The following is a 57,671-nucleotide window of genomic DNA, read 5'->3' as shown; positions in this document are numbered from 1 at the left end:
TGCGGTGACGCCGGTGTGGTCGAGGTGCAGGCCGATCAGGGCGAGTGCGGTGCGGCGGTCGCCGTAGTAGGGATCCCAGGAGAGGTCGGCGGCGATCTGGCGCTCGTCGCTGGTCTCGGTCCAGCGTTCGGCCGGGAGGGCGGCCAGCCAGTACCCGAGGGTGCCGAGGGTGACGCCGCCTCCGGCGAACTCGAAGGCGAGCACGGTGTCCGGCTGGCTGGCGATCCAGAGCTGTCCTCGCCCGCGCAGTGCGTGTTCGGTGATCTCTTCCAGGGCGTCGTGCAGCCGTTGCGGATGGAACGGGCGCCGGGTCTCGAACAGCATCGAGGTGACGTCGGAGGAGTCGGTGTCGGCTACCGCGATGGGCCGGCCTTCCAGTGCGAGGCCGAGCATGCCGGGCCGGCGCGGGTCGTGGCGGCCGGTACGGCGGACGAGGGTGCTGAGCCCGGTGCAGTCGAGTCGGCCTGTCGTGGCGACGCTCACCTGGATGGACCAGGGCGCGAGCCGGTGGATCAGAGTGCCGACCCGGCTGAGGTCCAGCGCGTCGGTGTCGGGGCGGCTCCACAGCACGACGGTGTCGCTGAATTCGACCTGGTGCACCACGACTTCGGCGACGGCGCGATGGTCGTCGCCGGCGGCGTGCAGATCGCGGTCGCTCAGGTCGTCGGTGGCGATCAGGTCGTCGAGGAAGCGATCGGCGTCGACGACGGTGACGTACGAGTCGAAGCGGACCACTTCGGTGACCGGTGTGCCGTCCACCGTGCAGTGTTCGGAGGCGGATGCGACCGCCTCGGGTTCCACCGCGGGCGGCAGGACCAGCAGCAGGTCACTGCCGGGGTGGGTGCGGGCGAGGCGGACCAGGGTGGGCAGCACGTCCTCGCGCAGGGTGCAGGAGACGCAGCCGTGCACCAACTCGGTGGTGACGTCCTCGATCGGCCCGGTGGCCGAGCGCACCGTACGCCGAAGGATGCCGTCGCGGATGCCGGTGAGGTCGTGCTGGATCGCCAGCAGCCGGTCCTCGGCGATCAGCAGCGCCTGGGCGGTCGCATGGACCGCGCCGGGGGAGAAGCCGGACAGCACGGTGACGGCGGGCCGGTGGTCCAACGAGGAGGGCAGGGTGTCGGTGATCGGGTTCGCGCTCACCCCCACATCTTGTTGGAAACGATTTTCATTGTAAAGTCGGCACCATGTCCAACGTCTGTGACGTGACCGGCGCCAAGCCCAGCTTCGGCAACGCCGTGTCGCACTCCCATCGCCGCACCCGCCGCCGCTGGAACCCCAATGTCCAGCGCCGCCGCTACCGCCTCGCCGACGGCACGTCGATCCGGCTCAACGTCAGCACCACCGGGATCAAGATCATCGACCGGGACGGCATCGACTCCGTGGTCGCCCGGCTGCGTGCCAAGGGAGTGAAGATCTGATGGCCAAGAGCACCGATGTCCGGCCCGTCATCAAGCTGCGCAGCACCGGCGGTACCGGGTACACGTACGTCACCCGCAAGAACCGCCGCAACGACCCCGACCGCCTGGTCCTGCGCAAGTTCGATCCGGTCGCCCGTCGTCACGTCGACTTCCGCGAGGACCGCTGATGGCGCGCCGCAGCCTCACCGAGCGGGAGAAGCGCCGCACCGACCTGTCCACCCGGCACTTCGACCGCCGCGCCGAACTCAAGAGGCAGGTACTCGATCCGGAGACGCGGGCCGGCGCGATGCGCGCCCTGGCCGGGCTGCCCCGCGACTCCAGCCCGTCGCGCCGCCGCAACCGGGACATGATCGACGGACGACCGCGCGGTGTGTTCAGCCGCTTCGGCCTGTCCCGGGTGCGATTCCGGGAGATGGCGCTACGCGGCGAACTGCCCGGGATCCGCAAGGCCTCCTGGTAGTCCGGCGGCCGTCGCCTGAGATCGGCCGGGTGCGGGCTCGTTGCCGCGAGCCGGTACCCGGCCGAGCCGGTTCGCGGTAGGAATCGATCACTCGATGGCGTGAAGAACGAATGCCGGTCACACCCCGGCCGCCGGCTGAGGCGTTGGCCGGTCATGGTCGATCCCGGCGACGTGATCCTCGGGCCGCGGTGTGGGCGGGGCCTCCGGCGACCTGATCTGCCGGGGGTGCCGAGCCGTGCCGGTGTATGAGCCCTGGCGGCAGGAACGCCAGGCGATGGGCATGTTCTGGATCTGTGTGCTGAGCGTCCCGATCATGCTGATCAGCTGTCTGGTCTTCCTCTGGGAGCGAGTCGGCGACGCCGTCAACAACAGCCGGTTGCCCGATCTGCACAACGGCTTCTACGCGCTGCCGGACTACCCGCCCGATCCGTACATCCGGGCTGACGGCATGGCCGTCGACCTGTTCATGATCACGTTCACCGACGTCGTGGTGACGGACAGCGCGGTGCAGGTCAAAGCAGTCGCCACGAACATCACCACGAAGAAGCAGACACTGGATTGCCGTACGGACGGCAACAACGCCGTCAACCAGTGGAGTCTGCCGACAGTGGTGTTCTCCAGTGGCAACGACCGGGTCGTCGGCGGGTCCGCGTGGTGCGAGGACTCCGAAGGCGGCATCACGGTCAAGCGCCACGGTAGGGCCGGGGTCGTCGCCGCATTCGATCGCGACAAACGCTTCACCGAGGAGTTCGTCCTGCGCTGGGGAGAATGCCTGGGCACGGACCGTGAATACGCGTGTAACCGGTACACGACCGAGCACACGATCGACCTCGCATCGGCGCAGAGGTCCTGACGGCGGCGAGAAGAGCCGCGGCGACCGGTCACTCCGCGGCGGTCAGATACTCCAGCACGAGGTCACCGATCATGGTCCGGTAGTGCTCGCGGAGGCCGGGGTCGAGCATGTCGCGCTTGAAGATCGCCTTGAAGGTGTACCGGTTGGCGGTCCGGAAGACGCAGAACGCGCTGATCATCATGTGTACGTCGATCGGGTCGACGTCGTCGCGGAACCGGCCGGCCGCGCGGCCGCGCTCGAGGATCCGGGTCAGCGCGTCCAGTGCCGGGTTGGCCAGGCCCGCCAGGATCTCGGAGCGGGCGATGTGCCGGGCGTAGTGAATGTTCTCGATGCTGACCAGCCGGATGAAGTCCGGATGCGACTCGTGGTGGTCGAACGTGAGGGCGGTGAGCTGCCGGATCGCCTCGGTGGGGTCGAGGTGCTCCACGTCGACCTGCTGTTCGAGGGCGCGGATCCCGGTGTAGGCCTGCTCGAGTGCTGAGATGTACAGGCCTTCCTTGCCGCCGAAGTAGTAGTAGATCATCCGCTTGGTGGTGCGGGTCTTCGCGGCGATCTCGTCGACCCGGGCGCCGGCGAAGCCCTTGTCGGCGAACTCGCGGGTCGCGACGGCGAGGATCTCGGACCGGGTTCGTTCGGCGTCTCTGGTGACGGGGGCCGTTGCTGGCGAGTCCGGCGTCTGCGTGGCCACACGGCCCTCCTTCGATCGAGGATTCACCTTAGTCTCGATGGTCGCGGCTCTTCCTCCTCCGCCACTCGGCGCGTATAACTAACTAACTAGTACATACATTGTGGTCGACGGCACCGCCCGCACGCGGAACCCTCGGCAGCGATACACCTTCCGTCGTCCCCCGGCGCCTCGCCGAGCCCGTCTCGAAGCCGGGCGAAGCCATCGAGGAAGGCAGTGCACCATGCTCATCGCCGATCATGATGCTGCTCGAACCGCGACCGCCGGCCCGTCCACCGGCCCGCACCTGACGATCGCCACCGCCTGCCTGTCCGGGACCCTGGAGGACAAACTCGCCGCCGCGGCGGCAGCCGGCTTCCACGGGATCGAGATCTTCGAGAGTGACCTCATCGCGTCGGCGTGGTCACCGGCGAGGATCCGGCAGGAATGCGCGCGCCGCGGCCTGACCATCGACCTCTACCAGCCGTTCCGCGACTTCGAGGCCGTCGCCCCCGACACCTTCCGGGCCAACCTGCGCCGCGCGGAACACAAGTTCGGCGTCCTGGAACAACTCGGCGCCGCCACGATGCTGGTCGCGTCGTCGGAGTCGCCCGACGCCGTCGACGACGACGACCTGGCCGCCGACCAGCTACGGGAGCTGGCCGAGCGGGCCGCCGCCCGCGGGCTGCGCATCGCCTACGAGCCACTGGCCTGGGGCCGCTTCGTGAACACGTACGCCCACGCGTGGCGGATCGTGCGCCGTGCCGACCACCCGGCCCTCGGCCTGTGCCTGGACAGCTTCCACGTCCTGTCCCGGGGCGACGACCCGGCCGGGATCCGGGTGGTGCCCGGCGCGAAGGTTTTCCACCTGCAACTGGCCGACGCGCCGCGGCTGAAGATGGACGTCGTGGAGTGGAGCCGCCACCACCGGCTCTTTCCCGGGCTGGGCTCGTTCGACCTGACCGGCTTCGTGAGCCAGGTCCTGGCCACCGGATTCGACGGCCCCCTGTCACTGGAGGTGTTCAACGACGTCTACCGCCAGGCCGACCCCCGGCACGCCGCCATCGACGGGATGCGCTCGCTGCTCGCCCTCCAGGAGTCGGTCAGCGTCGGCGGACCACCGGTGGCGCGTCGGCGACTGCGCGGGCCCGGCCTGCCGCCGGCGCCACGTCTCGGCGGTCACATGTTCACCGAACTGGCGGTCGACGACGTCTCCGGCCCGGTCGTCGCCCGGACCCTGACCGCGCTCGGGTTCGCCCGGACCGGGCAGCACCGCTCCAAGCCGGTGCAGTTGTGGCAGCAGGGTGATGCCCGCATCCTGCTCAACTTCGCGTCGCAGCGGACGGTCGCGCCCGGCACCGCGGCGATCTGTGCTCTCGGCCTGGAGAGCAGCGATCCCGCCAGTTCGGCCGAGCGTGCCGCCCGGCTGCTCGCTCCGGTGCTGCCCCGGGTGCGTCAACCGGAGGAGGCCGACCTCAGTTCGGTGGCGGCCCCCGACGGGACGGCGGTCTTCTTCTGCCGGGCGGGCGCGGACGGCAACGGTTGGCTCGCCGACTTCGGGCCCACCGACGGCGAGGCCCGCACGGACGGCCTGGTGACCGGGACCGACCACATCGCTCTCACCGAGCCGATAGACGACTTCGACCAGGTCGCTCTCTTCTACCGTACGGTTCTGGGCCTTCAGGCGGGCCAGACCACGGAACTCGCCGCCCCCTTCGGGTTGCTGCGCAGCCGGTCGGCCACCGATGCCGGGCGCACCGTCCGGATCACGCTGAACACGGCGCCGCTGCGCCGCGGCTCCTGGGCGCCGGCCGTGCCGAGCCCGCAGCACATCGCCTTCGCCAGCGACGACGTGATCGCCGCGGCCAAGGCCATGCGCGAGCTCGGCGCACCGGTGCTGCGGATCCCGCGGAACTACTACGACGACCTCGATGCCCGGCTCGCCCCGGAGCCGGAACTGCTCGCCACGCTGCGTGAGCACTCGATCCTCTACGACCGCGACGAGGGCGGGGAGTACCTGCACTTCTACACCGAGATGCTGGGCTCGCGGCTGTTCTTCGAGGTGGTGCAGCGTATCGGCGACTACGCCGGCTACGGCGCCGCGAGCAGCGCACCGGTGCGGATGGCCGCGCACCGCCAACGTCGCCTGCGGCGACTCAGGGACACCCCCCAGCCGGCGTACGGTCGGGAGCACGACTACTCGTTGGCCCACCTGACGGCGTTGAGCCTGTCCCCACCGGAGCTGGTCGAGGCCGCCGCCGACGCCGGATACCGGTATGTCGGTCTGCGCCTGACCCGGGTGACGCCGGTCGAGCCGCACTATCCGCTGGCCACCGACCCCGCCCTGATGCGCACGACGAAGGTGCGCCTGGCGGCCACCGGCGTCGAGGTGCTCGACATCGAACTGGCCCGGATCGGGCCCGACGAGGATCCGGGTGACTTCCAGCGTTTCCTGGAGGCCGGTGCGGAACTCGGTGCGCGCCACGTCATCGTCCAGCTGCCCGATCCGGACCGCAACCGCAAGATCGACCGGTACGCGCGGTTGTGCCAGATGGCCCGCCCGCTCGGGCTCACGATGGATCTGGAGTTCCCCTCGTGGACCGAGACACCGGATCTCACCGAGGCGACCCGGGTGCTGCGGGCGGCCGATCAGCCGAACGCGGGCATCCTGATCGACCTGCTGCACTTCGCCCGCTCCGGCTCCAGCGTGGCCGACCTGCGGGAGCTGCCGGCCGAGTGGTTCCACTTCGCCCACGTCTGTGACGCGCCGCCGGGAGTGCCGCCCACCAGGGAGGAGCTCATCCACACCGCACGGTTCGAACGCCTCTACCCCGGGGACGGCGGTATCGACGTCGACGCGATCCTGGCGGCACTGCCGTCCGGTATCCCGTACGCCCTGGAGATTCCCCGCGCGCAACTGGTGGCGCAGATCGGGGCGAAGGAGCATGCCCGCCTGGCGGTCGCCGCGGCACGTCGTCGCCTTGACGGCGTGCCGGCTAACCGGAGACCGGCCGACGCGGCATAGCCGCACCGGCCGGTGCCGGCGGCAGAGGGGGGAGGGGCCTGTGGCCGAGGTGATGCCGCCGGGGATTCCGCCGCGGTCAGGGGCCGTCGGTGAAGGTGGGCAGGATGGACGGCGGCATCGGGCCCTTGTTGCGGCGGCCCTGGCCGGTCTCCTCCCAGGCGTGGGCGAGGATGCCGACACTGCGGCTCAGGACGAACAGGCCCCGGGCCAGCGGTGGTGGGAAGCCCAGTTCGGCGTAGACGACGGCGGTACAGCCGTCGATGTTGATCGGCACGGGCCGGGTGCGGCCCTCGGCGAGGACCCGTTCGACGGCGTGGGCGGCGCGCAGGTGGGAGCCGTCGACGACGCGGTCGGCGACGGCCTGCCGCACCTGAGCGAGCAGCGGGTCGCGGCGGGGGTCCACGGAGTGGAACCGGTGCCCGAAGCCGGGCAGGTATTTCGAGCGGGCCCGCCAGGAGGCCACGGTCGTCTCGGCGGCGTCGGTGAGGCCGGCGCCGTCGCGGTGCAGGCGCCGTACGTCGTCCAGCAGGGTCATGCATTGTTCGCCCGCGCCGCCGTGTACGTCACCCAGCAGGTTGACGCCGGTGGCGACGGCGTTGTTGAGGCCGATGCCGCAGGTCGCCGCCATCCGGGCGACCGCGATGGACGGCGCGTGCGGCCCGTGGTCCACCGAGGAGACCAGGGCTGCCTCGAGCAGCCGCTCCTGGCCCGGGGTGGCCCTCTCGCCGCGCAGCATCAGCCAGATGATCCCGGCGAAGCTGATCGAGCCGATCAGGTCCTGGACCGGGTGCCCGCGCAGTTCGATGCGGTTGGGTTCGACGCGCGAGACGCTCGTCGCCCACCAGTCGGACACGTCCCGGACGGTGGGTTCGGGCCGGTCCTGGCTCATGGTGCCGTCACCTCGTCCGCGGTGGTCTTGAATTCGTGGTTGTGCTCGCCGAGTAGTGGCGGCGGTGTGCGGGGTCGCAGGGCTTCGCCGTTGACGAGCACCCCGTTGCCGGTGACCCGCAACGTCCGGTCCGGGTCGCCCGGGAACTCCAGGTCGGTGAGGAAGCCGCGGGTTTTCAGCTGGTCGAGTTCCATCGCCTGCGGGACGGTGAGGATGCGGGCCGCGGGCACGCCGGCCGCCGACAGGGTGTGTTCCCACTCGACGGCGGGCCGGCTGCGCAGGGCTTTGTTGATCTCGTCGTTGAGCGCCGCGCGGTGTTGTTTGCGCGCCTCGCGGTCGGCGAAGCGCCTGTCGGTGAGCAGGTCGGGGCGCTCGATGAGCCGGCAGAGGGTGGCGAACTGCTCCTGCCGGTTGGCGGCGATGTTGAGGGGCCCGTCCGCGGCGTGGAAGGTGCCCGAGGGTGCGGCGGTGGCGTTCTGGTCGCCCATCGGCTCCGGGGGGACGCCGCTGACCAGGAAGTTCGAGGCGGCCCATCCCATCGCCGACAGCGAGGTCTCCAGCATGGAGACGTCCAGGCACACGCCTTTGCCGGTTCTCGAGCGCCCGGCCAGCGCGGCGGCGATCGTCATGGCGGCGACCAGGCCACCGATGGTGTCGGAGACCGGGAACCCGACCCGCAGGGGGGCGGTCTCCGGTGTGCCGGTGACGCTCATCATCCCGGACAGGCCCTGGATGATCTGGTCGTACGCGGGCGCCTGGCGCATCGGCCCGGTCTGGCCGAAACCGGAGATGGCGCAGTACACCAGGCGCGGGTTGATCCGGTGCAGGGTCTCCCAGCCGTATCCGATCCGGCTCAGGACACCGGCGCGGAAGTTCTCCAGCAGAACGTCGGCGCCGGTGAGCAGGGCTTCGAAGGTCGCGCGGTCGGTGGCGTCCTTGAGGTCGAGTTCGACGGACTTCTTCCCCGCGTTCTGGGCGAGGAAGGAGGCTCCGATCGCGGCCCGGTTCAACCCCGGCTCCGGGCCCAGCCTGCGGGCCAGATCGCCGTCGCCGGGCCTCTCGATCTTGACGACCTCCGCGCCGAGAAGCATCAGGTGATAGCTGCAGTACGGGCCGGCCAGGACGTTGGTCAGGTCCAGAATCCGGACGCCGTGCAACGGTCGGTCGTCATCCATGAGACGTGCCCCTCGGTCGTCATCGGGCGTGCGGCCCGGCATGGCGGTCAGGCGGCGGAGCAGTGCGGCTTTCACTTCCCCGAAACAACCGCGGAGTCGGCCATTGCCAGGGGGTCTCCGCGGCCCGTACGTTACACCTAGTCCACAGAGTGGTCCACATGGACTACCAAGCGGTTCGCTCGAAGGGGTGCCGATGATTGACAGTCCTGGCCATGCCGTCCCGGACGACGCACCGGCCACGGTCGGATGCCTGATCGCCGGCGAGTGGGTGAGCGACGGACCGCGGGCCGACCGGGTCGGTCCCTGGACCCGGGCCGTCGTCAGCACCGCCCGGCAGGCCGGCGATCACGACGTCGAGACGGCCCTGGGGTATGCGCGCCGCGGTGCCAGGGCGGTCGCCCGGATGTCGCCCGCGGCACGCGCCGGCGTGCTGGAACGCGCCGCCGGCGAGGCACTGGCACGGCGGGACGAGCTGGCCCGGCTGCTCGCGCTGGAACTCGGCAAGCCGGTCAAGGACGGGCGCGGGGAGATCGACCGGGTGGCCGACACCTTCGCGGTCTCCGCCGCCGAGGCCCGCCGCATCGGCGGGGAGGTCCTCCCGGTGGCGGGCTGGGCCCGCGGCGTGGGCAACACCGCGCTGACCCACCGCGCCCCGGTCGGTGTCGCTCTCGCGATCACCCCGTTCAACGCACCGGCCAACCTGCTCGCCCACAAGCTCGCCGCGTCGTTCGCGGCCGGCAACACGACGATCGTGAAACCGCCACCCCAGGCTCCGGCGTCGTCCGCGGCGGTGGTGCGGCTGTTGCTCGACGCCGGGATGCCGCCGGAGGCGGTCCAGGTGCTGCACGGCGGTGGCGCGGTCGGCGCGGCCCTGAGCGCCGCGCCCGAGGTCGGCGTCATCAGCTTCACCGGCAGTCCCGGGACGGGTGCCGCGGTGGCCCGCTCGGCCGGCGCCAAACGCCTGGTCATGGAGCTCGGCGGCAACGCCGCCACGATCGTCTGCGAGGACGCCGACATCGCCGCCGCCGCCCGGATCTGCGCGGCCACCGGCTACAGCAACTCCGGACAGAGCTGCATCTCCGTGCAGCGCGTCTACGTGCACCGCAGCCGGTACGAGGAGTTCCTCGACGCGTTCACCCTGGCGGTCGAGAAGCTGACCGTCGGCGACCCTCTCGACACGGCCACCGACGTCGGCTCGATGGTCGACGACGACGCGGCCGAACGGGTCGTCTCGTGGACGCGGGAGGCGGCGGACGCCGGCGCGACCATCACCACCGGCGGCCGCCGTGACGGAGCGACGGTGATCCCGACCGTCGTCGCCTCACCGCCGCCGGATGCCCGCATCGTCCGCGACGAGGTGTTCGGCGCCGCCGTCGCGGTCCGGCCGTTCGACGACTTCGACGACGTGCTGACCACCTGCAACGACAGCCGCTACGGCCTACAGGCCGGGCTGTTCACCCACGACGTACGCCGCATCCTCACCGCGTGGCGTGAACTCGAGGTGGGCGGACTCATCGTGAACGGCTCCTCGAACTACCGGCTCGACCACATCCCCTTCGGCGGGGTCAAGGACTCCGGGTTCGGCCGGGAGGCCCCGCGCTGGATGATCGACGATTACACCGTCGTCAAGACCCTGATGCTGCGCGGCATCTCCCTCTTCGGCGACCAGGAGGACGCCCGATGACCCTCGGATCGGACGAGAAGACCGTGACCGCCGCCGAGGCGATGGTCGCCCAGCTCGAGTCGTACGGTGTCGAGTACGTCTTCGGCACCTGCGGGCACACCAACATCGCGCTGCTCGACGCGATCGGGCGCAGCAGCATCCGGTTCGTCATCGCCCGCCACGAGCAGGCCGCCGCGCACGCCGCCGACGGCTACGCCCGGGCCAGCGGCCGTACCGGCGTGGTGCTGATGCATGTCGGACCCGGTCTGACCAACGGGGTCACCGGCGTACTCACCGCGGCGCTCGACTCGGTGCCGCTGGTGGCGATCGCCGGCGACATCCCGTCCTACTACCACGGCCGGCACCCGCACCAGGAGATGAACCTGCACGCCGACGCCGACCAGACGGCCGTCTACCGGCCCTTCGTCAAACGGGCCTGGCAGGTGCACCGGGCCGCCGACCTGGCCCGGTTCACCGAACGGGCCTTCTGGACCGCGGCGTCCGGCCGTCCGGGGGCGGTACTGCTCAGCGTGCCGATGGACCACTTCTCCCGCCCGGTACCGGCCGAGACCGGCAGCAGCCGCCCGCTCGCCGTACCGCAACGCCCGGGCCTGCCCGCCGACGTCGCGGACCGCATCGCCGACATGCTGCTCACCGCCGGACAACCGCTGGTCTACCTCGGCGGCGGACTGCGCCGCGGGCCCGGCCTGACCGCGTTGCGCTCGTTGATCGAGCATCTCGACATCCCGGTGGTGCACTCCCTGATGGCCAAGGGCACCCTGCCGGACAGCCACCCGTTGCTGCTCGGCATGCCGGGTTTCTGGGGCCTGGAGATGACCAACGAGTACACCCGCGAGGCCGACGTGGTCCTCGCCCTGGCCACCCGCTTCGCCGAGACGGACGCCAGCAGCTGGGACTCCCGCTACACCTGGCGGTTCCCGCCCGGCAGGCTGATCCAGATCGACATCGACCCCGCCGAGATCGGCCGTAACTACCCGGTCGAGGTCGGTGCGGTCGCCGACGTCACCCACGCCGTCCAGGCGATCGACGCCGCCGTGCACGCCCGTCACCCGCAACCCCGGCACCGGGAAAAGCTGCGGGAGACCATCACCGCGACCCGGCGGACCCTGTTCACCGACAGCCGCGAGCGGGGTACGAGCGACGCCTTCCCGCTGCGCCCGGAACGCATCCTCACCGACCTGCGCTCGATCCTGCCCGCCGACGCGGTCCTGGTCACCGACGTGGGCTGGAACAAGAACGGGGTCGCGCAGTGCTACGAACTGCCGGACGAGGGGCGGTTCATCACACCGGGCGGTGCCTCGACGATGGGCTTCGGCCCCGCGGCGGCGGTCGGTGTCCAGATCGCGCAGCCCGACCGTACCGTGGTCGCCCTGATCGGTGACGGCGGCATGAGTGCCCAGCTGCCGGCACTGCCGATGGCCGTCGAACAGGGTGCGCCGGTCATCTTCGTGGTCATGAACAACGGGTCGCACGGCACCATCAGCGACCTCCAGGCCGCCAACTTCGGACAGAGTTACGGCTGCGACTTCACCGGGCCGGACGGCACACCGTACAGCCCGGACTTCGCCGCGCTCGGCCGCGCCTGCGGGGCCGACGGCTACGCCCTGGCCAGCGCGGGCGACTTCGGCGACGCACTGCGGGCAGCCCTCGCCGCGCGCCGGCCGGCGGTCATCGACGTGCCGATGGTCAACGAGCCGGTGCCGACCCCGGGGCACTGGAACATCAAGGACATCTACCAGGGCATCTTCGAGTGACCCCCGAGGTGCCGGCTCCAGCGGCCGGCACCGGAAGGCGAGGCCGTCCGTGGCGGAGCGGTTGTTCATCCTCAACGGTCCCAATCTCAACATGCTCGGCCGGCGCGAACCGCACCTGTACGGCCGGGTGACGCTGCCCGCCATCGAGCAGAAGTGCCGGGCGGTCGCCGAGGAACTCGACTTCGACCTGTTCTTCGGCCAGTCCAACGCGGAAGGACAGCTCATCGAATGGGTTCACCAGGCGTACGACCAGGCGGCACCGGTCATCATCAACCCGGCCGGCCTGTCCACGCGTTCCGTCGCCCTCTATGACGCGCTGCGGATGCACGATCGTCCGATCGTCGAGGTGCATCTGACCAATGTGTTCGGCCGGGAGCCGCTCTACCGGGACCTGCTCACCGCCGCCGCGGCGTGGGGTTTCCTGGCGGGGTTCGGCGCCGACGTCTACGAGATGGCCATGCGCGGCCTGGGCGCCCACCTGTCCGGAGGCGGCCGGCCGTGCGCATAGGAATCGTCGGCTGCGGCCGGATCGCCCATAGCCACGTGCGCGCCCTGCGCGGTGTCGAGGGCGTCCACGTGGCCGCGGTGGCCGACGTCGACGCGGGGCGGGCCCGGGCTTTCGCCGCACAACACGGCGTCGACCGGTCGTTCGGCGACCTGGATCGGATGCTCGACATCGGCCTCGACGCGGTCACCATCTGCACCCCGCACGCGGAACACGAGTCCGGGGTGCTCGCGGCCGCCCGCCACGGCACCCACGTGCTCTGCGAGAAGCCCATCGCCCTGCGGGTCGAGCAGGGCGAACGGATGATCGCCACCACCACCGCCGCCGGGGTGCGGTTCGGAGTCCTCTTCCAGCGCCGGTTCTGGCCGGCGGCGGCGGACATCCGTGCGGCGATCGACGACGGGCGGATGGGCCCGCCGATCTGCGGTGGCGTCGTGGCCCGCCTCAACCGGGGGGCGGACTACTACCGGGCCGAACCGTGGCGTGGCCGCCGGGCGACGGAGGGCGGGGGAGTCCTGATGACCCAGGTGATCCACCACATCGACCTGCTCCAGTGGTTCATGGGACCCGCGCGACGGGTGACCGGCCGGTGCGCCAACCTCGCCCACCAGGACGTCATCGAGGTCGAGGACACCGCCGCCGCGCTCATCGAGTTCAGCTCCGGCGCCGTCGCCACGGTGCAGGCGGGCACCACCTTCCAGCCCGGGCTGGGCGTGCAGGTGTGGGTCGGCGACGCGCGGGGCCGTACGGCGAGCGTGATGGAGTTCCCCGAGGGCGTGGGCTTCACCGACGTGCGGACCCTGCCCGGTGAGGAGACGTTCGCCGGTGGGTACGTCGCCGGCCGGCCCTTCGACCTCGCTCTGTCCGAGATCCACGAGCACCTCGCGCCGTACCACGCCCGGCAGATCGCCGACTTCGTCGCGGCGCTGCGTGCGGACCGGGAGCCGGCCGTGACCGGTCGCGACGCGCTGCGGTCGCTGGCGATCGTCGAGGCGGTCTACGAGTCGTCGCGTACCGGCTCGGCCGTGGAGTTGCCGTCGTGACAGGAGGGCAGGGGTCAGCCTCCGCTGCCGAAAGGGCGATCGAAACCGCGGTCGGCCATCTGCGACGCGACCTGCCGCAGGTCGGTGGCGAACGCGGTGACCTGGTCGGGGGTGAAGCGTACGGTGGGCCCGCTCAGTGCCAGCGCGGCGACGACACTGCCGGACTGCCCGAGAATCGGAACGGCCACGGCGGACAGGCCCGCCTCGCGTTCGCCGTGGCTCTCCCCGTACCCCTTGGCGGTCGTCTCGTCGATCCATTCGCGCATCGTCGCGGCATGCCGCGGGCCGTGCGGAGACTTCCTGGCGATCCGTTCCAGGAGCACGTCGGGGGCGTCGCGCAGCAGGACCTTCGAGGAGGCGCCGGCCCACATCGGCAGCTCGTCGCCGACCTGGACGACGTGCCGCAGCGGCTGGGGACTCTCCTGCTGGGCGACGCACACGCGGTAGATGTCGCGAACCACATACACGTTCACGGTCTCGCGGCGGCGTGCGGCCAGCTCCCGCATCTCGCGCTGCGTCTCGGGCGGCAGCTCCCAGCTGCGCCGGGCCAGATGTGCCCACCGCCAGAGTCCCGGCCCCGCCATGTATCCGCTGCCGGTGGCCCAGAGCAGGCCACTCTGCTCCAGAGTCGACACCAGCCGCAGCACGGTGGTCTTGGCCAGGCCGGTCTCCTCCACGATGTTGCGGACCGAGACGGTGGGCCGGTCATCGGTCAGCAGGCCGAGAATGCCCAGCGCGCGCTGCACGCTTCGCACGCCCTGCTGGTCGGCGGACTCCGCCGCGGACGGCTTGGCCGCGGAATTGCGGGTGGGGGGCGCGTCCACGGTTCTGCACTCTCCTTGTGTCGCCGGAATGGTCCGCTGACCATCCTTCCTGCCTCGCTGCCATTCTCGCTTCCGGGGTTCACCTTTCACCTGTCCGTAACGGTCCGGACTCAAGCACTTGCCAGGAACGGGGGCCGCCCGTACTTTACACCTAGTCCACACAGCGGTCCATTAGGTCCGAGTGGTGGTTCTTCCAGTGAGGCGTCCTGAGGACGCCGTCGCGGCCCCGCACCTCCCCATGCCGGTTCGCGCGGAGCACGAAGTTCGACATACATCTGAGAGCGAGGGCGCATTGTTGACCACCCCGTCCCGCATCGCCGGCCCGCCCGGCCCGGCGGCCGGAACATGTGCCGGGAGCGATGGCCGATGACCGCTGACCCCGTCGCCACCCCCGGCGGCCCGCCGTCTCCCGCCGAGCCGGGACGGCAGTGGCGTGAGCCGCGGGTCCTGCGCACCTGGGCGGCGATCGAACTGTGGGTCGCCTGCCTGGCGCTGATCACGATCTTCCTGAGCGTCCTCTGGCAGGTGATCAGCCGCTACGTGCCCGCGCTCAACTGGCCGGGCGTCAGCGAGCTCGCGAACTACTCGCTGATCGTGCTGACCTTCGTCATGGTCGGCTACCTGATCGGCAACAACGGCCACATCACCATCCAGATCATCGACTACCTGGTCAAAGGCCGGGCCTTCACCGTGGTCAAAGCCGTGTCCGCCGCCGTGACCGCCCTGATCTGCGCGGTGCTCGTGTGGGAGGCCTGGGCACTGATCCAGGCCTACCCGACCCGGACCACCGCCGCACTGGGCATCCCGATCTGGACGCTCTACGCCATCCCGATGCTCGGCTTCGCCTCCGGCACCGTGCGCGCCGTCATCAGGGTGTTCACCGCCGGCCGCGAGGACGTCGCCTTCGACGCGGCGGAGGCGAGATGATCCTCGAACTGTGGATGGTCGGCGTCGTCATCGCCGTCCTGCTGTTCATCCGGGTACCGGTCGGCCTCGCCTTCATCGGCCCCAGCCTTTGGTACGCACTCGCCGACGGCCGTTCCGAGGGGTTCGCCCTCAAGACCACCTTCGACGGCCTCAACAGTTTCCCGCTGCTCGCCGTCCCGCTGTTCATCCTCGTCGGGGTGCTGGCCAACCGGCTCGGCATCGCCGACCGGCTCTACGAGTTCTGCCTGGCCGCACTCGGCCGGCTGCGAGGCAACCTCGCCTACGTCAACGTCGGCTCCGCGGTCGGCTTCTCCTGGATGAGCGGATCCGCACTGGCCGACGTGGCCGGACTGGGCAAGATGCAGATCCCGGCGATGATCAAGGCCGGCTATCCCGCCGGATTCGCCGCCGGGCTCACCGCCTCGTCGTCGCTGATCAGCCCGGTGATGCCGCCCAGCATCCCCGCCGTCATCTACGCCGCGACGGCGACCGTCTCCACCGGCGCCCTGTTCGCCGCATCCGTCCTGCCCGCGTTCGCCATGGCCGCCGGGCTGTGCCTCTACATCCTGATCTGGACCATGCGCCGGCCGCAGTTCGGCTCGGTGCCCTTCGACCGCAGCCGGTTCACCCGGGCCTCGGTGAACGCCGTCGGTCCACTGCTGACTCCGGTGATCCTGCTCGGCGGCATCCTGTCGGGCACCTTCACCCCCACCGAGGCGGCCGCCGTCGCCGTGCTGTACATGCTGATCCTCGGCGTGATCTACCGGTCCGCGACGCTGCGGGTGCTGCTCCAGGCGCTGCGCGAGACCGCGGTCATCACCGCCGGTATCACCCTGATCCTCGGCGCCGCCGCGTTGCTCGGGCTGATCCTCACCCGGGCACACGTGTCCCGCGATGTCGCCGAGTTCCTGACCTCGGTCTCCGACAACCCCTGGGTCTTCATGATCCTGGTCAACGTCATCCTGCTGATCCTCGGCTGCCTGATCGACGCCACGGCGGTCATCCTCGTCACGGTGCCGGTACTGCTGCCGATCGCGATGGATCTCGGCATCGACCCGATCTACTTCGGCGTCGTCATGATCATCAACTTGATGATCGGTCTGCTGACCCCACCGGTGGGCAGCGTCCTCTACATCACCAGCTCGGTCACCGGCAAACCGGTCGACGTCATCTTCCGCGGTGTCGCGCCGTTCCTCATTCCCCTGATCGCCGTGCTGATCCTGGTCACCGCGCTGCCCGGCCTCGTGCTCTGGCTACCCGGCCTCCTCGGATTCTGACCCACCGCCCGTCATCCCACACCGGGAGGAGAAACGCCATGCACCAACGTCCAGCAGGGTGGCGCCGCATCACCGCGGCACTCACCCTTCCGATAGCACTCGTTCTCGCCGCAGGGTGCTCCACCTCGAGCAACACCCCCGCCGCCGAAGGCGAGAACCCCACCCTGACCATCAAGATCGGCAGCTCTCAGCCGGAGAGCCAGCCGAACTACTACTGCGGCATGAAACTGCTCAAGGAACGGGTCGAGGCGCAGAAACTCGGCCTCACCATCGACATGTTCCCCAACAGCCAGCTCGGCCCGGACGCGGAACGCTATGCCGGGGTACAGAGCGGTGACATCGACATCGATCTCCAGGGCGGCTCGGCGATGTCCACCGCCTTCCCCCGGATCGGCGTGCTCGACGCCGCGTACGCGTTCAACGACATCGACCACTTCTTCAAGTGGGTCGACCAGAACGGCAAGGACTTCTTCGCCGACTTCAACACTGCGACCGACACCACCATCGTCGACGCCTGGTACTTCGGCATGCGCACCTTCACCGCCACCAAACCGATCCGCAAGCCCGAGGACCTCGCCGGCCTCAAGATCCGCTTCCCGAACACCCCGCAGTTCCTCGCCAACGCCAAGGCACTCGGCGCCGACGCCGTGGCGATCGCCGTCGAGGAGCTCTACCTGGCCCTGCAGCAGGGCGTCGCGCAGGGCCAGGAGAACCCGGTCGTGGCCACCCACGCGCAGAAGTTCGACGAGATCCTCAAGGTCGCCAGCCTCACCAACCACCAGGTCGGCGCCCACTACGTCGTGGTCTCCGACAAGACCCTCGACAAGATGAGCCAGCCCCAGAAGGACGCCCTGTTCAAGGCCATCCACGACATCCGCGCCGAGAACCGCAAATGCGTCGACGACGAGACCGAGAAGGTCCTCGACGGCTGGCGCGGCGACACCACCCGCACCGTGGTGGAGATCGACCAGATCGACCGGCAGGCCTTCATCAGCAAGGCGGAGGCCTTCTTCAACACCCACTTCACCGGCGAGAACCTGGAGCTCTACAAGAGCATCCGGGCGTCGGCCTGATCGGAGCGCCGGGGCCGGCGATCCGCCGGCCCCGAGACCAAAGCGGGGAGAGGTACGGGTGACCAGCCCTCAACGAGCGCAGGTCCTGGTCGGGCTGATCGGGGCGGGTATCGGGTCGTCACACTCGCCGCTGCTGCACCAGGCGGAGGCCGACCGGCAGGGGATCCGGCTCCTCTACACGATCATCGACTCGGACGCGTCCGGCCTCACCGCCGACGACCTTCCCGGCCTGCTGCGCTGGGCCCGCACCCTGGGCTACCGCGGGCTCAACGTCACCTACCCGTTCAAGCAGCAGATCGTCCGGCACCTCGACCACCTCTCAGCCGAGGCCCGGACGCTCGGTGCGGTCAACACCGTGGTCTTCGCCGACGGCGGTGCCTGCGGTCACAACACCGACGTGGTGGGGTTCGCCCGCAATTTCCGGCGCAACTTCCCCACCCAGCCGACCGACACGGTGGTGCAACTGGGTGCCGGGGGAGCCGGATCCGCGGTCGCCCACGCCATGCTGACATTGGGCGCGGGCCGGCTCACCCTCGTCGACGTCGACGAGGCCAGGGCACACCGGCTCGCCGGTCTGCTCGCCGCGCAGTTCGGCACCGACCGTATCGCGGTCGGTGCGCACGCGGATCTGACCGGGCTGCTGGCGGGCGCCGACGGGCTCATCAACACCACGCCGATCGGGATGGCACACCACCCGGGCTCACCGGTCGCCCCCGAAAGCCTGCGCACGGACCTGTGGGTGGCCGACATCGTCTACCGGCCCACCGACACGGCCCTGCTGCGGGCGGCGCGCGCGACCGGCGCCGCGACCCTGCACGGCGCCGGAATGAGCGTCTACCAGGCGGTCGCCGCGTTCGAGCACTTCACCGGGGTTCCCGCGGACGCGGAGGCGATGCTCGCCGACTCCGCGGAACTGCTGCGGCGCGGCCGCTGACCCGACGATGCCGTACGCGTCAGAGCCGCCTGCTGTCCCGGGGCCGCCGGAACGCGGAGCGGCTGTAGTACCGGACGACGTTCCCGTCACGGTCGATCTCGCTGCTGTAGTGCTTGAGGAAGTCCCACAGCAGCGGTGACTCCTCGGGCATGGTGTTGTGCGAGCGGTACAGGTTCCTGGACAGCCTCAGGACGGGGACGTCGTCGTCGTGCCAGGTCCAGGTCTGGAAGCGGTCGCGCCAGCCGTGGCGTACCCCGGCGACGCTGTCCACGTCGGCGAGGGTGAGCCCGTTGGTACGCAGGTGATACCGCGCCCAGCTGTCGAGCGAGTTCTGCGTGCCGTCCCAGAGGTCACCGGCGAGGAAGCCGAGGTCGCCGTACCCGTAGATCTGGTAGTTGGGAATCGGCCGGCCGCTGGCCGGGACCTGGACACCGTCGATGCCGACCGTGCCGGCGGCGTCCGGGGCGGTGGTGAACGACGTCGAAGCGACCGCGGCGAAGTACTCCGGGTAGGCGATGGCGAAGTTCTGGGTCACGGCGCTGCCGGCGGACTGCCCGGTGGAGTAGAACCTCGCCGGGTCGGCCCCGAACTCGTCGACGACCAGCCGGCGCAGCTGCCGGTAGAAGGTGTGCGAGTCGCGGTGGCTGACCGACACGGAGGTGGCGCTGTACTGCTCGCCGATGACGACCAGGATGCAGCCCTCGCGGTCGGCGACCTTCCACCACTGGGCGGCGTCGAAGAACACCTTGGCGGTCTGGCTGTTGCCGGGCCAGACGAACACGACCGGCGCCCGGTCGCGCCACAACCGGCGTGCGGAGCGGGGGACGTAGACGAGGTATTCGCGGAGGAAACCCTCGACCATCATGGTGCGCACCTGGACGCCCATCGTCGTGTAGTCGGCGCGTTCGAAGAGCTGGTTGCCGTACGCGAAGAAGTTCTCGTACCGGGTGTACCGGGTCAGGAAGCCGACGATGTCATGCGTGCTCACCGGGCGCTGCCGCACCGCCACCTCGGCGATCGGCCCGGCATGGGACGTCATCCACCGGCGGGAGTCCCGGCGCTGGCGGTACACGGTGCCGAGGGTCCGGTCCTGCCGACTGCGGCGTCCGGTGTCGCCGGCCCGCTTCCAGTAGGACAGGCTCGCGCCGATCGTGTGCCGGTCGGGCCGGATGTACCAGGTGGGCAGGACCGTCTCGTCGTACCGGATCAGGTCGAAGCCCTCGGGAAACTCGACCGGGGTGTAGCTGCCCTCGGTCGCGCCGCCGAACTCCCGGCCGGCGTACGAGTCCAGATACGCGGCGTCGAGACCGGGGGAGTCGACGTACACCTGACCGATGACACGCAAGGGGTGCGCGACCGCCCAGGCCTCCAGGGCCGCCGCGCCGCGGCCGTAGCCGACGAGATAGTGCAGGCCGAAAATGGAGAAGTACCGGTTGTTCTGGAAGAACGCCATCGCGGCTTCGAGGTAGGCGGCCTCCTGTGTGGCGTCGCCCCAGCCGTCCGGGCCGGGTTCCACGACGAACAGGCCCTCCTCGCGCCGGTCGGCGATGGCCGCCCAGTGTGCACGCTGGAGGAACTCGCCGGTGTCGACACCGTCGGGAACGGCGATCACCGTGTAGTAGGAGCGGATCGGGGTCTGCGGCGAGAGGTACACCTTCGCCGTGCGGGTCGTGCCGGCGACGTCGAAGGACCTGGTCCAGTAACCGGTCATCTCCCGGGGCAGCCTGCTGGCACGGGAGTAGTCGTATGCCGGGAACGGGCGGCCGTCCAGCGATTGCGGTTCGCCGAGTGTGCCCGGGGGTGTCCGGTCCGGGTGTGCGCCGGCCGCGGGTCGGGCGGTGGCCTGGTCCGTCAGCGTCGCGGTCACCGCCAGGGCGGCCGTGGCCTGGAGCAGGCGGCGTCGGTCGATCGTGCTCATGGATGGTCCTTTCGCCGGTGACGGCCGGGGGACAGGGCGTGCTCGGGATGGGGACAGGCCCGGTGAGGCGTCGCCGCCTCACCGGGCTTCGTCGCCGTGCGCTACTTGCGGACCCGCACGGTCGCCGTCGAGGTGAGCTGTTTCTGGTCGCCGGCGTGCAGGAAGTTCGCGACCAGCGTCAACGGCACCGCGTCACCCTGCGGCACGTTGTTGTCGAGGGCGGCCCGGTCGAACGTCACGATCAGCGTGCGGCCGATCGTCGTCGCGTGCCTGGCCTTGACGGGTGAGCGCGACAGCGGCGTCCGCAGCTCGACGTCTCCGTCGAGCCGGTGCCCGGCCGGAAGGGCCAGGGTCGCCGTCACCACGCCGCGTACCCCGGTGAAGATCCCGGTCCGCGAGCCGAGGTCGAGGGTCGACGGTACGAACCGCAACGCTCCCGGCAGGTCCTGCGGTACGGCGTACACCTCGATCTTGCCGGTCGGCCGCGGGTCGGTGCAGTCGTTGAAGTAGTACTCACCGGCCCGGTCGAAGGTGACCTCGGATCGTTGCCCGGGAGCCAGCCGGAGGTTGAAGAGTCCTTCGAAGAACTGGGTCGCGCAGTGCGGTAGCTGGTTGGGGAAGTTCGGGAAGGTCTCCGCTCCCGGGTTCAGGAACGTCACGGTGGTTCCGACCGGCACCCGCAGGTGGGTGGGGTTCATGCCGGCCTGTGCGGTGCTGTCGCGTGCCGCGGCGGTGTCCGTCGTGCGGTTCTGCCGGCCCAGGTAGACGGTGTCGTTCACCGTGGCGCCCTCGACCGGGCCGCCCTGGACCGGACGGCGGATGGTCAGCGGAGCGGTGTCCGGCCCCTCCTGGCTGCCCGACTCGGTCGTGTGGGTGCCGCCGAGCTTGAACGCCCACAGCGAGTCGCCCTGCGTGACCGAGCCGCCGTACGGGTTCGTGGATCCGGCGGCGAGGACGGCGACGTACTGCTCGCCGTCGACCGTGTAGGTGATCGGGGCGCCGGCGATGCCGGATCCGGTCTGGAACTGCCACAGGACGTCACCGTCGCGGGCGTCCATCGCCAGCAGGCGGCCGTCGATCTGGCCGGCGAACAGCAGGTCGGTCGCGGTCGTCAGCGGGCCCTGGCCGTGTGACATGTCGGTGCCGAGGTGGTTGCGCCACTTCACCCTGCCGGTCGAGGCGTCGTAGGCGAGGATCCCACCGGTCTGGTACTGGCCGATGGCCCGCTGCCCGTTGGCCGCGGCGCCGTTCCAGTGCGCCACCGGGTTGGCGCCGTACGGGTAGTAGACCAGGTTCGTGCTGTGGCTGTAGGAGTTGTTCGACCAGTCGCCACCGCCGTTCTGGCTGGTGGTCGACAGGATCGGCAGGTCCCACTGCGGGTCGTACATGCAGCCGCGCCGGTGGTCCGCGCCGGCGCCCCGCGGGTAGGTCAGGAACGGCTCGTCCGCCTTGACGTAACTGTCCGGGTTGAAGACCAGATCGCCGTCGGCGTCGGCCTGGTAGCCGTTGTAGTTGGGCACGGCCCGCCACGGGTCACCCGGGACGGTGCGCGGGTCCAGCTTCTGCCAGACGACACACTCGGGCAGCAGGCGCTCGGCCGGGAAGGGCTGGGTGCCGGCGTTGTGCTGCCGGGAGTCCACGATCATCGGCTTGTCGACGACCGGGAGCACGGGCCTGCCGGTGGTCCGGTCGAGCACGAACTGGTGTCCCGACTTGCTGCCGTAGAACACCACCTTGCGTTTCTGACCCTTGATCTTGATGTCGGCCAGTGTCGGTGGATGGACGTTGTCCATGTCCCACACGTCGTGCCGGATCGACTGGTAGTGCCACTTGTACGCGCCGGTCTTCATGTCGACGGCCACCATGGTGGTGGAGAACAGGTTGTCGCCCGGGCGCTGCGAGCCGTCCTGCGAGCTGCGGCAGCTGCGGGGATTGCCGAAGGTCATGTAGTAGAAGCCGAGACCGGGATCGACCGCGCCGTGCATCCACGGCGTCGCGCCTCCCTCGAGGTTGCACTGCGTCCCGTCGGGCAGCACGGGTCCCCAGGTGGCGCCGGCGTCGACGGAGTTCCCGTTGACGTCGGTGTAGACCGTTCCGCGGTCCGGCCCGCCGAAGACGTGCCACAGGTGGGCGCCGTCGTCGGCGCGAACCGCGACGACCGCGGCGCGGTTGCCGTTGGCGGCGTGGGCGTAGACGATGCCGTCGTGGTAGACGGTAGCGACCCGGTCGAGGTTGCCCAGGTCGACACCGGCCTGCACCGCGGGCTGCACGACCCAGACCTGGTCACCGGTGTCCTGGTCGAGGGCGACGATGCGGTCGCCGTCGGCGAGGGTGTAGACCTTGCCCTGGCCGATCGAGACGCCGCGCCGGGTGTCCGCGGTCTCGAAGCCCTCCGGGGCCCACTTCCACTTCGGTGTGCCGGTCCGGCCGTCGACGGCGATCACCTCCCCGCCGGGTGTGTCCAGGTAGATGACCCCGTCGGCGACGATGGGCGTCGTCTGCTGGCCGACGTCGTCGCTGGCCGGCGCCACCGCCGAGACGTGCGTGCGCCAGGCCGGGCCGAGCTTGTCGAGGTTGCGCCGGGAGATCTGCGTCAGCCCCGAGTAGTGCTGGTTCGCGAGGTTTCCGCCGACCGTCGGCATGTCCGCCCCGGTCGGCTCCAGGCCTGGCGGTTCGGGCCGCTCGACGCTCTCCCGGGGGCCGTGCGCGACGGCGGCCGACGGGCCGACGGCGACAACGACGGCGAGCAGGATCGGTGCGAGTCTTCGTGGTTTCATGGATCGCCTTCCGGTGACTACTTGCGCTTGGCCGGTGTGCAGAACGGTTCGAGGCCCATGGCGGATTTGATGCCGTGCTCGAGATGTGCCTGGAACTCGGCCGCGCCGGGGAAGGTGGAGTTCTCTGCGAAGGCGGCGCCCTCGTGTCCGAGGGTGGTGACCCAGGACCGGCCGCCGTCGTAGTACTGGCACCAGGTGACCGGATGGAAGTCACCGTGTCCGGGGTGCGACCCCTCTGCGCCGGCGCCGTCGGCCAGCGTCCGCTCGTCGACGGTGGCGAGGAAGTTGACGTCGGTCGGGAACGGGACCAGGTTGTACCACTCGTCGGAGAAGGCCCAGCGCCGGGGAAGGTCCTTGGTCGACACGTCGCGGTTGTTGACGACGACGACGTCACCGGGCTGGCTGCGCCCGTGGTTGTAGTAGTTGGCGTTGCCGAGCAGGCCTTCGTACCACTGCCAGCCGTACTCGGTGCCGAAGGCGTTGTGGACACCGACGAAACCGCCACCGCCCTGGATGTACTTGCGCAGCGACTCCCGGGCCCAGTCGAGCCGGGTGCCGCCCGTCGCGCCGCGCGCGTGGTTCCACAGCGTGTCGCGGGTGGGGCTCATGAAGATCACGGCCTTGTAGCTTGCGTTCAGCCGCTCCATCGCCTGGACGTCCTCGGTGACGTGCACCTCGATGCCGTCCGCCTCGAGCATTCTGACCAGTCCGGCCTGCGCCACGTTGGAGCTGTCCAGGGGGCGCGGCCAGGCCGCCGGGTTGCTGTGGTCGCGCGTGATCACATAGGGGCGGGGCAGTGCGGTGCCCTGGACACCCGGGTTGTCGGGATCCAGGACCCGGCCGAGGTTCGCGTGGCGCGGACCCGCCGTCCGGGAGTACACCAGCACCTTGTTGTCGCGCCGGGTACCCCAGTCGCGGTAGCAGTCCGGGTCCACTCCGCGGCACACGCCGTACACCGGGTCGATGCCGGTGGGTCTGCCTTGCTGTTGCTTCGAGGAACCCGTGATCGCGAGCGCGGAGGCCGGCGCGAGGATCGCGAGTACCGCGAGGGGCACCACCGTTCTGAGCCAATTGTTGTTCACACCGGGCACTCCCGTCTGGGGGTCGACTTCGGTTGCCGCATGTCGATCGATACGTGTCGTGATCGTCCTGTCGCGCCATGCTGATCGCTGGTCCACCTGGTGGGCTGCATGTACCGCTGGACAGACCATAGTGGCGTGTGCGCTGTCTCACAAGGCGAGGGCGCCAGACCTTTGCAGGCCCGGTTTCATCAGATATAACTAACCAGCTGGTTCATTGATCGGATCGACTGGACCACCAGATGGACCAAGGGGTGGCGTCGATGGCCGCCGCCGTACAGGAAGGCAAAGCTTTTGCTCATCGGTGAACGTGAGGCTGCGGCCGATCTCCTCCCGGCCGGGACCGCCCGGCCGCGGACCGGCAGCTGACCCGGAATGCAGGCCCTCGGCGGCGGGCTGCCGCTGTGGAGCGCGGCGCCGTTCGTGCTCCTGCTCGCCGCAGTCGCGCTGCTCGAAGTGCTCGCCGCCCCGTGGTGGAGCCGTCTCACCAGCAAGGCCCTGGTCGTCGGCGTGCTGGCCGCTCCCGCAGCGGTTCAGCTGCTGATCTCCGGCGGCGCCGAGGCGCTCACCCACTCCGTCGCCGAATACACCTCGTTCATGGCGCTGCTCGCCGCGCTGTTCGTCATCTCCGGCGGCATCGAGGTACGCGGATCACTGGCCGGCACACCGCTCGCGAACGCCGGCATGCTCGCGATCGGTGCCGTGCTGGCCAACGTCATCGGCACCACCGGCGCCGCCATGCTGCTCATCCGCCCGTTCCTGCGCGCCAACGCCCAGCGCGGCTCGCGCGCCCACCTGGTCGTCTTCTTCATCCTCATCGTCGCGAACGCCGGGGGACTGCTCACCCCGATCGGTGACCCACCGCTCTACCTCGGCTTCCTCAAGGGTGTGCCGTTCGAGTGGACCTTCCGTCTGTGGCAACCGTGGCTGTTCGTCAACGGCGCCCTCATCCTCATGTTCAACCTGCTCGACCAGTTCCTCGTCAACCGCGAGGAGCGGCGTGACCGGCACACCGGCCTGATGGACGTCCTCATCGCCCACCAGCCCCTGCGCATCGGGGGCCGCCGCAACGTGCTGCTGCTGACCGCGGTCGTCGCCGTCCTGCTGGCCAGGGGCGTACTCACGGTGCCGTTCGGGGTGACCGAGGGGGCGCTACTGGCGATCGCCTACGCGTCCTACCGGATCACGCCGCGCTCGATTCACGCGGCCAACCACTTCGGATTCGGCCCCATCGTGTCGGTGGCGGTGATCTTCGCGGGGGTGTTCGTCACCATGACGCAGCCGCTGCTCATCCTCAACGCCCGCGCCGCACAGATCGGGCTGGACCAGCCGTGGCAGTACTTCTGGGCCACGGGTGCCCTGTCGTCGATCCTGGACAACGCGCCGACCTATCTCGCCTTCACCTCGGTCGCCGCCGGCCAACTGGGCATCAGCGTCGACGAACCCGGCTATCTGGCCTCCCTGGTCACCGTCCCCGCCGGCAATGAACTGCTGGTCGCCATCGCCTGCGGGGCGGTGATGATGGGATCACTGACCTACATCGGCAACGGGCCGAACCTGATGGTCAAGGAGGTCGCGGAACACCGGGGCGTGCCGATGCCGCACTTCTTCGCCTACGCCGCCATCGCGATGCTGATCATGCTGCCGGTGCTGGCGGCGACCACCTACCTGTTCTTCCCGCCGACGGGCGGATCTCCACCATGACGGCGGGTGCCGGCCGACCGCGGACGCTGATCGGCCGGCCCCGCCCGCACTCAGCCGGCCTGCGGGACCAACATGAACGCGTTGCCGTACACCCGCCGCTCATCCAGCCAGCACTCGCCGCGGCAACTCCAGCCGACGATCGCGCCGCTGTCGTTGATCGACGTAGCACCACCGAGCGTGAGGCCCGGCGGCAGGCCGTCCACCAGCGGCTGCAGTTCGGTCATCGTGCCGTCCACCGACACGACGGCACGATGCCGGGCCTCCGGGTCGAAGAAGTCCCGCGCCGTGCCGGCGACACCGGCGACCTGGCCATGGATGTTGATGCCGGCGCCGGTGGACGAGGTGAAGCCGGCCGGAACACCCAGGTCCCGCATGGTGCCGCCTTGCCAGGAGAAGGCGTGCAGGCGCCCCTCGGCGGTCGGCGACTCGCCGGTCACCTGATTCTGATCGTTGACGTCGAACGCCCGGGTGGCCTCGTTGTTGCCGCCGAGTGTGCCCAGGTCCCGCATCCGGGTGCCGTCCCAGAGGAAAGCGTGCAACGGACTGCCGTTGCGCGGCATCGCCGCACCCACCACGACGCCACGGTTGTTGACGGCGAAGGCTTCGCTGTCGGTCCCATACTGGTGCGGGTCCGTGCCGCCGAGCGTACCCAAATCGATGATCTTGCCGTTCCGCCAGACGACGGCGCGGTGTGATGCGCTCGCCTTGGTGAAGCGGCCGCCGACCACCGTACCCGCATCGTTGACGTCCTTGGCATAGCTGCCGCTGCCGGTACCCAGGCCGGTACCCAGGTCGGAGATCTTCCCGTCGCGGAAGAGCAGCGCATGCGGCGGCTCGGTGGAGTTGACGTTGCCGTGCCCGACGGCATCGCCGCCGGCATTGATGCCCGCCGCGGTACTCAGGGTGTATCGGCTGATGTAGTAGGTGCCCAGGTCGGTCATCGTGCCGTCCTGCCAGCGGAACGCGTGGGCCGTGGGACCACTGGCCACATCGGTGTATCCGACGACCTGACCGGCGGCGTTGACCCGGTGCGCCAGACTGCTGCCCGAGTCGCCGGTCGCGCCGAGGTTGCCGAGATCGATGTAGGTGTACCGGATCACCCCCGCGGCCTGGGCGGCGCCGGCGAACGGCACCGTCACCGCCGGCACCGTCCCCAGCGTGAGCAGCACGGCGACCGCCGTGGAACGCCTTACTCTGGTCATACTTCCTCCCCGTGGCGTGACTCCGAAACGTCCTGTTCTGTCTACGGGAGAGGCCGCCGGCGCGGTGTCCGGGCAGCCTTACAGAACCCTTACGGCTGTCGATGCGTCCAGAGTCCGCATGACGGCGCACTGACACCGGGCTGACGGGTGCGGGCGACGCTCTGCCTGCCACCTGTCCGGTGGCCCGGACCCCCACCAGGTGGGCCCGGTGGAACCTCTCTGGAGGCACCACCATGAACCAGCGAAAGACCCTGGCCACGGCCACCGCGTTCCTGCTCACCTCGGCCGCACTGGCCATGTCGGGCGCTTCGCCCGCCTACGCCGACGAAGAGCCGCACTGCCTGCCGCAGGGACCCGGGGCGGTCGTCATCGGTGACGTCATGCCCAACAACCTCATCGGCACTCCGTTCGACGACTTCATCGACGGGCGCGGCGGCGCCGACCTCATCGACGGACGGGGTGGCAACGATGTCATCCTCGGCGGTGACGGCGACGACATCATCCTCGGTGGTGACGGCGCGGACAGCATCGACGGCGAGAACGGCGACGACCTCGTCTCCGGCAACCGGTGCGACGATCTCGCCGCCGGTGGTGACGGCGACGACACCGTCAACGGCAACGAGGACGACGACACCCTGAGCGGGGGCGCCGGTATCGACGCGGTGAACGGCGACAGCGGCGACGACCAGCTCGCCGGTGACAGCGGTGACGACGTGCTCAGCGGCGGCGACGGTCAGGACCGGGTCCGCGGAGGAATGGGCGACGACGACATCGCCGGCAACGAGCAGAACGACCGGCTCGACGGTGACGGCGGTGACGACGTGCTCAACGGCGGTTTCGGCGATGACGACCTGTTCGGCGGCGACGGCGGCGACGTCGTACGAGGCAACGACGGTGACGACCAGATGGACGGCGAGGCGGGCAACGACACCGGCAACGGCGGACCGGCCGGTGACGTCGACGTCTGCAGCCCGGCAACCGAGACGCAGATCAACTGCTGACCACGTCGACTTCGGCCGGTGCCGTGATGACGTCACGATGACGGGGTGGTGGGAGGTTGCCTGCATGTCTGAAAACCTGCGTAAGGGAATGTCCTTGTTGAGCGCGACGATCCTCGTCACCGCCGGTCTCACCCTCTCGACTGCGGGAGCGGCGGCCGCGATCGACCCGTGTGAATCACCCGGGTCGGGCATCATCGTCGAAGGTACGTCCGGCGACGACGTGCTCAACGGCTCCGCCCGTGACGACGTGATCCGCGGTTACGGGGGTGACGATGTGATCCACGGTCTCGGCGGCAACGACGTGATCGTCGGCGGCGCCGGCGCCGACACCCTGTACGGTGACGACGGCTGCGACGAACTCCACGGCGTCAAGGATGCCGACACGATGGACGGCGGTGCCGACAACGACGTGCTGTTCGGCGGCGAGGACGACGATACGCTCTACGGCGGCTCGGGCGACGACACCCTGCACGGCGAGGACGGCATCGACATCGGTCACGGCGGCACCGGCTCCAACAATTGCAACGTCGATTACCCGCATGTGTACTGGCGCTTCGACATCGTCCAGTACGTGTTCTGGTGCGCCAGTCACCCCGTCCTGTTCTGACGGTCGTCAGGCACGGCCGGCGAGGATCGTGGTCGTCGGCACCGGCGCGTCGATCGACCGCATGGATCGGCACCAGCGGTCGAAGGCGCGGCGGGCTTCACCGTGCCGGCCGGCCCTGACCATGACTTCGACCAGGGCGCGGTGCACCCTCTCGTCATAGGCGTCGATGGCGAGCAGCCAGACCAGGTAGGTGACCGCCTGGTCCAGCTCGCCGGCGGCGCGGCTGAGCCCGGCGAGGTCGCGCAGCGCGCGGAGCCACACCGCACGCGCTTCCTCGCGCAGCCCGTCTGCCCATTCCTCATAGGGCTCGTCGCTGAACGCGTCGCCGCGATACAACCGGTCGAGCTCGACGAGTACCTCCCGCGCATGTGCCCGGTCGCCGGTTCGCATCAGCAGCGCCGCGTGTGCCGCGTCGCTCAGCAGTTCCTCGGCGTCGACCGCCACGTGCCCGGTGTCGAGCGAGATTCCGGCCAGGTCGGCCCGGACGTGGTGGTCGGTCGGCCAGCGGCGCGCAGGGTCCAGCACGGTGCGCACCACCGACAGCAGGACCGAGAGCCGGTGCGCCGTACGGTGTGGCTCGTCGTCGGGCCAGAGCAGTTCGCGGAGTTCGAGGCGTGGGACGGGTCGGCCACGCCGGGCGACAAGGATCTTGACCAGTGACCTGGCCTGCCGGGAGCGCCAAGCCGGCAGGGGCACCGGCCGGCCGTCGACGGAGACCTCGAACCCGCCCAGGACCCGGATCCGCACCGGCGTCGACCTGTCCTGGCCTGCCGGCAGCCGGGTGCCGTCGATGGCCGATACCCCCAGATCCATGAGTCGCCGAGCGGCGGTTTTCGCGGTGGAACGCTGGGCACCGTCAGCGCCGGGCAGGCGGCCGAGCAGCACCAGGGCCCGGTCGGCGGCGGGTATCGCACCCGCGGCACGCCAGATCGCCTCCGCCTCCCGCAGAGCGGCCATCGCGTCCGCGGTGTCGGTGCTGACCGCGGCGACGAGTTCGAGCGCGTTGGCAAGGCAGTCGGCGCGCCGGCTCGTCCGGGCGGCAGTCACCGCCGCGGCAGCCCGCTGTTGCGCGACCGGTAGGGCGCCCTCAGCGAAGGCGACCCAGCCGACGGCCACCAGGGCGAGAGGCAGCAGGATCTCCGGCGCGGCTCGCTCGGCCTCCTCGGCGGCGCAGCGAGCCGCGGCGAGGTCGGGGTCCGGCCCGTCCAGCAGTACCCGGGTGAGGCCGGTCAGCGCCGGCACGAGCACCTGCGTGTCAGCGACCGCGTGCGCCGCCTCGATCGCCTCCTCGAACGCGGTCCGGCTCTGCTCACGCCGGCCGAGTTGCCGGCGGACCTCGGCGATGCCCCACAACCCGGACGCCGCGCGGCTCAGACCGGCCCGGTGCGACACCGAGACCACTCGCTCGAAGTGCCGCTCGGCGTCGTCGTACCGGCCGAGCCGCAGCAGCGCGTCGCCGGCGTTGGACAGCGCCGCCACCAGCAACCCGGGTGGGCAACTGTGCTCCGCGGTGTGCACCGCCCGCGCGGCGACCCGCAGCGCCTCCGGGTACCGGGCGTCGCGGATCAGCCCTTCGGCCCGGTTCACCAGGACCCGGACCACGGTGACCACGTCGTCGGCGTGCTGCGCCGCCTCGAGCGCAGCGGCCAGGTGCTCGTCGCGCCGGGCACCCACCGCACCGAGCGCGGCGGCGATGTGCGCGGCTGCCTTCGCCCGATCGTCGCCGTGGCTTTCCGCGAGGTGGAGCGCGTCCGCCGCCACGGCGGCGGAGTCGCTGGACCGGCCCAGCATCATCAACGCGCCGGCCCGGCAGGCCAGCAGCAAGACGTCGTCGACGGTCCGCCCGGTGCCGGCAGACGGCGTGCACAGCTCCAGCGCCGTTGCGTATTCGCCGCGCATGTAGTGCACCATCGCCGCCCGCCAGCGCAGTCCGGCGTCCCCGGAGCGTGCCGGATCTCGCAGCAGCGGGGCGAAGACGCGCAGCGCTCCGGCGGCGTCGCCGGTCATCCGCAGCGCGTCGCCATGCACCAGCCGCAGATCGAAGGACCGCTGCTCCTCGGGGATCGAGCGCAGCAGCCGCACGACCTCATTCCCGCCTCCGGCGGCCAGCATCCGGTCACCGTGTTCGGCGAGCATGGCCGCGCACTGCACCGGCCGCCCCGCCCGGTGCAGGAGCGCCGCCGCAGCGGTCGGGTGCCCGTTGCGCGAATACCATGAGGCGGCGAAGTCCACGAAGGCGCCGGAGGGCACGCCGGTGCCCGCACAGCCTGCCCGGCGCCGATGACCGAGGACCGCCGCCACCACCGGTACCAGTCGCGGCGCCGCACCGGGGCGTGCCACGAGCAGACCCGCGCGGCTCAACGATCGCAGCCAGTGCAGCGGCGCGGCGGGTACGCCGGTGTCGAGCAGCCCCGCGTCCGCCAGGCCGAGGCACAGCGCCTCGGCCACCGGGTCGAGCGCGACGGCCGCATCCAGCAGTGCTGCGGCGCCCTCCGGCTGCTCGGCCAGCACCTGCTCGCCGATCCAGGTCGCGGCCGGGGTGCCGGGGTCGGTGATCGCCGCGAGTAGCTCCTCCGGGCCGGCTCCCTGCCGGCCCAACGCCTCACCGGCGAACTGGACCAGCGCCGGCCATCCCGCGGTGACGTCGTACACCTGCACGGCCAGTTCGGCATCGGCGACGCCGTGCTCCTCACGGAGGACTCGGGCGACCTGGTCGAGGGAGAGGGCGAGGTCGGCGGCACCGCGCTCGACGGCCGACCCCGGTAGCGTGGCGTAGAACCCGGGGTCGAGGGGCCGGCGGGCCGCCAGCCAGATTTCGGCATCGGCCGGCAGTGTCGCCAGTTCCCGCGCCAGATGTCGCTGCGCCGGCCCGGACAACGCACACAGGTCGTCGACGACCACCCGGGCCACGGCCGCCTGCGGATGATCGTACGGCGCGGCGAGCAGCGCCTCGGCAGTCCAGTACGTCCCCGCACCGTCCGCGCACAGCGCTTCAAGGGTCGTCGTCTTGCCGTATCCGGCCGCGGCCACATAGATGAAACAGCGTCCCGCACGGCGCAGTCGACGGGTCTGTTCCGTCATGCCGGCTCCCTGTCCATCGTCCTCGAACCATCGACGCCAATAGCAGCACGGTTCGGTCCCGGCGGCGCCGATTGTCGGCAACCCGCCAGAGTCGGAGACTCCCGGGTCCGCAACCGGCGGCCCGCGACATCACGGGCGCTGACGCCGCGATGACGCCACGATGAGGGCTGCTTCCGACACTTCATCGCAGGCCCCGGTCACCGGATCGAGGCCACGAACAGTGGGGGAATCGGAATGCGCCGGCAGAGAACAGGATTACGCGCCCTCGTGGTCGCACTGGCCGTCACGATGGGCCTGGGCGTCGCCGGGGTCGCGCACGCGACGGTCTACCGGGTCGACGAGTTCAAGATCACCGAGTCGCACTTCGACTTCGGGGACGGCAGGCTCCACGACGTCTCCGGCCGGCCGACCGACGACGGCCGGCTCGACTGGGTGATGAACACCGCCGGAGTCTGGGAGCCGACACTCGTCGGGCGGATCTGGATCAACAACGCCCGGGACGAGTGCGTCCGGGTGCAGATGATGGTCGAGTACGACAACGGCTTCATCGAGACGTACACCGACACCAGCTCGGACTTCTGCGCGCCGAACGGGCAGACCTGGTTCGACGACGTCAACTTCCGCCCGGTGGTCAGCCAGTACGTGCACGCGGTCACGATCAAGCTCCAGTGCGCGGAGTCGAGCGGCGACCCGTGGGTGACGGCGGGACAGAGCGCCCGCTACGTCGAGCCCTGAGCGTCGGCGGCGGGCGCCGGCCGGTGCCCGCCGCCCGTACCGCGGCTGGTTGTGAAAACTCCGGAAAGGGGCAACCGGGCCGAGACATTGCCAGGCATCACTGGTATCTGAGAGGGTCGCGGCGGACGCCGATAGTGACGGTCGCCGATCGGTACCGGCTACGGCGCGTCCGGGAAGGGCGATCTCGTGACCCGCAGACGTCGGCAGTTGCTCATCGGTGCAGTGATCGGCGCGCTGGTCGCCGGCGTCAGTGGGGCCGGGATCCATCTTGCCGGGGCCACCGTGCCGGCGGCTTCGGCCGCGGCCGCCGGCGACGGTGAGATGCCCAGCGCCCTCGGTGCCCACCTGGCCCGGGTGCGACAGGCCGCACCCAACGGTGGTGTCCTGGACACCCCCGGCGCGCTCGGGCAGGGCGAGTTCGACGAACGCGCCTACCCGGCGCAGACCATCTCGGTCGCCCAGGTCGACCGGTCACGATCGGCCTTCGCCGCCGCCGACGCCCGAGCCGTCCCGGCCGGCCGCTCGCACCAGGGCCGCTGGACCAACATCGGCCCGAGCGAGGCACTGTATCCCTTCACCGAGCTCCGCAACGCCTACAACTACGTGCCCAACGCGTATGTGGCCGGTGGCCGGACCACGTCCATCGCGATCACCAAGCAGTGCCGTCCGGGTTTCTGCCGCGCCTACATCACCCCGGCCGGCGGCGGCGTATGGGCCACCCTCGACATCCTCGCCAAGAAGCCGAAGTGGGCGTATCTGGGCGGGCCGCTCGGCATCAACGCGGCCGGTGCGGTCACCATCGACGGCAACGACCCGACCGGGCTGACCATCTACGTGGGCACCGGTGAGGCGAACATCTGCGCCTCCGGCTGCGTGGCCGGCGTCGGCCTGTACAAGTCCACCAACGGCGGTCTGACCTGGCAGGGACCAATCGGTAAGAACGAGCTCGCGGGCAAGGGCATCGGCGAGATCATCGTTAAGCCGGGGGACCGCAGGACGCTGTACGTGGCGACCACCACCGCGCTGCGCGGCATGTCGAGCGTCTGCTGCGGCGGCGTCACCCGGCCCGTCCCGGACGCCGCCAAGTGGGGCCTGTACAAGTCCACCGACGCCGGCCGGACCTGGAAGTTCGTCCACAACGGCACGGCCGACGCGACCCAGTGCACCGGCAGCGCCGCGGAGTTCGCCAACACCGCCGCCTGCTCCCCGCGCGGGGTGCGGCACATCGAGTTGGACCCCGGCGACAGCAACATCGTGTACGCGTCGTCGTACGCCCGCGGCATCTGGCGCTCACCCGACGGCGGTGCCACCTGGGCGCAGGTCAAGGCGTCCCTCGCGCCGACGGTCTTCCAGACCCGGGCGGCCTTCGACGTGACCCGGCTGCCCAACGGCAAGACCCGGATGTACGTCTACGAGGGCAACACCGGCGCCCCGTACTCGCGGCTGTTCCGCAGTGACGACGTGGCCGCCGGCGCCCCGACCTTCCAGGACCTGACCAGCGCCAACGTCGCCGACCCGGGCTATGCCACCTACAACCAGTGCGGCGGGCAGTGCTGGTACGACATCTTCGTGCACAGCCCCGAGGGCCACCCGGACATGGTCTACACCGGCGGGTCGTACGTGTACGGCGAGACCATCGCCAACAAGCGCGCCGTGGTGCTGTCCACCGACGCGGGTGTCAGCGGCACCGACATGACCTTCGACGGCACCGACGAGCTGCACCCCAACGGCCTGCACCCCGACCAGCAGGACATCGTCACCAACCCGCGTAATCCGTTCCAGTTCTTCGAGGCCAACGACGGCGGTGTGATGCGCTCCAGCGGCACGTTCGTCGACCGTTCCGCATGGTGCGACGCCGAGGAGCGGGCGCTGACCGCTGTGCAGCAGCAGCGCTGTCGGCAGATGCTGTCGAAGATCCCGTCGAAGCTGGAGTCGGTCAACGACGGGCTGACCACCCTGCAGTTCATGAGCCTGTCGGTGAGCCCGCACGACGCGGACCTGCTGCAGGGCGGCACGCAGGACAACGGCACCTGGGAGAACAAGGGCGAGCAGCGCCGCTGGCTGAACACGATCATCGGCGACGGCGGCCAGTCCGGCTTCGACGTGGCCCGGCCCGAGTTCCGCTTCCACACCTACACCGGCGTGCAGGCCGAGGTGAACTTCGCCAACGGCGACACCGGCAGCTGGATCTACATCGGCGAGCCGATCGACGCGCAGCCCGGCACCCAGTTCTACGCACCGGTGATCAGCGACCCCAAGGTCAGCGGCACCCTGTTCGCCGGCACCGGGGTCAGCGCGTACCGGACCAAGACGTTCGGTCTCGGCGACCGCAGCCTCGAGGAGGCGAACCGGATCTGCAACACCTGGACCGGCACGTTCGAGGAGCAGTGCGGCGACTGGCAGCAACTGGGCACCGTCGCGCTGACCGCCGCCGACTGGGGTGACAAGGCCGGCGGCGCGCTCGCGGCGATCGAACGGTCGGCCGCGGACACCTCGACAGCGTGGGCGGCCACCACCGCCGGGCGGGTCTTCGTCTCCCGCAACGTCGACGCCGAACCCGCCTCTGCCGTGCAGTGGACCCGCGTCGACGACGACCGTCCGCTGCCGAACCGGTTCGTCAGCAGCATCCACCCCGACCCGAAGGACCCGGGCCGGGCCTGGGTGTCCTACAGCGGGTTCAACTCCAACACCCCGGCCACGCCGGGACACGCCTTCGCGGTCACGGTGGCCGCCGACGGGTCGGCCACCTGGGCGGACCTGTCGCACAACCTCGGCGACCAGCCGGTGACCGACCTGGTGCGCGACGACGTCACCGGCGACCTGTACGCGGCGACCGACTTCGGGGTGCTGCGGCTGCCCAGCGGAACCACCGCCTGGGTCAAGGCCGCGGCCGGCATGCCCAACGTCGAGGTCACCGGCCTGACGGTGGTGCCCGGCAAACGGATCCTGTACGCGGCCTCGCACGGCCTCGGTGCCTGGAAGCTGGGGTTGAAGAAATAGTGCCGTACCCGTCCCGGGCCGCCCGCCTGTGGCGCACCCTCGGCGCGGTGTTCGTGGTGCTGGTCTTCGTGCCGCCACTGCTGCTGCTGGTCTCGGGCTCGTTCACCGAGCCCGGCCGGCCACCACCGCCGACACCACGGCTGGTGCCCGACCCGCTGTCGACCGTCGGGTACGAGCAGGCCCTCGCCCTGGGCGGGCTGGTCCGCGCCACCGTGATGTCGCTGGTCGTGGCCGCGGTGACGGTGCCGCTGAGCGTGCTGGTCGCCGCCTGGGCCGGCTTCGCGCTGGCCCAGGTGTCGCGGCGGGTCACCGCGATGGTCGTCGGGGCGTCGTTGCTGGCGCTGATGGCCCCGGCCACCGCGCTGCTGCTGCCCCGATTCGTGCTGTTCCGCAACCTCGGGCTGACCGACACCCTGGTCCCGTTGATCGCCCCGGCGCTGATCGGCGTGTCCCCGCTGTACGTGCTGATCTACTACCTGGCGTTCCGGGGACTGCCCGCCGACCTGTACGACACGTGCCGGCTGGCCGATCTGACGCCGCTACGGACCTGGTGGCGGTTCGCGCTGCCGGTGGTGCGCCCGGTGACCGCCGGACTGACCGCGCTCAGTTTCATCCTGACCTGGTCGAACTTCCTGGACCCGCTGGTCTACGTCTACGACCGTGACCTGTTCACCCTGCCGCTGGCGCTGCGGTCGCTGTCGATCCTGGACCCCACCGACTTCCCGGTGTTCCTGGCCGGTGCGGTGCTGGCGACCGTACCGCCGGTGGTGGTCTTCCTGCTCGCCCAGCGGTGGTTCCTCCAGTCCGACGACCCGACGGGACGGCTGCGGTGACGAGACTGCGACGACTGGCCACGCTGGCCCTGTGCACGCTGCTGACCGCGACCGCGGGCACCGCCTGCGCGGACCACGGCGACGGCGGCGGGGACCCCTCGGCCCCGGTACGCCTGCTCGTCTTCGGTGCCCCGGAGGAACTGGCGGCGTACCGGACGCTCGCCGACGCGTACACCAGGGCCCATCCGGACCGAACGGTCCAGCTGGTGGAGGCCGGCGACCGCAAGGATCTGCTGGCCCGCCTGTCTACCTCCATCGCCGGCGGCGAACCGCCGGAGCTGTTCCTGATGAACTACCGGTTCTACGGCCAGTTCGCGGTCAAGGACGCGATCGAACCGCTCGACGATCGCATCACCGCGTCCGACAAGATCGACCCGGCGGACTACTACCCGGTCGCGATGAACGCGTTCCGCTGGCGTGGCCGCCAGCTGTGCCTGCCGCAGAACGTGTCCAGCCTGGCCGTCTACTACAACCGGACGCTGTTCGAGAAGTACGGCGTGGCCCTGCCGCAACCCGGCTGGACCTGGAACGACCTGCTCACCACCGCCACGGCGATGACCCGCGACGCGGCCGGCGGCGTCATCCGCGGCACCGAGAGCGAAGGAGCCGCCCAGCGGCCGGCTGTGCACGGCGTCGGCATCGAGCCGTCGATCATCCGGCTCGCCCCGTTCGTCTGGTCCAACGGCGGTGAGATCGTCGACGACCCGGCCCGCCCGACCCGCCTCACCCTGGACGGCCCGGCCGCCCGCGAGGCGCTGAAGAACCTGGTGGACCTGCGGCTGGCGTACGGGGTGGTACCGACTGACGAGGAGGTCGAGTCCGAGGACGACGAATCCCGGTTCGCCAACGGACGGCTGGCGATGCTGCTGTCGTCACGCCGCTCCACCACCACGTTCCGATCCATCACCGGGTTCGAGTGGGACGTGGCGCCGCTGCCGGTCTACCGGCAGCCGGCCGGCATCCTGCACTCCGACGCCTACTGCATGACCCGGGGCGGCCGGAACAAGCAGGCCGCCTGGAACTTCCTGGAGTACGCGATCAGCGCCGACGGTCAGCGGATCATCGCGGCGACCGGCCGGACCGTGCCGTCACACATGGCGGTCGCCAACAGCCCGGCCTTCCTCGGCCCGGCCCAGCCGCCGCGAAGCGCCAAGGTGTTCCTCGACGCCATTCCCACCGTACGGGCCCTGCCGACCGTGTCGACCTGGCCGGAGATCGAGGACGTCACCAGTGGCATCCTGGAGAACGCGCTGTACCGGGGCGACCGGCTCGACGACGTGATCCGGCAACTCGACGAGCAGACCCGGCCCCTGTTCGCCCGCGCGGAACATCCGCGATGATCACTGGATGAGCGGAATCGGGCTGGAGCTGGCCGGTGTCTCGGCCGCCTACCGCGGAACCACGGTGCTGCACGAGGTCGACCTCACCGTGACGCGCGGCGAACTGCTGGTCGTCCTGGGGCCCTCCGGCGCGGGCAAGAGCACCCTGCTGCGCGTGGTGGCCGGGCTGCAACCGGCGATCACCGGCCGGGTGCGTATCGGCGACCGGGACGTGACCACGCTGCGTCCCGGCCGCCGCAACGTGTCGATGGTCTTCCAGTCCTACGCCCTCTTCCCGCACCTCACCGTCCGCGACAACATCACCTTCGGCCTGGAGGTACGCGACACACCGCGCGCCGTGGCCCGGGACCGCGCCGCGGCGGCCGCCGCTGTGGTCGGCTGCGCTCATCTGCTCGACCGGCGGCCGGGGCAGCTGTCCGGCGGCGAGCGGCAACGCGTGGCCCTGGCCCGCGCCATGGTCCGCGAACCGGACCTGTTCCTGCTGGACGAGCCGTTGTCCAACCTCGACCAGGAACTGCGGACCGAGACGCGCGGCGAGCTGAAGGCACTGCACCTCCGGCTCGGCGTCACCACCGTGCACGTGACCCACGACCAGACCGAGGCACTCGTGCTGGCCGACCGGATCGCCGTGATGCGCGCCGGCCGGCTGGAGCAGGTCGGCACGCCGGACCAGATCTGGCGGACCCCGGCGACGCTGTTCGTGGCGCGTTTCGTGGGCTCGCCGCCGATGAACGTGCTGCCCGCCGACGGGCCGTTGCGCCCGGCCGGCATGCCGGTCCTGCCCGCCGGCGCACGGATCGGGTTCCGGCCCGAGGCGGTCCGGGTCGGCCAGGACGGAACGGACGTGACCGTCGAACGGGTCGACGTGGTCGGCGAGGACGCGTACGCGTACCTGCGCCTCGCCGGTGGCGACCGGATCGCCGTACGCCTGCCGGCGGCCGGGCGCCCCGCCGTCGGCACGACGGTCCGGTGCACCGTGGCATGGGCCGACACGCACGTCTTCGACGAGGCCGGCCACCGGACGGTCCTCGGGTGACCCGTGACCGTGGGCGCCGCCAGCTGGCGATGATGCTGGCCCCCTATCTGCTGGGCCTGACCGTCCTGGTGCTGGCACCGTTCGCGGTGACGGTGGTGCTGGCGTTCACCGAGTACGACCTGATCCGGCCGCCCCGCTGGATCGGCACCGACAACTTCACCGCCCTGGCCGAGGATCCGATCTTCCGGACCGCGCTGGTCAACTCGCTGCTGTTCGCGGCGGTGGCGGTGCCGCTGCGGCTGACGATCGCGCTGTCGCTGGCACTGCTGCTGCACCGCCGGTCCCGGTTCGCCGGCACCGCACGCACCGCCGCCGTACTGCCGTCCGCCGTCCCGGAGATCGCCTACGGCCTGCTCTGGCTCTGGCTGCTCAATCCGCTCTACGGGCCGATCAGCCAGGTGCTGCGCGCCGGCGGGCAGAACGGGCTGACCGTCTTCGGGCGTACCCCGCCGCAGTGGCTCACCGACCCGGTCGACGCCCGCGCCGCGATCATCCTGATGAGCCTGTTCACCATCGGCGAGACGTTCGTCATCCTGCTGGCCGTCCGGCGATCGTTGCCGCCCGACGTCTACGAGCTGGCGGCGCTGGAGGACGCCACCGGCTGGGACGTGCTGCGCCGGATCACCTGGCCGCTGATGAGGCCGGTGCTCGTCCTGCTGCTGATCCGCGACGCCATCCTGAGCCTGCAGTTCTCGTTCCTTCCCGCACTGGTCGTCACCGACGGCGGCCCGCCGCCCTACGCCACCACGTACATCCCGCTGTTCTCCTACCGGACGGCGTTCGAATACCTGCGGTACGGCTATGCCGCGGCGGCCACCGCGGTCATGCTGGCGCTGACCGTCGCGGCCGTGGCACTGCAATGGCGGCTGCTGCGCCGCCACGAGGCCCTCCGGGATCGTTGACCACGGGGAGCCGCCGCGTCCCGGACGGCGTCCAAGCCGACATGAGAGCGACCGATGTGATGCGATCTGTGACGATCATGTTCGTGGCACTGGGTGTTCTGGCCGTCAGTGGCTGCTGGTCGGAGCCCTCAGCCGTACCGCCCACCGGTTCGGCGTCCGCGGGCACCGGCCCGTCCGCCACGTCACCGGCCCCCACGAGCCCATCGCCCACCGGGCCGTCGTCGACGTCACCGGCCCCCACGGAGGACGCCACACGCGCGTCCCCGCCGTCGACCGGCGAGGTACCCGGTGGCCTGCCGCACGGCCGGCGGCCGGTGACCGGCGTCGTCGAGAGGTCCGGCGACTGCACGCTGCTGCGGGTGGGCGGCCGGTACTGGGAGCTGACCGGCACCCTGGCCGGCACCCTGACCGACCGATCCACCGTCACCGTCACCGGTCAGGTCACCACCGCGACTGGCTGCGCCGGCAAAGAGGTGGTACGGGCCATCGTGGTGACCGCGGTACTCCCACGCTGAGGACCACACCCGCCCGTCCGCAGCCGGACGGATCCCTCCATGGACCGATCCCACCTGCCGTGCGCGCAGCTGCCGTATCCGTACAGCCGAGCGGTGGCCTGTGACGGGCTGAGCCCGGGTGCGGCACACCCAGGAAATCGCCGCCCATCGAAGGTGACGCGATCATCGCCGTCGGCGTCGGCCTGACCGTGGACGACGCCATCGTTCTCGACGCGACCGGCACCGTCGTCACGCCCGGTTTCGTGGACACCCACCGGCACGCCTGGGAGGCCCAGCTGCGCCGGCTCATGCCCGACGTCGACGACCTCGGCGGCTACGTGACGTCGACCCTGATGGGGTACGCACCGGTCTACCGGCCGTGGGACATGTACGTCGGCACCAGGCTGGCCGCGCTGACGGCCATCGACAGTGGCATCACCACGATGCTCGACTTCTCGCACAACTCGCGCAGCACCGCCCACTCCGACCACGCGGTCCAGGCCCTGCTGGACACCGGCATCCGCGGTGTGCACGCCGCGATGGCGCCGCACTTCGGTGACTGGGACCGGCAGTGGCCGGCTGACGTGGCCCGGCTGCGCCGAGAGTTCGGCGGCAACCTGCTGACCTTCCGGCTGGCCACGCTGGCCACCGACGAGATCGCCGGGCCGGGCCTGGCGTACGGTCCGCGGCTCGCGGAGGCCGCCCGCGACCTGGGTGTCGGGGTCAGCGTCGACGCCGTCTTCGGAGCCACCTCGTCCCGGGCGATCCTCGACTGGGAACGCCGGGGCCTGCTCGGCCCGGACGTCACCCTCATCCACTCCACCGGCCTGACTCCGGAGGCGTGGCGAGCCATCGGGGACACCGGCACCACGATCGCCCTGGCACCGACCTCGGACGCCCAGATCGGCCTGGAGACGGCGATCCCCGCCGTCGACGAGGCGCTGGCCGTCGGGGTCCGGCCGGGCTTGAGCATCGATGTGGAGGTGGCGCTGGCCAGTGACATGTTCACCCAGATGCGGGCGTTGCACACCATCCAGCGGATGCGGGCGGTGAACGCGGTCTACGGCACCGCGATCGAACCCCGGCGGATCAGCACCTTCGACGTGCTGGACTTCGCGACGTCGCAGGGCGCCCGCACCAACGGCCTCGGCGACGTGACGGGTTCGCTGACTCCGGGCAAGCAGGCCGACCTGCTGGTGATCCGGGCGCAGGACGTCAACACCATGCCGCTCAACGACGCGGTCGGGACCGTCGTCCTCGGCGCCGACCCCCGCAACATCGACACCGTGTTCATCGCCGGTCGGATCCGCAAGTGGGCCGGTCAGCTGCTCGACGTCGATCTCACCGCGCTGCGCGACGAGGTGGCCGCCTCCCGTGAGCACATCATGCGAGCCAAAGCCTGAGAGCATCGGTACGCCGGTCCGGTGACGCCTCGCCCGGGCTGTCACGGACCGGCGTGCCATGGGCCCGCAACAAGCGCGACGTAATCTTCGATCATGAGCCGTGAGACGCCGCTCGGTGAATTCCTGCGAGCCCGCCGCGAGGCCCTCAAGCCCCACGAGGTCGGACTGCCCGAACACGGCCGCCGGCGGGTAGCCGGACTGCGCCGCGAGGAGGTCGCCCTCCTGGCCGGAGTCAGCGCCGACTACTACATCCGTCTGGAGCAGGGCCGGGAGACCAGACCGTCCCCGCAGGTGGTCACCGCGATCGCGCTGGCGTTGCGCCTGACCGCCGAAGCCACCGACCACCTGCACCGGCTGTGTCTCGACGAGACCCAGCGACCGCGTCACAGCCGTCACGACACCGTGAGCGCCCCGCTGCTGCGGCTCATGGACGGCTGGGAGCACACTCCCGCCTTCATCGTCGGCCCGGCCCTGGACATCCTCGCGGCCAACGCGCTCGCGACCGTACTGCACGACGGCTTCGCGCGTTTCGACAATCTCGCCCGGATGGTGTTCCTCGACCCGGCGGGCCGGGACTTCTACCAGGAGTGGGACCGGACCGCGCACAGTTGTGTCGCCGAGCTGCGTGCCGCCTACGGCTTCGACCCGTCCTCGCGGCGCATCGCGACGGTGGTGGACGAGCTGAGCCGGGCCAGCGACGAGTTCGCCCGGCTCTGGCAGTTGCACGAGGTCAAGAGCAAGACCCAGGAAGGCAAACACCTCCGGCATCCGTACGTGGGTGACCTACACATCGCGTTCGCGGCCTTCACCGTCAACGGGGCCCCGCATCAGCAGCTCGTGGTCTACCAGGCCGAGTCGGCGAGCCCGACGGCCGGCGCCCTCCAGCGGCTGAGCGCCCTGATTCCGGCGTCCGCTCACGCCGAGTCGTCCTGGGAGTAACGCACCCAGGCACCGGCCGCCGCGACCGGGCACGCTGAGGATCAGAGCCCGGCGACCTTCGCCACGGCGATGCGGTTGCGCCGGCGCGCCGCTATCGGATACCGCTCAGCAGGAGGCGTTGTGCTGTTCGAGAATGTCCAGGTCCACGGTCCGTCCGGATCGACGATCACCGACGTACGGGTGGCCGACGGCCGTGTCGTCCGGGCCGGCTCTGACGGCGAGGTGGTCGACGGCACCGGCCTCGGCATGATCGCGGTGGTCGCGGACCCGGACAGAGGTCACGTCGTCGGCCGTATCGAAGCGGGCATGCCCGCCGACCTGCTGCTGGTTCCCCAGCGGATCATGCCGCGGCCGGGCACACCGTGGTGGCGGGTGGTGATCGGCCGCCGGGACGTGCGCGGCCTGCTGACGAGAGGCCGGTTCGTGGTGCGGGACGGCGATCCGGTGGCCCGGCCCGCGAACCCGGCCGGCGCCCGCACCGGAACCTGGATCGACCGGGCCGACTGGCTGCATCAGGAACTGCTCGCCGAGGGCCGGTACGACGAGACCCGCGGTGGGCGGCGGCACGCCTACACCGGACGCTACTGGCTCGACGGCGACCGCATCGACTACCTCGACGACTCCGGGTTCTACGCGTTCGGCAGTTTCATCGGCGACGAGTTGTACCACGCCGAGTTCGTCATGCGGCACGGATGAGACGGCGTACCGGGCAGGGCGTGCCGTCCCCACGCGCCCTGCCCGGTGCCGTTCGAGGCGCAAGATTTGTGTCGCCCACCGGTCGGCAGCCGACCTGTCCCATACCGTCCACCAGCAGGTCAGGGCCGGTGCATCTTGTCCACCTTGACGGTGAGGATGACGCGCTGCTGTGGGCCGCCGCCGAAGCCGGGATAGGGACGGCCGATGTACTTCTGGGACAGCTCGTCGATGTTCTGCCGGGCACCGTCGGTGGTGGCGGCCACGACGCTGCCGCGCAGCGCCCAGGACCGTGACGGTGCGGCCGGATCGGCGATACCGATGGCGATGCGCGGGTCGCGCCTGATGTTGCGGGTCTTCTGATGGGTGTCGACCGTGTTGATCAGTACGTGCTCGCCGTCGGTGGACGCCCAGGTCTGGGAGATCTGCGGCGATCCGTCGGGCATCAGCGTGGTCACGAAGCAGATCGCTCTGGCGTTGAGAACTTCGAGCAGGTCGTCGGGCAGGGCCATGAGCGGCAGAACCTTCACTTCTTCTGGTCGTTGTAGAGGCGGTCGATGACCGTCTCGTCCGGTGGGTCACCGGGAAGTTCGGCGTGGCGCAGACCGGCCAGGGCGATCGTGAGAGCGCGGCGCCACAGTTGCGGGGCGAACGCGCGGGAGGCGTCCATGACACTGCCCACCATCACGTGCGCGGCGGCGAAGTCGACGGGGGTCACGCCGGCCGGAAGCTGGCCCGCCCGCACAGCGCGGGCGATGAGGCCGGCCACGAGCGGGGTCATCCGCTCGTGCGCCCGCTGCACCAGGGCGGTGGCCTGGTTGCGGCTGCGCAGCAGTTCCCCGAGGCCTCGGCTCTGCGCCTCGATCTCCAATTGCTGTTCGAGGAACCAGGTGAGGCCGGCCCACGCGTCGTCGTACCGCGAGGCCTGTTCGGCGAAGTCGATCACCGTGTCGATGTGCTCGCTGAACAAGGCGTCCAGCAGATCCTGCCGGTGCGGGAAACGCCGGTACATGGTGCCCATCCCCGTGCCGGCGGCCCGGGCGATGTCCTCGTACGGGACGTCCAGGCCGGCGGAAGCCATGAGCTCATACGCCGTGCGCAGCAGGAGCTGACGGTTGCGTTCGGCGTCACGACGCAGGGGAGCCGGTTCGGTCACGACCCCAACCTACTGAAGTGGAATACATTTTCCAAATGGAATTCTCATTCCATCTGGTTCTGCAGTCATCACCCGTGCCGGGCGACCCGGCAGTCGAAGGCCCGCCCGTCACTCGTCCCGACCAGCAGCCGACCCGCTCCGGTCACGGTCAGCGCCGTCGGAAAGATGCCGCGGAGGCGCCACCGCTGACGCACGGAGCCGTCCTGCAGGTCGAGTGCCAGAATCTCGCCGTCCCGGTAGGCGACATAGGCCGTATCGGCGTCGGCGTCGAGGTCGACGGCGGAGTGGTCGGTGCGGAAGACCCACAGCGGATTCCCGGTGGTCATGTCCCGCCGTAGCACGAACGCGCCGCCCGGCTGCAAACCGCGACCGTCGTGCACCGTCCCGGCGTAGACCAGGCTTCCGTCCGCGACCTCGACCCCCGGCCCCGCGAAGTGCGTCTCGCCCTGCACCCAGGAGTACGGAAACAGGCGCCGCAGCTCGCCGGACTTGAGTGGACGACCATCGGTGGCGGCCGGCAGTGGATCCGCCGCCGACAGCCACGCGAACCGCGGTGTACGCATCGACGCGGACGTACGTTCGACCTCCCGCACGTAGATCCGCCGGCCCCGCCGGATTCGCAGGCGGCTGCTCTGCGGCCACTCGCCGGCGGACGCGACAGCCGGTAGATCGTCGGCGCATCGCACCAGTGCGTACGGATGAAGGGGACTGATCTCGTCGATCCGGGTGCCATCGGCCAGCGAACACCGGACCAGTGACTGCGCCGATTCCCGCCGGTGGGGCCGGACCAGGCCGGCCCAGACCGATCGTTCGTCCGGCGCCACCACGAGGTCCCGACCGCCGCTGTCCTGCCCGTTGTCGTCCGGTACACGCCACTGCAACTCGCCCGAAGGCAGCCAGCACTCCACCGCGACACCCGCCAGCGCCACCAGGACCCGCCCGTCGGACAGTCTCTCGACCGCGCGCACGTCGCGCCACGGCTCAGCGTCGGCGCTCAGCCGGCTCACCGTCGCGCGCGCCTGCACACGCCCGTCGAGGCGGGGGGCGGCAATCCGCGGGCCGGCCAGTTCCTCCGGTTCGATCGAGGCGGGGGCAACGGAGCGCCAGTCATCCCGGCGTACCGATGCCACATGCCCTTCGACCCGCGCGGCCCGGTCCTGCCAGTCGTCCGGCGGTGCCAGCACCAGCCGCAATTCCTGGTCGTCCAGCCATTCCAGGCCGAGCACCTGGCGGCCCAACCGGTGCTCGAACAGTGACACCACCGTGCTCGTCTCCAGGTCGAGCAGAAGCAGTTCACCCTCGAAGAAGTAGCCACCGTCGTAGCTACCGGTGCCGACGGCCAGCAGCGGCAACGTCGGATGGAATGCCAGCGCATGCACGGGGAAACGCGACCGGAGAACCGCCCGGCAGGTCAGATCACCGATGTCGAACACGGCCACCGGCGCCCGGCGCGACTCGTGGACGAACTCGCCCGCTACCGCCAGGCGCCCGTCGCTCACGACCGCCAGTGCGGGCTCGCCACCCTCGGCGAAGGGCCGGTCTCCCCAGATCCGTTCGACACGGAGCGAATCGATCACATTCAAGATCATTACAGATGCGAACTCCGGCGATGATCCCGCCAGTCACGCTCTACCCGGGCCTGATCCGGCCGGCGGCTACCGGGCTAGTCTCCAACGAACCACAGATACAGGTGGGAGCCGTTCTCGACGTCCTTGCACAATCTCTCGGCTTCGACTGCTGCGCCCTCCCCGATGAGGCCGCGGATGTATTGGTCCGACAGCTCTCGTCGGAGCCTCTCCACCTGCCGTTCATTGAAGACGGCGTCCGCATACGGCAGCAGGCTGCTCAGGCACGGATATCTCTCCGGATCCAACTGCCCCAAGCCCTGGGACCATCGGATGCCGTGCGACCCATGCGTCACCACGTCGCCGTTCTCGCTGCGGACCTGCATATCGATCATCGAGATTGCCCGTCGTCGCCTCATGTCGTGATGGGCAACATGCTGCCATGGGCCTCCGGCAGCGCCGGAGGCTGTAGCCCTCCTGCTACAAGTCATCTCGACATCCGACATGGCCGATGGGCGCGCCCTGATCTTGGTTTGACGACACTTCTCTGGCCTCGCCGACCGGTGTGTCCGTCGATGCATCGAGGGCCAGGTGGACTTCAGAGCTTGTTCCGCGGTGAGGGCGACATGAGGGCGTCCCACGCCGCGTCCGGGATCTGCCGCGGAGGCCGCACGAAAATACCTTGCTCAATGGTCAAGAACCGTTGACCATTGAGCGCATGCCTGCCGACGATCCTCCCGAGACGTTCCACGTCACCACTGACGAGCAGCTACGCGCCGTCTCCAACCTCACGCGCCACCGGATCATGGCCGTGCTGCGCTTCGAACCCGCGACGATCACGCAGATCGCCGAGCGAGTGGGCCTCGCGAAGGGAAGTTCGAGCTACCACGTACGGCTGCTCGAACGAGCCGGGTTGGTGAAGGTGGTACGAACGCGGAAAGTCCGGGGAGTCACCGAGCGGTACTACGCGATGGCCGCGCGGTCCATCGAGCTGCCGGATCCCGGCGAAGGCGGCCCCGATGTGCTGATGCGGCATGCGGTGGCAGACCTGGAGTCCGCGCCGGTCGATGGCGAGCGGCACGTACGGATGGCGCATCTGCGGCTCACCGGGGAGCAGTTCGCGGAACTCGGGGCGCGGCTGCAGGCGCTGGCGGACGAGTACCGGGAACTGTCGGATCCGTCGCTGCCGGACGTGTCCCTCGTCTTCGCACTGTTCCACCCGGCACGGCGCGAGCCGGTCGAAGGGGGCGCCAAGTGACCTCGGACGCTCCGAAGTTGCCGGCCGGATTCGGACGGCTGTGGACTGCGCAGACGATCTCGTCACTCGGTGACGGGGTGACGCATGCCGCGCTGCCGCTGCTCGCGTTGACGCTGACCCGCGATCCGATGGGGCTTGCCATCGTCACGGCCGCCGGCACGCTGCCGTGGCTGCTGTTCGGGGTGCTCGGCGGTGCGCTGGTGGACCGCTGGGACCGCCGGCGCACGATGTGGGTCACGGACGCGGCACGTGCGGCGCTGCTGGCGATACCGGTGGCGGCCGCCGCCTTCGACGTGCTGAGCATCCCCCTGCTCGCGACCGTCGCCTTCCTGCTCGGCCTCGGCGGACTCTTCTTCGACACGGCCGCCACGGCCTATCTGCCGGACCTGCTCGGCCGCGACCCCGCGCTACTGGAGCGCGCCAACGTCCGGCTGCGCGGCACCCAGACCGCCGCGTCCGGCTTCGCGGGGCCGCCTGCGGGCAGCGCCCTGCTCGCGCTCGGACGGGCGGTTCCGTTGCTCGCCGACGCGGTGTCGTTCGCACTCTCCGCCCTGCTCGTACGGTCGCTGCCCGCCACGTCCCGGCCCGTACCGCAGGCCCGTGAGTCGCTACTGCGGCAGGCGCGGGCCGGCGCCACGTACGTCTTCCGGGATCGGTTGTTGCTGGGGCTCGCACTGCGGCCGGCGGTCGGGAACATCGCCTTCGTCGCCGTGCAGACCGTACTCGCCCTCTTCGCGCACGACCGTCTCGGCATCGACACCTTCGGCTTCGGCCTGCTCCTCACGGCGGAGGCCACCGGCGGTCTGCTCGGCGCGGGCATCGCCTCCTTCCTCGGCCGGCGACTCGGCATCGGAACCGCGCTGACCTGCACAGCCGCGGTTGAAGGGCTTGCCATCCTCGGACTGGCCGCCGCCCCGAATCCGTACGCCGCCGGTGTCGCGCTCGCCGTCTGCGGAGCCGGCATGGGCGCCACCATGGTGCTCGCCCCCTCCCTGCGCCAGGCGATCGTCCCCGCACACCTGATGGGCCGGGTCACCTCCACCTCGCGCATGCTCGCCATGTGCGCCGCCCCGTTCGGCGCCTTCCTCGGCGGCTGGCTGGCCTCCACGTTCGACGTCCGCACCCCGCTCTACGCCGCCGCCGGCCTCCTGCTCACCATGACTGCCGTCACGACGACCATGACCAACAACCGCCGGGTCGAGGCGGCGCTGCGCGGCGTTGCCTCAACCAGCGGTCCAGCCCGCCCGGAGCCCGGCGATCCCGTGCCGCAGCGTGCAGCCGAACTGCTGTGACACTGCCGGTCGTCCGGCCTGTCCTGCTTCGTAGGCGATCCGTTTCCTCCCGGCCGTGAACGGCCGGGGTTCCACGGAGTATCCGGCTGAACGACTGCAGTGGCAGAACGTATTCTCCTGCCGCGAGCCGTGCGCCGCAGCAACACGTCAAGCGTCCCGGAACCACCCGGCCACTGGGCCGTTCTTGTAGTCGTCCTCGCTCTCGGGCGGCCAACGATCACGGAGGGCCTCCCGCATCTCGCCGTCTATGGCCGCGTCGGCGACAGTGCAGGGCGGCGAGTGCAGGCACCCCGGAAAACCTGCTTTTGCGAAGCTGCGATGCATGTCCCAAGCCTGCGCCAACTGCTCGCCGGTCAGGCGATGCAGAACGTAGACGCGAGGCTCGAAGTCCCAGTGCCCGCCCCCGCCGTCGTCGTTGGTGACCATGACGAACCAATATTCGCGGCCTTCATACAAGGCAACGCCAGTGACCGGGCCGTCGTACCAGTCGCTGAACCATACTTTTCGCACCTCGGCCAGCTCCGGTAGGCCCGTGAGGCGAGACGCGGCATGCACGATGTCGACCATACTGTTAAGCGAGCCCGCCACCTTCACTGCCGCGTTCCGGGAGCCACCGATAGCGACGTCCGCCACGAGGACGGACGCATGCTCGTGGCCCGGTGTCTGGTCAGCCGAGTGGCGGGCGCTTGAGGGGATGACGTTGCCGGATTTCCGGACATAGCTGGCGAAGCTCTACGAGAAAGTCGGCGAAGCGATGTTCGTCCTGCTGCTCATTTTCCACCCGCGCGACGAGGAATTCTACGAGTTCAGCATCGCCAAGCGCCGCGGCGGCAAATGCCGCCGCCTCCAAAGGCCCGGTGCCTTGCGGCATGACGGGGTGGAAGCTTCTCCACCATCCTGGACGCCCTTCACCCAGAAATACCTGGTTCGACCACGCGATGAAGCCTCGGAGGTCCTCTGCGGCCAGCAGCATCCGCAGTACCGGACCTTTCACATCATCCAGCAGATCCGGCGCGATCGGCTGGCCTGCCTCCGGAAGCGGGTACCAGCTGCGGCCCGTTGTCGTGACAGCCGTGCCGAAGAGGGCGTCGCTGCGGTGGCTTGTGAGCGGGGCAGGTAGGCCCATGACTGCCACCCGCACCAATAACTGAACTTGCGGCTGTCCGCCGCCCGTCCTGGTGTGGACGCTCAGCGTCCTGAGTATGCCGCCGGCCGCATGCTCGATCTGTTGACCTGCACGGTGGAATCCGTGCGTCACCAGCACGTCGTCATGCAGACGCTTCGCGATCCGAGCAGCCGTCCAGTAGCGGGACATCTACCCATTGTCGGCCAACCGGTAGCGGCGAGCTTCAGGCCCTCGGGACAACAAGCAGCACGAACAGGCATCGAGCACTACGTGAGCTGGCCACAGAAGATCCGGCTGTACCAGCCGTTCAACGGTGTCCCGGCTGCGCATAGCGAGCTTTTCACCGCCGGTGATCAGCCGGAATTCTTCGCCCGGTTGATGGCTCGCTCCCACTCGCCAATGAGGGTCTCCGCAATGCCGGAGTCCATTCGGCCAGCTTCCACCATGCCAATGAACTCGTTGGCGTACTCCAGTTGGAACGAGACGCCCCCCTCGTCCGAGAGACGGCAGATCTCGGCGACCAGCTCCTTGACCTCTTCCAGGTGGGCACTGTCCACCTGTGGGTCGATCTCATCACCCCATGGTGGTAGAGCCGTGTAGATCTGTAGGCCGAATCCGACCCAGCGTGCGCCAGAGTCGTCTGATCGATCGAGGAATCGGGGCGCGCTGATCACCCAGGTCCGCCGGTCGGCAAGCCGCTGAGCCGACGCAAGCATCATGTCGACGATCGGTGCGGTGGGGTCTCCCGCCAGCGCGACAACAAGCCGGTCGACGGGATGGTCTTCTCGCACAGGGTCCCTCCAACTGGCCGGGCGGCTGAAACCAGCGAGCTTGGCGCGGTGACTGCGGACGTCCGTACCTTGGCCGGCTTCTATCTGCCTGCCGGCAGCGAAGCCGTCGGCGCGACGATGGCGTAGGCCGACAGCACATCGGATTGGTTACCCCGCAGGTCGACAATGATCGGCTCCGCCGGCAGGCCGCCGAGGCCGTTGACCGTCACCGTTGCGTCGCAGGGAATCTCAGCAGTGGCTATCGCCTCATCTGAGGCACCGGGTTCGCCGCTACGCACCTCAACCGACAGCGTCTTACCTGGTGTCGCCGACGTACAGGCAGCCTGCATCCCGTACTCCGATCCGGCATCTGCACTGCGACGCAGGATGGACTGGCTGTCGGGGTGACCGTCCTTCTGGGTGACCACTTGTCGAGACAGCTCACCGGCAACGGCGGAGGGTGGCTCGAGACCTATGGGCAGTGCGCTGGTGGAAGCAGCGGGGACCGAGGACGGCGCGTTCTCACTATAGGGCGGAGTGGTCGATGGCGGCGTTGATGTCGGCTGGTTTGTACATCCAGCGAAAGCGGTGGCCGTCAGCACAGCGATAAGCACGGCTGCATGCCGAGATCTTGGCATGGGCACATGATGCCAGGTCACGACGAGTCGGTGATGAACACGCTGGACTGCCGCCGTGAGGGACGAGTGGTCAGCCGGGGGGTTCCCGACGTTACTCCCATTCGATGGGTGGCAATGACGGTGGTGTCAGCACCGGGCCTGTGCTCGGTGAATTCGACGGTGGCATTGAGGGGATCGCGCTCTTGGACGGTGACGGTGACGCTGCCCTCGTCGACGTCACCGGTGCCGGTGCCGTGCAGGTGGTGTAGGAGCCGCTGCTTCCCCACTTGCAGGTGTGCACGACCACGTTCTTGTTGGTGCGGAGGGTGGCGGTGTCTCCGGTGTTGTTCCAGACGTAGTTCCCGGACTGCCAGTAGCGGTGCCCGTTCGGTCGTCCGTCGGTGCCTTTACCGGTGTGAACGATCCGGGAATGCCCGGCAGGCAGGGTGCCGGACAGCTTGTAGACGTGGCCGGCTTCGTCGCGAATGGTCCAGCCGGTGAGCGTGATCGTGGTTTTGCCTTTGTTGGTGACCTGCGCGTATTCAGCGTTCAAGCTGGTGTTGCTGCGGTTGTCGGTGCCGGGCGAGTTGTAGTACACCTTCGTGAACCGCACGTTCGGGACACTGCTGGTCGCGGCGGACGCCATGGTGATGCCGGCGGCGGTGACGATCAGGGCGGTGCCGGTGAGGGCGATCCACCGCCACCGTTTACGGGATTCGGGTGTGGACGCTGCAGGCATCCGGCCATGCTCCCAGCTGGGCGACGTCTACGCAGTGCCGCGAACGGGTGGCTTGCATAGCCGACAGTGGCGCGGCCAACGAACGGTGCAGACGTCAGGCGGGAACTCAGGTGCCGGGGCCACGGCTGGTGAAGGAACCCGTCACTACGGCGGACCATGACCGCGGTCTTCTCGGCGACGGTGAGAAAGTCGTCGGCAAGGTCGTGCGTACCGAAAAGATCCAGTGGTGACGGAGTGTCTCTTCACCGTGGCGTCCGTGCCGGAGGCCAGGGCCGTGGTCGTCAGGTGGTGAGGTCGATCCGCTTGGTCTCGCCCGTGCCGACGATGATGTGGCGGGGCTGGAAGTCCGGCGGTGTCACGAAGCACATCACGCCCTCGACCGAACCGGCCGGGACGCGGCCGTCGAACCCTGTCGGGCCGCAGTGCTCGGCCGCGACCCGCTCGGCGGTACCGGAGCCGTCGCCGATCAGGGTGAGCGGGACGTACCGATCGCCTGAGGTGCCCCGGTAGGAGGCACTGAACGGCACCACCATCACGTGGAAGTCGCTCAGCCACGACGCTGAACCGGCCGGTGCCCCGCTAGTCACAGGCCCTGTCACCCGCAGTGTGGCGTCCCGGAAGTCGACGTCCTGGCCGGTGGGGGAGCGGCTCGCCGGCATGAACTTCGGATTGGTGTAGATGCTCATTCCGGTGCCGGCAGGCAACCGGGAGGTGGGCGCGACAGCGGCGGTCGAGGCCACCTGCCAGCCGCCCGCGCCGACGAAGCCGACGACGACGGCGATGACCAGCAGCGTCCACGGTGCCAGGTTCGCCATCCGCCGGGCGATCAGCGCCGCGATGACGATGGTGGCGAGCAGGACGACGACGAGGAAGACGTAAGCGCCTGTCCGGTGGGGCCGGTAGTGGTCGCTCGCGGTGCGTACGGCCACCAGCTCGCCGGTCACCGTGGACAGCGTGACCACGACCGGGGCGCCGAGCAGGCCGGGAGCGCCGGTTCCCAGTCCGAGGCCGCGCCCGTCGTCGGCGAGGGCTGTGGTCTCGTGGTACTCGATGCCCTCCTCATCAAGCCCTGAGTCGCGGGCGGTGACGACGGCGGGCACCCGCTCGCTCGGCGTCAGGGTGTCGATGAGACCCATGCCGAGCGTCGCGAGAGCGGCGCCGGGCACCAGGGCGAGGATGACGACGAGGACTTGGAGTGACGTGATCGATTGTGGGTCACGCATCCAGCCCCGGAGGGTCGGCGGGCCGGTGTATCTGGTGGCGAAGGCTCGCATGTCGCCAGCGTAGGCAGCCCGAGCACCGAGCCGACCGCCGACCCTGGTGTCGATGGTCAGGCTCAGCACGAACGCCGGCGTCGGCGAGAAGTCCACATGTTGCGCGCTTGAGCTTCAGCTCGGGCATCGCGCGGCATAGGGTGCGGTGACGTTCAGTGGTTTCCGTCCGACCAATGGCAGTGCTGGTCTATAGCGCTGCGCGGGCCAGCGTGTGGCTGACCCGCGGGTGTCGCGCGTCTCCGAGCGAAGCGCTCCGACCGGGTCAGCAGTCCTTGAGGTGCGGGCGTACGGCTGCCGGAACGATATCGTCGCAGTAGCCCGAGGTGCCGCCATTGACCGCTTGCCATGCGCCGTCGGTGTAGTGGAAGACCACCTTGGCGTTGTCGGCTTCCTTCGGGTGGGTCTCACCGAGCGCGTACCCCTGGTGGCAGGTGATGTCGGTCAGCGTGTCGGTCGGCGCGAGGTTGTCACTGATCTTGCTGGAGCGCAGCGCCTTGAGCAGGGTCGCCTCCGACGGCGGGCAGCTGCCGTCGGCGGCCGGCTTCGCTGTCGAGTTCCGGGTGCTGGTCGACGGCGCGGCTGAGGATTCCGCTGCGGTACCACCGGCTGTCGGGCTGCCGGCCGTCGAAGCGGGTGCGGTGCTGGTCGCTCCCGCAGCCGGGGTGGTGCTGGTCGGGGTCGCGCTGCCGGTGGTCTGGGCGCTTGAACAGCCTGTGAGGGCAGCGGCGGCAACAGCGGCAACAATGAGTGGCGTACGAGCGTTCACGATCTCTTCTCTCCCCGAATACCTGTTCCGCATCCCGTGATGCGCCAGATGGTCATCATCATGCTGGCTCCGCGTGGCCGGCGAATCACGGAAACGTGCCAAGACTGATTTGCAGCTTTTGCGGAGATTAGGTGACGGAGAACTTCGACCCGCTGTCCGTGTGTCGGCGGCACCGAAAAAGTTCAAGCTGAGTGATCAGCCTTCGGGTCGGCGGCATGCCCTCAGCGAGGAGAGCAGATCAGCCTGCCGCGGCAGACTATGACCCTGACCGAACTTCGGCGACGTCCGAGGGCCGCGCCGACAAGCGCAGCTCTCCATCCGGCATGAAATCTATGGTCACTGCTTCGATCATGGAGCCCACCGCAGGGAAGTCCGACGGTGTGGGATGCCGCGGACCCTTTTCCGCGAGAAGCACGAAGTCGATGAACGCCGCCACTCGTGTCACTGGATCGACGATTTCAACATCCACCCCGAACCGGCCGCGATGCGCTGTCACCTTGCACGTGACGGCTTGAAATTGGGCTAAACCCGCGCGCTTCCATCTCCATGGTTGGCCGGCCATCCGAACACCTTCTCATGGCCGGGCTGCGGTCGTCCGGGCTCGGCGCCACCCGGCACCGGCCCGTCACCGTGGTCGCCTCGGTGATACAGCGGGGCGAGCCGACGCCGACCGCAACGCAAGCTGAGCTGCGGTCACGGGCTCTCGGCGAGGCGGACCAGGGACGCTCGGGTGCTCTCGATCAGGGCGTCGCCGAGGGCCTCCAGGTCGTCGCAGGGACGCGATGGCATGTCGGCGTTGGCGCCGAGACCGGTGCTGAACCTCAGGTTCGAGTCGAGCACGTCCAGGGACACCGAGCAGACCGCCTCCCCTTCGATATTGCTCGCGTGCGAGACGAGGCGCGCGGCTCGTCCCAGATTCGGGACGTCGCGCGGGCTGCCTTCGGCTTCCTTGTATCGCCACCCGACCCATGCGACGGCCGCGTTCGCGCCGTAGTCGAGTTGCACGGTGCCGTAGCTTCGCCAGGAGCCGTCCTCGTTCTCGACGAAGTAGGCGCAGGCGCCGGCATTCACAGACGGCTGCGGTCGCAGCGCGGGATCGCCGAGGCGGGCGGCGACGGCCGAGAGGTCGAGACGGGAACAGGCGTCGCCGGTCTCACGGTAGCGTTCGTCGTTCCAAGCGTGGGCGACCACACCGCCCACGGCGACGAGCGCGAGGATCATCGCGGACGAGAGGGACGCGCCGATCCAGGCCGGCGCGAGGCTGGGCCGGGACGGCGGCGGGTCCCAGAGCTCAGTCGAGGTATCAATCACCGCGAAACGGTATGCCATGCGGCGGCGGCGTGTTGACCGGCCTCGACCCCAGGTGGCCGGGCGAACAGGACTGCCGTGAACACCGTCCGGGCGCGTCGGGGGAGCGCCGGGTCCTGATTCGATTCGGCTACGGCTGGTAGGTGAAGGCGCCGCAGTACTCCAGTGAGGAATCGCGCGGGTGCGGCGATCACGTTTGGTGGGAAGACGCAGACGGCGGGACGGCCGCGATGTCGTCGTCGGGCATCTTCGGTTCCGGCGGCCAGTCCTCGAGCACAGGGCGATCAAACACCATGGGCTCCTGAACTGCCGCGATCCGGGCGTCTCGCGCCGCCCTGCCGGCGCAACCGACCCACGTCAAATCAGTCCATACTTACGGCGAGCCAGAAAAACAACTTGAGACCAACCACGAAGACCGCAGCCAGCGCTAACGCGAGACAAACTACCAAGAACACAATGGAAAGGCCCTTGCCCACAGGCAGAGCCCAGTTCTCATGGGCGCCGGCCCGAGGATGCTGATCAGCCTTGCCCTTGAAGTCGAACACTGTCGGCACTGTACCGGGAGTCTGCTACGCCCCCCGGACTCTACTGCCGGTGATCGCGCGGCCAGGGTCGGTGGTAACCGCCTATCGGCATGGCGGACAGCATGCGAGAATCGCCAGGTCCCGACAACAGGCGCACCGGGGCGCCCGAGGCCATAGGCCGAATCGGTCGTAGTACGAGGCGACGCACGGGGCGGTCGTACGCGTGATGCACGAGCGGCATCCTGAATGGTCGCGACCGGACCCGGGCTGAGTTTGAGCGAGTCTTACTCTCGTGCCACGATCCGGACGCTTGCCCGCTCGCAGGCGGTCACTGCTCATGGTCTTCGAGTAGCGCCGCGCCCTGGGCCCATTCGTGCCGATACTTCTTGGCTTGGTGCAGTCCCCGAGCCGCATCAATCGGCCTGCCCTGCGAGCCACGCGCTGCGATGCTGGGATCAGCACCTCGGAAGAGCAGGTGCTGCAGCATGCGGAAGCGGATGGTCTGCTGCTGGGGCGTCCACGCCGTGGTGCCGGTGCCCGCCCCGTACCACAGGGCGGTGCGTCCAGCGGTGTCGACAGCGTTGAGTGGACAGCCGGCGTCGAGGAGACTGTCGACGATCCTCACGCGAGCATCGGCGGCGCCGACCAGACCGTGCGCCACCCGATGCAGTGGCGTTTTCCCGAACACCGTCAGAGCCCCGGCGTTCGCGCCGGCGGTCAGTAGCACCGCGACGACTTCGGATGCCGCCATCCCGGCGGCGACGTGCAACGGCGTACACCCGCGGTAGTTGCCGGCGTCCACGGCGGCGCCCGCGGCTATCAGCCGGGCGACCTCGCGCCTGTCGCCTGCTTCGGCGGCGATGTGCAGCGGCGTCTCTCCCAGCGGATCCATTCCCGCACGCTAGCGTGATCCATACTCGCAACCGATTGTCTGGCCGGCCGGTATGCACGTACGGGGCCGAACGCAGGCGCTCACGTCTGTCGCTGAGCGCCGTCTGCCGGCGACAGGGCAATCGTGGCCTATTGGCAGGCGGCCATGTCGAAGCGTTCGGTCGGTTGCCGTCCGTCGCTGGGAATGAGCTCGACGCTCGTACTCGACCAGGCAGTGAAGGTTCGCCTTGGTACTGTGCCCGGCCGGGAAGAGGTGAGCGTGGTCAACGTCGTGGTACAGCGTCCCGCACGTCGAGTCGTGGTGACCGTGGCGGCGGGGGCGGTGCTCGGTCTGCTGGCGTTCGCGGTCGACGCCGTCGACGGCACGGCCGAGCAGGTCATGATCGCTGTGGTCAGCAGCGGCCTCGCTTGGGGTTCAGCGGCGTTGCTGGCCGGGCACGCGGCCCCGGATCGTCGCAGTGCGGTGACAGGTGCGACCGTGTTGCTGGCTTCGGCCACTCTCGTCTACTACTTCCTGATCCTGGTGATCAGCCGCCGCTGGAGCGGCGGCACGCTGGCCGACGGATCATCGGCGCACTGGTCCGGTTTGCGTTCGCTGGCGGTCATGACCACGGCCTGGTTGCTGGTATCGATGGTCGCGGGACCGTTACTGGGCCTGTTGGGTCAGATGACGCGCACCGCGCGGCTGGCGGGCGCCGCGCTGGCTGCCGGTGCCGCCTGCGGGTTGCTGTCCGGCGAGGGATGGCTGCAGGTCGTTCTGGCACCCCCCTGGCGCCTTCGGATGGTTGACGGACCGGACGGCGCCTTCGCCCGCGAAGCCCTCGCCACAGAGATGGTCCAGGTCCTTGTGCCACTCGCCGTGCTCGCGTGGCTGGCGTCGACCCGACGCCTCTGGCGAGCGTGGTACCTCATGTTCGTCGCGATGGCGATCACCGCAACGCTGAGCGCGCTGCTCTGGCACCTGATCCGTGCCGCCGCGAACCAGCTGGGCTGAGCACCCGCCCAGCAGCGCAACGTCACTGACAAGCCGCCCCGCTTTCAGGGAGCCTCTTGATCATGCGCTGACGGCCATGGGCGAAGTATCCGTGGCAGTACTTGGAGGAGCTGCGGCAACGTGCCGTTCGTCTATATCG

At 69.9% G+C, this 57,671-nt stretch carries 53 protein-coding genes (1 of these 53 only partly in view); 29 read left to right on the top strand and 24 right to left on the bottom strand.

Annotation, left to right across the window (positions count from 1 at the left end; genetic code table 11):
* Positions 1 to 1,143 carry the 5' portion of a CobW family GTP-binding protein gene (locus tag BC793_RS33515; protein ID WP_109599858.1) on the bottom strand. It extends 132 nt beyond the left edge of the window, so the window shows 1,143 of its 1,275 coding nt (coding positions 1–1,143); it begins with the start codon at positions 1,141 to 1,143; the stop codon falls past the left edge of the window.
* Between the two features lie 44 nt (positions 1,144 to 1,187).
* Here BC793_RS33515 and rpmB point away from each other — a divergent pair, with 44 nt between their 5' ends.
* From rpmB to BC793_RS33495, 4 genes are all read left to right on the top strand, one after another.
* Positions 1,188 to 1,421, top strand: a complete 234-nt coding sequence (rpmB, locus tag BC793_RS33510) for a 50S ribosomal protein L28 (RefSeq protein WP_109599856.1) — start codon at positions 1,188 to 1,190, stop codon at positions 1,419 to 1,421.
* Positions 1,421 to 1,588, top strand: a complete 168-nt coding sequence (gene rpmG, locus BC793_RS33505; protein ID WP_109599854.1) for a 50S ribosomal protein L33 — start codon at positions 1,421 to 1,423, stop codon at positions 1,586 to 1,588. Before rpmB ends, rpmG begins: the two co-directional genes overlap by 1 nt.
* On the top strand, positions 1,588 to 1,881 hold the full coding sequence (gene rpsN, locus BC793_RS33500) for a 30S ribosomal protein S14 (RefSeq protein WP_109599852.1): 294 nt from the start codon (positions 1,588 to 1,590) through the stop codon (positions 1,879 to 1,881). The genes rpmG and rpsN overlap by 1 nt, the downstream gene beginning before the upstream one ends.
* A gap of 235 nt (positions 1,882 to 2,116) precedes the next feature.
* A complete protein-coding gene (locus tag BC793_RS33495; protein WP_146246552.1) occupies positions 2,117 to 2,734 on the top strand; it encodes a hypothetical protein in 618 nt (205 codons plus the stop codon).
* Positions 2,735 to 2,762: 28 nt separating this feature from the next.
* Here BC793_RS33495 and BC793_RS33490 read toward each other — a convergent pair whose 3' ends face one another.
* Positions 2,763 to 3,422 carry a TetR/AcrR family transcriptional regulator gene (locus tag BC793_RS33490; RefSeq protein ID WP_109599848.1) on the bottom strand — a complete coding sequence of 220 codons (660 nt, stop codon included), beginning with the start codon at positions 3,420 to 3,422 and terminating at the stop codon, positions 2,763 to 2,765.
* A gap of 220 nt (positions 3,423 to 3,642) precedes the next feature.
* Here BC793_RS33490 and BC793_RS33485 point away from each other — a divergent pair, with 220 nt between their 5' ends.
* Positions 3,643 to 6,423 (top strand): TIM barrel protein, encoded by a 2,781-nt coding sequence (locus tag BC793_RS33485; protein ID WP_109599846.1) that lies wholly within the window; start codon positions 3,643 to 3,645, stop codon positions 6,421 to 6,423.
* 76 nt (positions 6,424 to 6,499) lie between these two features.
* On the opposite strand, the gene BC793_RS33480 is transcribed toward BC793_RS33485, so the two are convergent.
* Together BC793_RS33480 and BC793_RS33475 are read right to left on the bottom strand one after the other, a co-directional pair.
* On the bottom strand, positions 6,500 to 7,312 hold the full coding sequence (locus tag BC793_RS33480) for a citryl-CoA lyase (RefSeq protein ID WP_109599844.1): 813 nt from the start codon (positions 7,310 to 7,312) through the stop codon (positions 6,500 to 6,502).
* Positions 7,309 to 8,487: a CaiB/BaiF CoA transferase family protein gene (locus BC793_RS33475; protein ID WP_109599843.1), complete on the bottom strand. Its 1,179-nt coding sequence runs from the start codon at positions 8,485 to 8,487 to the stop codon at positions 7,309 to 7,311. Before BC793_RS33475 ends, BC793_RS33480 begins: the two co-directional genes overlap by 4 nt.
* A gap of 193 nt (positions 8,488 to 8,680) precedes the next feature.
* Between BC793_RS33475 and BC793_RS33470 the strand changes: the two genes are divergently transcribed.
* The 4 genes from BC793_RS33470 to BC793_RS33455 are packed head-to-tail and all read left to right on the top strand — an operon-like array spanning position 8,681 to position 13,473.
* The gene (locus BC793_RS33470) at positions 8,681 to 10,171 is read left to right on the top strand and encodes an aldehyde dehydrogenase family protein (protein WP_158319431.1); all 1,491 of its coding nucleotides are present in this window, start codon (positions 8,681 to 8,683) and stop codon (positions 10,169 to 10,171) included.
* Positions 10,168 to 11,925 (top strand): thiamine pyrophosphate-binding protein, encoded by a 1,758-nt coding sequence (locus BC793_RS33465; protein ID WP_109599839.1) that lies wholly within the window; start codon positions 10,168 to 10,170, stop codon positions 11,923 to 11,925. Before BC793_RS33470 ends, BC793_RS33465 begins: the two co-directional genes overlap by 4 nt.
* 49 nt (positions 11,926 to 11,974) lie before the next feature.
* Entirely contained in the window at positions 11,975 to 12,433 is a 459-nt protein-coding gene (locus BC793_RS33460) for a type II 3-dehydroquinate dehydratase (protein WP_109599837.1), read from the top strand.
* Positions 12,424 to 13,473, top strand: a complete 1,050-nt coding sequence (locus BC793_RS33455; protein WP_109599835.1) for a Gfo/Idh/MocA family protein — start codon at positions 12,424 to 12,426, stop codon at positions 13,471 to 13,473. The genes BC793_RS33460 and BC793_RS33455 overlap by 10 nt, the downstream gene beginning before the upstream one ends.
* A 14-nt stretch (positions 13,474 to 13,487) precedes the next feature.
* Here BC793_RS33455 and BC793_RS33450 read toward each other — a convergent pair whose 3' ends face one another.
* Positions 13,488 to 14,297, bottom strand: a complete 810-nt coding sequence (locus BC793_RS33450; protein ID WP_203896435.1) for an IclR family transcriptional regulator — start codon at positions 14,295 to 14,297, stop codon at positions 13,488 to 13,490.
* A gap of 366 nt (positions 14,298 to 14,663) precedes the next feature.
* Between BC793_RS33450 and BC793_RS33445 the strand changes: the two genes are divergently transcribed.
* Genes BC793_RS33445 through BC793_RS33430 form a run of 4 tightly spaced genes read left to right on the top strand, consistent with a single transcriptional unit; the run spans position 14,664 to position 18,508 of the window.
* On the top strand, positions 14,664 to 15,224 hold the full coding sequence (locus BC793_RS33445; RefSeq protein WP_158319430.1) for a TRAP transporter small permease: 561 nt from the start codon (positions 14,664 to 14,666) through the stop codon (positions 15,222 to 15,224).
* Positions 15,221 to 16,501: a TRAP transporter large permease gene (locus BC793_RS33440; protein WP_109599831.1), complete on the top strand. Its 1,281-nt coding sequence runs from the start codon at positions 15,221 to 15,223 to the stop codon at positions 16,499 to 16,501. Before BC793_RS33445 ends, BC793_RS33440 begins: the two co-directional genes overlap by 4 nt.
* A 38-nt stretch (positions 16,502 to 16,539) precedes the next feature.
* Positions 16,540 to 17,574 carry a TRAP transporter substrate-binding protein DctP gene (dctP, locus tag BC793_RS33435; protein ID WP_109599829.1) on the top strand — a complete coding sequence of 345 codons (1,035 nt, stop codon included), beginning with the start codon at positions 16,540 to 16,542 and terminating at the stop codon, positions 17,572 to 17,574.
* Positions 17,575 to 17,632: 58 nt separating this feature from the next.
* On the top strand, positions 17,633 to 18,508 hold the full coding sequence (locus tag BC793_RS33430; protein WP_109599827.1) for a shikimate dehydrogenase: 876 nt from the start codon (positions 17,633 to 17,635) through the stop codon (positions 18,506 to 18,508).
* Between the two features lie 19 nt (positions 18,509 to 18,527).
* Here BC793_RS33430 and BC793_RS33425 read toward each other — a convergent pair whose 3' ends face one another.
* From BC793_RS33425 to BC793_RS33415, 3 genes are all read right to left on the bottom strand, one after another.
* Positions 18,528 to 20,426, bottom strand: a complete 1,899-nt coding sequence (locus BC793_RS33425; RefSeq protein WP_109599825.1) for an alpha/beta hydrolase family protein — start codon at positions 20,424 to 20,426, stop codon at positions 18,528 to 18,530.
* Between the two features lie 101 nt (positions 20,427 to 20,527).
* Positions 20,528 to 23,203: an outer membrane protein assembly factor BamB family protein gene (locus tag BC793_RS33420; protein WP_109599823.1), complete on the bottom strand. Its 2,676-nt coding sequence runs from the start codon at positions 23,201 to 23,203 to the stop codon at positions 20,528 to 20,530.
* A 17-nt stretch (positions 23,204 to 23,220) separates the two neighbouring features.
* Positions 23,221 to 24,285, bottom strand: coding sequence for a ThuA domain-containing protein (locus tag BC793_RS33415; protein ID WP_239170422.1), 1,065 nt, complete (start codon positions 24,283 to 24,285; stop codon positions 23,221 to 23,223).
* 372 nt (positions 24,286 to 24,657) lie between these two features.
* Here BC793_RS33415 and BC793_RS33410 point away from each other — a divergent pair, with 372 nt between their 5' ends.
* Positions 24,658 to 25,986 carry a sodium:proton antiporter gene (locus tag BC793_RS33410; RefSeq protein WP_109599819.1) on the top strand — a complete coding sequence of 443 codons (1,329 nt, stop codon included), beginning with the start codon at positions 24,658 to 24,660 and terminating at the stop codon, positions 25,984 to 25,986.
* 50 nt (positions 25,987 to 26,036) lie between these two features.
* On the opposite strand, the gene BC793_RS33405 is transcribed toward BC793_RS33410, so the two are convergent.
* Positions 26,037 to 27,188 carry a hypothetical protein gene (locus BC793_RS33405; protein WP_109599817.1) on the bottom strand — a complete coding sequence of 384 codons (1,152 nt, stop codon included), beginning with the start codon at positions 27,186 to 27,188 and terminating at the stop codon, positions 26,037 to 26,039.
* Between the two features lie 233 nt (positions 27,189 to 27,421).
* On the opposite strand from BC793_RS33405, the gene BC793_RS33400 reads away from it, so the two are divergent.
* Both BC793_RS33400 and BC793_RS33395 read left to right on the top strand, forming a co-directional pair.
* Complete coding sequence (locus BC793_RS33400; RefSeq protein WP_109599815.1) at positions 27,422 to 28,189, top strand: calcium-binding protein; 768 nt, start codon at positions 27,422 to 27,424, stop codon at positions 28,187 to 28,189.
* Between the two features lie 64 nt (positions 28,190 to 28,253).
* Positions 28,254 to 28,796: a calcium-binding protein gene (locus BC793_RS33395; RefSeq protein WP_158319429.1), complete on the top strand. Its 543-nt coding sequence runs from the start codon at positions 28,254 to 28,256 to the stop codon at positions 28,794 to 28,796.
* Positions 28,797 to 28,802: 6 nt separating this feature from the next.
* Here BC793_RS33395 and BC793_RS33390 read toward each other — a convergent pair whose 3' ends face one another.
* Positions 28,803 to 31,877: a BTAD domain-containing putative transcriptional regulator gene (locus BC793_RS33390; protein ID WP_109599811.1), complete on the bottom strand. Its 3,075-nt coding sequence runs from the start codon at positions 31,875 to 31,877 to the stop codon at positions 28,803 to 28,805.
* 234 nt (positions 31,878 to 32,111) lie between these two features.
* Between BC793_RS33390 and BC793_RS33385 the strand changes: the two genes are divergently transcribed.
* From BC793_RS33385 to BC793_RS33340, 10 genes are all read left to right on the top strand, one after another.
* Complete coding sequence (locus BC793_RS33385) at positions 32,112 to 32,612, top strand: hypothetical protein (protein WP_146246549.1); 501 nt, start codon at positions 32,112 to 32,114, stop codon at positions 32,610 to 32,612.
* Between the two features lie 186 nt (positions 32,613 to 32,798).
* On the top strand, positions 32,799 to 35,612 hold the full coding sequence (locus BC793_RS33380) for a beta propeller repeat protein (protein ID WP_109599807.1): 2,814 nt from the start codon (positions 32,799 to 32,801) through the stop codon (positions 35,610 to 35,612).
* Positions 35,612 to 36,445, top strand: coding sequence for a carbohydrate ABC transporter permease (locus BC793_RS33375; protein ID WP_239170423.1), 834 nt, complete (start codon positions 35,612 to 35,614; stop codon positions 36,443 to 36,445). The genes BC793_RS33380 and BC793_RS33375 overlap by 1 nt, the downstream gene beginning before the upstream one ends.
* A 41-nt stretch (positions 36,446 to 36,486) precedes the next feature.
* Complete coding sequence (locus BC793_RS33370) at positions 36,487 to 37,785, top strand: ABC transporter substrate-binding protein (protein WP_373871272.1); 1,299 nt, start codon at positions 36,487 to 36,489, stop codon at positions 37,783 to 37,785.
* 7 nt (positions 37,786 to 37,792) lie between these two features.
* Positions 37,793 to 38,821: an ABC transporter ATP-binding protein gene (locus BC793_RS33365; RefSeq protein ID WP_109599805.1), complete on the top strand. Its 1,029-nt coding sequence runs from the start codon at positions 37,793 to 37,795 to the stop codon at positions 38,819 to 38,821.
* Between the two features lie 32 nt (positions 38,822 to 38,853).
* A complete protein-coding gene (locus BC793_RS33360; protein ID WP_109599957.1) occupies positions 38,854 to 39,723 on the top strand; it encodes a carbohydrate ABC transporter permease in 870 nt (289 codons plus the stop codon).
* Positions 39,724 to 39,791: 68 nt separating this feature from the next.
* Positions 39,792 to 40,238 (top strand): hypothetical protein, encoded by a 447-nt coding sequence (locus BC793_RS33355; protein ID WP_109599804.1) that lies wholly within the window; start codon positions 39,792 to 39,794, stop codon positions 40,236 to 40,238.
* A 188-nt stretch (positions 40,239 to 40,426) separates the two neighbouring features.
* Complete coding sequence (locus BC793_RS33350) at positions 40,427 to 41,620, top strand: amidohydrolase family protein (RefSeq protein ID WP_239170424.1); 1,194 nt, start codon at positions 40,427 to 40,429, stop codon at positions 41,618 to 41,620.
* 93 nt (positions 41,621 to 41,713) lie between these two features.
* Complete coding sequence (locus BC793_RS33345; RefSeq protein WP_109599800.1) at positions 41,714 to 42,559, top strand: helix-turn-helix transcriptional regulator; 846 nt, start codon at positions 41,714 to 41,716, stop codon at positions 42,557 to 42,559.
* A gap of 120 nt (positions 42,560 to 42,679) precedes the next feature.
* Entirely contained in the window at positions 42,680 to 43,255 is a 576-nt protein-coding gene (locus tag BC793_RS33340) for an Atu4866 domain-containing protein (RefSeq protein WP_239170425.1), read from the top strand.
* Positions 43,256 to 43,374: 119 nt separating this feature from the next.
* Here the strand turns inward: BC793_RS33340 and BC793_RS33335 are convergent, their stop codons facing one another.
* From BC793_RS33335 to BC793_RS33320, 4 genes are all read right to left on the bottom strand, one after another.
* Complete coding sequence (locus tag BC793_RS33335; protein ID WP_249037400.1) at positions 43,375 to 43,782, bottom strand: TIGR03618 family F420-dependent PPOX class oxidoreductase; 408 nt, start codon at positions 43,780 to 43,782, stop codon at positions 43,375 to 43,377.
* On the bottom strand, positions 43,779 to 44,408 hold the full coding sequence (locus BC793_RS33330; protein ID WP_239170426.1) for a TetR/AcrR family transcriptional regulator: 630 nt from the start codon (positions 44,406 to 44,408) through the stop codon (positions 43,779 to 43,781). The genes BC793_RS33335 and BC793_RS33330 overlap by 4 nt, the downstream gene beginning before the upstream one ends.
* Before the next feature lie 68 nt (positions 44,409 to 44,476).
* Positions 44,477 to 45,985 carry a PQQ-binding-like beta-propeller repeat protein gene (locus BC793_RS33325; RefSeq protein ID WP_146246548.1) on the bottom strand — a complete coding sequence of 503 codons (1,509 nt, stop codon included), beginning with the start codon at positions 45,983 to 45,985 and terminating at the stop codon, positions 44,477 to 44,479.
* Positions 45,986 to 46,071: 86 nt separating this feature from the next.
* Positions 46,072 to 46,368: a hypothetical protein gene (locus BC793_RS33320; protein ID WP_239170427.1), complete on the bottom strand. Its 297-nt coding sequence runs from the start codon at positions 46,366 to 46,368 to the stop codon at positions 46,072 to 46,074.
* A gap of 323 nt (positions 46,369 to 46,691) precedes the next feature.
* Between BC793_RS33320 and BC793_RS33315 the strand changes: the two genes are divergently transcribed.
* A complete protein-coding gene (locus BC793_RS33315; RefSeq protein WP_109599795.1) occupies positions 46,692 to 47,231 on the top strand; it encodes an ArsR/SmtB family transcription factor in 540 nt (179 codons plus the stop codon).
* Positions 47,228 to 48,523, top strand: coding sequence for an MFS transporter (locus tag BC793_RS33310; protein ID WP_109599793.1), 1,296 nt, complete (start codon positions 47,228 to 47,230; stop codon positions 48,521 to 48,523). The genes BC793_RS33315 and BC793_RS33310 overlap by 4 nt, the downstream gene beginning before the upstream one ends.
* Before the next feature lie 147 nt (positions 48,524 to 48,670).
* Here BC793_RS33310 and BC793_RS33305 read toward each other — a convergent pair whose 3' ends face one another.
* The 10 genes from BC793_RS33305 to BC793_RS33260 all read right to left on the bottom strand — a co-directional run bounded on the left by BC793_RS33305 (position 48,671) and on the right by BC793_RS33260 (position 56,539).
* Positions 48,671 to 49,090 carry a hypothetical protein gene (locus BC793_RS33305; RefSeq protein ID WP_146246547.1) on the bottom strand — a complete coding sequence of 140 codons (420 nt, stop codon included), beginning with the start codon at positions 49,088 to 49,090 and terminating at the stop codon, positions 48,671 to 48,673.
* A 100-nt stretch (positions 49,091 to 49,190) separates the two neighbouring features.
* Complete coding sequence (locus BC793_RS33300) at positions 49,191 to 49,838, bottom strand: hypothetical protein (RefSeq protein WP_109599789.1); 648 nt, start codon at positions 49,836 to 49,838, stop codon at positions 49,191 to 49,193.
* Between the two features lie 164 nt (positions 49,839 to 50,002).
* The gene (locus tag BC793_RS33295) at positions 50,003 to 50,440 is read right to left on the bottom strand and encodes a hypothetical protein (protein ID WP_146246546.1); all 438 of its coding nucleotides are present in this window, start codon (positions 50,438 to 50,440) and stop codon (positions 50,003 to 50,005) included.
* An 80-nt stretch (positions 50,441 to 50,520) separates the two neighbouring features.
* Entirely contained in the window at positions 50,521 to 50,847 is a 327-nt protein-coding gene (locus BC793_RS49115) for a hypothetical protein (protein WP_146246545.1), read from the bottom strand.
* A 301-nt stretch (positions 50,848 to 51,148) separates the two neighbouring features.
* Positions 51,149 to 51,775 carry a lamin tail domain-containing protein gene (locus BC793_RS51745; protein WP_239170428.1) on the bottom strand — a complete coding sequence of 209 codons (627 nt, stop codon included), beginning with the start codon at positions 51,773 to 51,775 and terminating at the stop codon, positions 51,149 to 51,151.
* A gap of 281 nt (positions 51,776 to 52,056) precedes the next feature.
* Positions 52,057 to 53,049 (bottom strand): hypothetical protein, encoded by a 993-nt coding sequence (locus BC793_RS33285; RefSeq protein ID WP_146246544.1) that lies wholly within the window; start codon positions 53,047 to 53,049, stop codon positions 52,057 to 52,059.
* A gap of 262 nt (positions 53,050 to 53,311) precedes the next feature.
* Positions 53,312 to 53,917: a hypothetical protein gene (locus BC793_RS49110; protein WP_146246543.1), complete on the bottom strand. Its 606-nt coding sequence runs from the start codon at positions 53,915 to 53,917 to the stop codon at positions 53,312 to 53,314.
* 591 nt (positions 53,918 to 54,508) lie between these two features.
* Complete coding sequence (locus BC793_RS33270; protein ID WP_109599780.1) at positions 54,509 to 55,144, bottom strand: hypothetical protein; 636 nt, start codon at positions 55,142 to 55,144, stop codon at positions 54,509 to 54,511.
* Between the two features lie 341 nt (positions 55,145 to 55,485).
* Positions 55,486 to 55,668, bottom strand: a complete 183-nt coding sequence (locus tag BC793_RS33265; RefSeq protein WP_109599778.1) for a hypothetical protein — start codon at positions 55,666 to 55,668, stop codon at positions 55,486 to 55,488.
* 307 nt (positions 55,669 to 55,975) lie between these two features.
* On the bottom strand, positions 55,976 to 56,539 hold the full coding sequence (locus BC793_RS33260) for an ankyrin repeat domain-containing protein (protein WP_109599776.1): 564 nt from the start codon (positions 56,537 to 56,539) through the stop codon (positions 55,976 to 55,978).
* Between the two features lie 123 nt (positions 56,540 to 56,662).
* On the opposite strand from BC793_RS33260, the gene BC793_RS33255 reads away from it, so the two are divergent.
* On the top strand, positions 56,663 to 57,532 hold the full coding sequence (locus BC793_RS33255) for a hypothetical protein (protein WP_146246542.1): 870 nt from the start codon (positions 56,663 to 56,665) through the stop codon (positions 57,530 to 57,532).
* Positions 57,533 to 57,671 lie beyond the last annotated feature (139 nt).

Source organism: Actinoplanes xinjiangensis (assembly GCF_003148685.1).
Taxonomy (GTDB): Bacteria; Actinomycetota; Actinomycetes; order Mycobacteriales; family Micromonosporaceae; genus Actinoplanes; species Actinoplanes xinjiangensis.
This window is presented reverse-complemented; position numbering and strand designations above follow the sequence as displayed.

Excerpts from the sequence above, each read along its gene's own strand:
- BC793_RS33260 (WP_109599776.1), bottom strand. The coding sequence starts at position 56,539 with ATGGATCCGCTGGGAGAGACGCCGCTGCACATCGCCGCCGAAGCAGGC.
- BC793_RS33315 (WP_109599795.1), top strand. The coding sequence starts at position 46,692 with ATGCCTGCCGACGATCCTCCCGAGACGTTCCACGTCACCACTGACGAG.
- BC793_RS33465 (WP_109599839.1), top strand. The coding sequence starts at position 10,168 with ATGACCCTCGGATCGGACGAGAAGACCGTGACCGCCGCCGAGGCGATG.
- BC793_RS33470 (WP_158319431.1), top strand. The coding sequence starts at position 8,681 with ATGATTGACAGTCCTGGCCATGCCGTCCCGGACGACGCACCGGCCACG.
- BC793_RS33395 (WP_158319429.1), top strand. The coding sequence starts at position 28,254 with ATGTCTGAAAACCTGCGTAAGGGAATGTCCTTGTTGAGCGCGACGATC.
- dctP (WP_109599829.1), top strand. The coding sequence starts at position 16,540 with ATGCACCAACGTCCAGCAGGGTGGCGCCGCATCACCGCGGCACTCACC.
- rpmB (WP_109599856.1), top strand. The coding sequence starts at position 1,188 with ATGTCCAACGTCTGTGACGTGACCGGCGCCAAGCCCAGCTTCGGCAAC.
- BC793_RS33385 (WP_146246549.1), top strand. The coding sequence starts at position 32,112 with ATGCGCCGGCAGAGAACAGGATTACGCGCCCTCGTGGTCGCACTGGCC.
- BC793_RS33390 (WP_109599811.1), bottom strand. The coding sequence starts at position 31,877 with ATGACGGAACAGACCCGTCGACTGCGCCGTGCGGGACGCTGTTTCATC.
- rpmG (WP_109599854.1), top strand. The coding sequence starts at position 1,421 with ATGGCCAAGAGCACCGATGTCCGGCCCGTCATCAAGCTGCGCAGCACC.
- BC793_RS33405 (WP_109599817.1), bottom strand. The coding sequence starts at position 27,188 with ATGACCAGAGTAAGGCGTTCCACGGCGGTCGCCGTGCTGCTCACGCTG.
- BC793_RS33425 (WP_109599825.1), bottom strand. The coding sequence starts at position 20,426 with ATGAGCACGATCGACCGACGCCGCCTGCTCCAGGCCACGGCCGCCCTG.
- BC793_RS33360 (WP_109599957.1), top strand. The coding sequence starts at position 38,854 with ATGCTGGCCCCCTATCTGCTGGGCCTGACCGTCCTGGTGCTGGCACCG.
- BC793_RS33485 (WP_109599846.1), top strand. The coding sequence starts at position 3,643 with ATGCTCATCGCCGATCATGATGCTGCTCGAACCGCGACCGCCGGCCCG.
- BC793_RS33345 (WP_109599800.1), top strand. The coding sequence starts at position 41,714 with ATGAGCCGTGAGACGCCGCTCGGTGAATTCCTGCGAGCCCGCCGCGAG.
- BC793_RS33320 (WP_239170427.1), bottom strand. The coding sequence starts at position 46,368 with ATGATCGATATGCAGGTCCGCAGCGAGAACGGCGACGTGGTGACGCAT.
- BC793_RS51745 (WP_239170428.1), bottom strand. The coding sequence starts at position 51,775 with ATGCCTGCAGCGTCCACACCCGAATCCCGTAAACGGTGGCGGTGGATC.
- BC793_RS33440 (WP_109599831.1), top strand. The coding sequence starts at position 15,221 with ATGATCCTCGAACTGTGGATGGTCGGCGTCGTCATCGCCGTCCTGCTG.
- BC793_RS33365 (WP_109599805.1), top strand. The coding sequence starts at position 37,793 with ATGAGCGGAATCGGGCTGGAGCTGGCCGGTGTCTCGGCCGCCTACCGC.
- rpsN (WP_109599852.1), top strand. The coding sequence starts at position 1,588 with ATGGCGCGCCGCAGCCTCACCGAGCGGGAGAAGCGCCGCACCGACCTG.
- BC793_RS33285 (WP_146246544.1), bottom strand. The coding sequence starts at position 53,049 with ATGCGAGCCTTCGCCACCAGATACACCGGCCCGCCGACCCTCCGGGGC.
- BC793_RS33420 (WP_109599823.1), bottom strand. The coding sequence starts at position 23,203 with ATGAAACCACGAAGACTCGCACCGATCCTGCTCGCCGTCGTTGTCGCC.
- BC793_RS33410 (WP_109599819.1), top strand. The coding sequence starts at position 24,658 with ATGCAGGCCCTCGGCGGCGGGCTGCCGCTGTGGAGCGCGGCGCCGTTC.
- BC793_RS33270 (WP_109599780.1), bottom strand. The coding sequence starts at position 55,144 with ATGGCATACCGTTTCGCGGTGATTGATACCTCGACTGAGCTCTGGGAC.
- BC793_RS33475 (WP_109599843.1), bottom strand. The coding sequence starts at position 8,487 with ATGGATGACGACCGACCGTTGCACGGCGTCCGGATTCTGGACCTGACC.
- BC793_RS33480 (WP_109599844.1), bottom strand. The coding sequence starts at position 7,312 with ATGAGCCAGGACCGGCCCGAACCCACCGTCCGGGACGTGTCCGACTGG.
- BC793_RS33305 (WP_146246547.1), bottom strand. The coding sequence starts at position 49,090 with ATGGTCGACATCGTGCATGCCGCGTCTCGCCTCACGGGCCTACCGGAG.
- BC793_RS33445 (WP_158319430.1), top strand. The coding sequence starts at position 14,664 with ATGACCGCTGACCCCGTCGCCACCCCCGGCGGCCCGCCGTCTCCCGCC.
- BC793_RS33400 (WP_109599815.1), top strand. The coding sequence starts at position 27,422 with ATGAACCAGCGAAAGACCCTGGCCACGGCCACCGCGTTCCTGCTCACC.
- BC793_RS33300 (WP_109599789.1), bottom strand. The coding sequence starts at position 49,838 with ATGTCCCGCTACTGGACGGCTGCTCGGATCGCGAAGCGTCTGCATGAC.